Below are 55,265 nucleotides of genomic sequence, written 5' to 3' on the forward strand. Positions count from 1 at the left end.
CTGTCTCGGCGCCGGTGGTCTGCTCGTTGTAGGCGAGCAGCTTCACGCGGTGGCCGCTGAACAGCTCGAGCGTGTCCTTGAGCACGACAGGGGAGACGTCGTTCTCCTCCTCGATGGCTGCGCTGAACTTCTCGGGCGTCTTGTTGACCAGCCCGATCGCATCGAGCATGTAGAGCGGGACCGGTTCGGTGATCGCGACGCCCTCGCCGGCGTGGGCGGCCTTGAGCTTTGCCTCGTCGGCCTCGAGCGCGTCGAGCTTCTGGGTGAACGCGTCGGCGTTCGTCTCGAAGGTCGCCTTCTGGTCCGGGTCGACCTTCGACAGCGCGGCGACGAGGGCGTCCGTGAACTTCTGGATGGTGGGGAAGTCGTACCAGACGTGCTCGTTGAGCTCGCCGTCGGTCGCCGTCAGGCCCGAGAGCTCAACGACGTTCAGGACGGTCGTGCCGTCGTTCTTCGAGCCCGTGAGCAGGTTCTGCATGAAGTCGTCGTAGCCGCCGCCGTTCTCGATGACGATGTCGGCCTTCGAGACGGCGAGCTGATTCTGCGCGCTGGCCTCGAACGAGTGGGGATCCTGCGCGGGGTCGTCCATCAGCGAGGTGACGTGGATCGCGCCGCCGCCGATCGTCTCCGCGATATCGCCGTACACGTTGGTGCTCGCGACCACGCGGAGGGTGCCGTCGTCGGAGGCCGACGACGCAGAGGAGCATCCGGCGAGCGCGAGCGCGGTCGCCGCGGCGAGGGCCAGGGTGGAGACGAGGTAGCGCGTCTTCATGAAGGAGCCTGTCTAAGTCGCCGAAGCGACGTCAGAGGAAGCACCCGCGGACGCGGGCACCGGCTCACACTACGTCTTATTGAAAATGATTGTCAAATTCAATCGAGCAGCAGCGCCGGCTCCTCGATGATGGACGCGACGTCCGCCAGGAAGCGGGAGGCGACGTCCCCGTCCACCACGCGGTGGTCGAACGACGCGCCGAGGGTCGTGACGAAGCGCGGACGCACCTCGCCGTCGACCACCCACGGCTTCTGCTTGATCGTCCCGAGGGCGACGATGCCGACCTCACCCGGGTTCAGGATGGGCGTGCCGGTGTCCATCCCGAACACGCCGATGTTCGTGACGGTGATGGTGCCGCCGTTCATGTCGGCCGGGGGCGTCTTGCCGTCACGCGCAGTCAGGGTCAGCTGCTCGAGGCTCCGGGCCAGCTCGAGCAGGGTCATGCCCTGCGCCTCCCTGATGTTCGGCACGATGAGGCCGCGCGGGGTGGCGGCCGCGATGCCGAGGTTGACGTAGTGGCGGACGATGATCTCCTCGTCCGTCCACGTCGAGTTCACGGTGGGGTTGCGGCGAACGGCCCAGATGATCGCCTTCGCCATGATCAGCAGCGGCGACACCTTCACGCCGGCGAAGTCGGGCGAGTTCTTGAGCCGCTTGACGAACTCCATGGTGCGCGTCGCGTCCACGTCGACGAAGAGGCTCACGTGCGGAGCGCTGAAGGCGCTGGAGGTCATCGCGTTCGCGATCGCCTTGCGCACGCCCTTGACCGGGATGCGGTCCTCGCGGTCGTCGGGCCACTCCGGCGTCTGGATGTTGCGGAACACGCTCGCCTGCGTGGCCTCGCGGAGCACGTCGTCGCGCGTGATGTCGCCGATCGGCCCGGTCGGGGTGACCAGAGCGAGGTCGACGCCGAGGTCCTTGGCGAGCTTGCGGATCGGCGGCTTGGCGATGACCGGGCCGGACGGACGCGCAGGCGCTGCCGACGGCTGCGCGGGCGCTGCGGCCGCGGAGGCGGGAGCGGCCTGGGGCGCGGGCGCGGCGGCCGGTGCCGCGGGCGCCGGCGGCTGGGCGATGCTCCCGGAGAACGACACGGGGATGGACGCGGTGCCCGGGTGCGTCACCCGACGGCGGCGGCTCGCGCCGTGTCCGGCGGAGCCGTAGCCGACGAGAACGGCGCCCGCCTTCGGCTCCTCCTCGTGCGAGACCGTCGCGGCGGCGTCCGCAGCGACCTCCTCGGCGGGCTCGGGCTCGGCCTGCGGCGCCCCAGCCGCCTGCGCACCGGCGGTGACGGTGAAGATCGGCGTGCCGACCTCGACGGTCTCACCCTCGGTGACGAGGAGTTCGCCGACGGTCCCCTCGAACGGCGACGGCAGTTCGACCAGCGACTTGGCCGTCTCGATCTCGACGATCACCTGGTTCACCGCGACCTGCTCGCCGGGCGCGACCTTCCACGAGACGATCTCCGCCTCGGTCAGGCCCTCGCCCACGTCGGGCAGGAGGAACTGGGACTCGCTCATGTGCGACTTCTCTCTGTCAGGGGCGCCCGGATCGGGGCGCGGCGTCAGTACGCCAGCGCCCGGTCGACGGCCTCGAGGATGCGGTCGGCGTCGGGGAGGTAGAGCTCCTCCAGCTTCGCCGGCGGGAAGGGGACGTCGAACCCGGAGACGCGCAGCACCGGCGCCTCCAGCGAGTAGAACGCCTTCTCGGTGACGGTGGCCGCGACCTCGGACGCGACCGAGACGTTGCCCGGCGCCTCCTGCGCGATGATCAGGCGGCCGGTCTTCTGCACGGAGGCGACGACGGGCCCGTAGTCGACGGGGGAGAGCGAACGGAGGTCGACGACCTCGAGGCTGCGCCCCTCCTCGGCGGCGAGCTCGGCCGCACGGAGCGCGACGCTCACCATGCCCGCCCACGCGACGATGGTCGCGTCGGTTCCGGTGCGGACCACGCGGCTCGCGTGCAGCGGCGTCGGGTTCTCGTGGAGGTCGACCTCGCCCTTGGGCCAGTAGCGGCTCATCGGCTCGAAGAAGATCACCGGGTCGTCGGACCGGATGGCCTCCTGGATCATCCAGTACGCGTCGTGCGGCGTCGACGGGGCCACGATGCGCAAGCCGGCGGTGTGCGCGAAGTACGCCTCCGGAGCTTCCTGGTGGTGCTCGACCGCGCCGATGTGCCCGCCGTGCGGGATGCGGATGACCACCGGGAACGGCAGGCGGCCGTTGTGCCGGTTGGTCATCTTGGCGAGCTGCGTGGTGATCTGGTCGAAGCCGGGGAAGACGAATCCGTTGAACTGGATCTCCAGCACCGGACGGTATCCGCGCATCGCGAGGCCGATCGCGGTGCCGACGATGCCGGCCTCGGCGAGCGGGGTGTCGATGACGCGCTGCGGCCCGAACTCCTGCTGCAGACCTTCGGTCACGCGGAAGACGCCGCCGAGCGGACCCACGTCCTCGCCCAGGATGAGCACCTTCGGGTCGTCGGCGAGCGCGCGGCGCAGGCCGGCGTTGAGCGCCTTGACCATCGGGAGTGACTGGATGCGCGGCTCCGGAAGCGCGTCGGCGGCCGCCTCGGGCGCCTCCGGCGACTCGGTGCTGTCATGCTCGGCCGCAGCGGACTCAGCGCCCACCTCGGCAGACGCCTGGGCGTCGCCGTGAGCCGTCGCAGCGCCTCCTGCGGGCGCTTCCGCGGCGTTCTCGCTCGCCTCGGCGATCTCCGCCGCTTCGTCGTCGATCACGAACTCACGCGTCCACTCCTGCTCGGCTACGTGCTCCTCGAGCACGCGCGAGCCGGGCTCGCTCTCGATGATCTCGACCACGTCGATCGCCTGAGTGTCGAGCGAGGTGCTGTCGATGGACGACTCGCTCGCGTCGTGCGCGTCCGGCTGGCCCTCGATCAATTCGGCCTCCACGTACTCCGCGTCGCTTCTCACGTCGCTCATGCGTCACCTCCGAACGACGCTTCGTAGTCCTCGAGCCAGCGCCGCTGCTCCTCCGTCACGGGATGCGGCTCACTGTAGACGTGCTCGAACATCGATGCGACAGACGGCGTCCCGAGCTGCAGCGTGCGGCGGCGGACGTCGGCGGCGAGATCGGCGGCTTCCTCGTTCGCGCTGTCGAAGAACGCCTGCCCGACGCCCTGCTGTTCGAGGAACACCCGGAAGCGCACGATCGGGTCGCGCTCGGCCCAGTAGGCCTCTTCGTCGGCGGTCCGGTACTTGGTCGGGTCGTCGCTCGACGTGTGAGCGCCCATCCGGTAGGTCAGCGCCTCGATCATGCTCGGGCCCTCGCCGTTTCGGGCGTCGTCCAGGTGCTTCGCGGTCACCGCGTAGGCGGCGAGCACGTCGTTGCCGTCGATCTGCACGCCCGGGATGCCGAAGCCGCTCGAACGCAGATAGAGGGGAGTGCGGGACTGCGTGCTGACCGGCACCGAGATGGCCCAGTGGTTGTTCTGCAGGAAGAAGACCTGCGGGGTCTGGTAGCTCGCCGCGAAGACGAACGCCTCGCTCACATCGCCCTGGCTGGTGGCGCCGTCGCCGAAGTAGACGATGGCGGCGGAGTCGCGGGTGTCGTCGCCGGTACCGACCGCGCCGTCGAACTTCATGCCCATCGCGTAGCCGGTCGCGTGCAGCGTCTGGGAGCCGATCACGAGCGTGTAGAGGTGGAAGTTGCCCACCGCAGGATCGGTCGGGTCCCAGCCGCCGTGGGTGACGCCACGCAGGAGCTCGATGATGCCGACCGGGTCGATCCCGCGGATCATGCCGATGACGTGCTCGCGGTACGACGGGAAGAGGTGGTCCTGCGGCTTCGCCGCGTGGGCGGAGCCGACCTGCGCACCCTCCTGGCCGTGGCTCGGAACCCAGAGCCCGAGCTGGCCCTGCCGCTGGAGGTTGGCCGCCTCGTGGTCGAAGGTTCGCACGCGCACCATGTCGCGGTAGAAGCGCCGGTAGTCGTTCTCGTCGAGTCGCTCCAGGTAGGGGAGGTACTCGGCCGACGTCTCGCTCGGCTGGAAACGGCCGTCAGCGGTGAGCAGCTGGACCGTGTTCGCCGGGCGCGGGATCTCGTTCGTCGCAACCACCGTTCTAACCTAACCGCTTGCCTGGGTGCCCATTTGGTAGGTTCCGCACAATATCCCCGGCGACCTGGAGGAGTTTTTCCACAGACTCCTCTTCGCCGACACTGATGCGGATGCCCTCGGGCGGGAACGCACGGACCGTCAGTCCGGCGTCGAAGAACGCGTCGTTCGCGGCAGCCGTCTGCTCGCCCGTGGCCAGCCAGACGAAGTTGCCCTGCGCCACCGGCACATTCCAGCCCTGCTCGATCAGGGCGTCGCGGAGACGGTCGCGCAGCATGGCGATGCGAGCCACGCGCTCCATGAGCTCGTCCTCAGCGTCGATGGACGCGAGCGCGGCCACACGCGCAGCGTCGGTCACCGAGAGCGGGATGGCGGCCGAGCGGGCGGCGTCGAGCACCGCGGCGGGCCCCACCGCATAGCCGACCCGCAGCGCCGCCAGACCGTAGGCCTTGGAGAACGTGCGGAGCACGACGAGGTTGGGGTACCGCGAGAGCAGGGGGATGCCGTCGACCGCGTCGTCGTCGGTGACGAACTCGTAGTAGGCCTCGTCGAGCAGCACCAGGAGGTCGGAGGGCACGCGCGCCATGAACGCCTCGAACTCCGCCCCGGTCACCACCGTGCCGGTCGGATTGTTGGGCGAGCACACGATGACCACACGCGTGCGGTCGGTGATGGCGTCGGCCATCGCCTCCAGCTCGTGGCTGCCGTCGGCGCGGACGGGCACCTGCACGCTCGTCGCGCCCGACACCGTGACCAGCCCCGGATACGCCTCGAACGACCGCCAGGCGTAGACGACCTCGTCGCCCACGCCAGCCGCCGCCGCGATCAGCTGCGCGAGCAGGGCGACCGATCCGCTCCCGAGGTGGACCTCGTCGACGCCGACGCCGTGGCGCTCGGCCAGCCGCGCGCGCAGGTCGCCTCCTGTGGCGTTGGGATAGCGGTTCAGCTCCCGGAGGGTCGCCGCCACAGCGTCCACCACCGACGGGAGCGGCGGGTACGGGTTCTCGTTGCTCGACAGCTTGAAGCCGTCGGCCGGCGCCGGTCGTCCCTGCTTGTAAGGCGGGACGCTGACGATCTCCGGGCGGAGCTTCACGCCGAGCGTGTCTTCGGAACTCACAGACCCAACTTAGCCGCGCCCGCATACCCCGAGGGGAATTACCCGGATCTGTGCATACCGCCACCCCTGTACCCCCGCCTGGTAGCCCTGCCAGGATATGGGCATGCGATTCCTGCTCAGACTGATCATCAACGCTGTCGCCCTGTGGCTCACGACGCTGATCGTCAGCGGCGTCACCGTGAAGCCCTACGCGCCCGACACCACTGCCCTCGTGCTCACGTACCTGCTGGTCGCCCTGATCTTCGGTGTGGTCAACGCGATCGTCGGCACGGTCATCCGCGTCGTCGCGTTCCCGCTGTACATCCTGACGCTGGGCTTGATCTCGCTGCTCGTCAACGCCTTCCTCCTGTTCATCGTGTCTTGGATCAGCGACGCCATCGGATTCGGGCTGCACATCGACGGCTTCTGGTCCGGCATCCTCGGCGCGCTCGTCCTCGGCATCATCGCGTGGCTGCTCGGGCTGATCTTCCGTCCCGCCCGCCGGGACTGAGGTCCGCGGCCCGCTCGCGCGTGCGGGAGAATGGTGGGGTACCCGCCGCCTGATCCCGCGAGGAGCACCATGTCCGCCCTGCCTCCCCAGCCGCTCAGCCCGCTCGACGGCCGCTACCGCTCCGCCGTCCTCGGACTCGGCGACCACCTCTCCGAGGCCGGTCTGAACCGCGCCCGCGTGCAGGTCGAGGTGGAGTGGCTGATCTACCTGACCGAGCACCGGATGTTCGGATCCTCGCCCCTGACCGGCGAGCAGAAGCAGGACCTCCGCGCCCTGGCCGACGACTTCGGCCAGCCCGAGATCGACCGTCTGGCCGAGCTCGAGGCGACCACGCGGCACGACGTCAAGGCCGTCGAGTACCTGGTGCGCGAGCGCCTGCACGCACTGGGGCTCGACCACATCGCCGAGCTGACGCACTTCGCGGCCACCAGCGAGGACATCAACAACCTGTCGTACGCGCTGACGGTGAGCGCCGCGGTGCGCGAGAACTGGCTCCCGAAGTTCCGTGCCGTCATCGGCGAGCTGCGAGCCCAGGCGAAGCAGTACCGCGACGACGCCATGCTCGCCCGCACGCACGGCCAGCCGGCGACGCCGACCACCATGGGCAAGGAGCTCGCGGTCTTCGTCCACCGGCTGGAGCGCGTCCGCGCCCAGATCGAGGCCGGAGTCCACCTCGGCAAGTTCAGCGGCGCCACCGGTACGTTCGCCGCCCACCTGGTCGCCGACCCGGACGCCGACTGGCCCCGCATCTCGCGCGAGTTCGTCGAAAGCCTGGGCCTCGACTGGAACCCGCTGACGACGCAGATCGAGTCCCACGACTGGCAGGCGGAGCTGTACGCGCGCATCTCGCACGCCAACCGCATCCTGCACAACCTGTGCACCGACATCTGGACGTACATCTCGCTGGGTTACTTCCGTCAGGTGCCCGAGCCGGGCGCGACCGGCTCCTCGACCATGCCGCACAAGGTGAATCCCATCCGGTTCGAGAACGCGGAGGCCAACCTCGAGCTGTCGAGCGCCGTTCTCGACTCGCTCGCCGCCACGCTCGTGACGAGCCGGCTGCAGCGCGACCTGACCGACTCGACCACGCAGCGCAACATCGGCGTTGGCCTCGGCCACTCCCTCCTCGCGCTGGACAACATCGAGCGGGGCCTGGGCCAGATCGCCATCGACCGGACCGCTCTGGCGGACGACCTCGACGCCAACTGGGAAGTGCTCGCCGAGGCCATCCAGACGGTGATCCGCGCGGAGGTGACCGCCGGCCGCTCGACGATCTCCGACCCGTACGCGCTGCTCAAGGAGCTGACGCGCGGCAAGCGGGTGGACCACGCGGCGCTCACCGAGTTCGTGCAGGGGCTGGAGATCGGCCAGGCGGCGAAGAACCGCCTTCTTGCGCTCACGCCCGCCGGATACGTCGGGCTCGCCTCGGAGCTGGTCGACTACCTGTAGCCGAGGTCAGTGGCCGCGCGGGCGGTCGTCCCCATCGGGACGGGCCTGCGCGGCTTTGGCGCGCGCCTCGGCGTCCTGCTCGTGGATGTCCTCCACCTCGGCCTCGGTCGGCTTGAACGCGAGCGCGAACAGCGCCAGCAGTACGAGCGCCACGATGAACGTCACGCCGAAGGCGACCCCGGCGAGCACGAACTCGCGCGTCGCGATCAGGACGATCAGGCCGACGAACACGGCGAGACCGGCCGAGATGGCGAGCAGTTCGACCGGCAGGAAGCGGTCGCGGCGGGTGGGCTGCAGGTTCTGGGTCACTCGGGGGTCTTTCTTGTCGCGCGAGGTCACGATCCGCTCTCCGCTCCCCGGGAGCCGTCGCCCGTGCGGGCGGCACCGCGTAGCGTGGCGGCGCCGATGCCCTGGAACACACCGACGACGACCGCCCACGCGCCGAACAGCCCGATGGCGAGCACCGCGTCAGCGGGGATGAACAGCAGCACGAGCGCGAGGATCGCGGTGATGACGCCGATCGTCAGCCAGTCACGGGCGGCGGCGTCGCGGCGGCGTTCGCGGATGCCGTTGTAGAGCTCGAGGAAACCGGTGAGCGCCGCCCACACGGTCACGAGATAGAGGAAGAGGCCGAGGCCCGCGCCGGTGAGCGACAGGGCGAGCACGCCCGCGATCACGCCGATCGCGCCCTGCACCGCGAAGAGGGTGCGGGTCAGCCGGCGGCCGGCGAGCATCCAGCTGAGGATGGCGGTGGCCAGCCCGTCCACGATGGCGAAGACGCCGAAGACCACGAGCCCGAAGGTGGCGGTGTGGGCGTCCCGTGTGAAGGTGATGACCGCGCCCGCGGCGAGCGCGACGACCGCACGGACGGCGGGGACGACCCAGTACCGGCTGTGCGCGTGGATGCTCGGACCCTGGGCAGGGACGGCGGTAGCCATTCGGCGACCTCTTTCGTACGGATTCGCCCTCCAGTCTAGTCGGCGGGTTCCTGCGCGTTCGCCCCATCGGGGAGCCCTCCGCCGCTAGCATCGCGGCATGCGGATCGGTTTCGCGGCGCTGCGCGCGGTGGTCTTCCTGCTGATGGTCGGTGCCGTGGTCGCCCAGCTGGCCACCAGCATCCAGAACACGAGCGACCAGGGCGGCAGCGTCCCCGCCCTGCTTGTCAACTTCTTCAGCTTCTTCACGATCGACTCGAACCTTCTGGGGATCGTCGTACTCGGGATCGGCGCCGTGCTGCTTCTGGTCCGCACCGGCGACGACCCCTCCTGGTTCACCGGGCTCCGGGCCGCGGCCACCACGTATCTCGTGACGACGGGCGTGGTCTACAACCTGCTGCTGCGCAACATCCCGCTCCCGCAGGGCACGACCGTCGGGTGGTCGAACGAGGTGCTGCACGTCGTCGCGCCCGCCTGTCTGCTGATCGACTGGCTGTTCGCGCCGGGCCGGACCCCCTTGCGCCTGCGTGCGGTGTGGGGGATCGCCGTGTTCCCGATCGCGTGGGCGATCTACACGCTCGTGCGCGCGCCGTTCGCGATCGAGCCGGTGTCGGGCACGTCGCCGTGGTACCCGTATCCGTTCCTGAACCCGGCGACCAGCCCGAACGGGTACCTGTCGGTGGCGTTCTACGTGGTGCTGATCGCGGTCGTCATCCTCGCGGCCGGCTACGGAGTCGTGTGGGTCTCGCGTCGCTGGAGTGTCAGACGGCCTTCGCCTGCGGGTGCGGGCGACGCGGCTCCCGATCCTCGGCGCGCGCCCACAGGATGACCGCGGCCAGTCCTCCGACGGCGAGGAGGAAGGCCCCGGTCGGCGTGACCGTGTCGGTGATGCCGTGCTGGACGAGCATCGCAGAGGCGATCCCCGCGAGGGTCCCGCCGGTCGCGACGACGGCGAACGCCGAGGAGACGGCGCGGGTGGCGCCTCCGACCACCAGCCCGCGGATGACCAGGGATGCCGCACCCACGAGCCACAGCGTCGCTACGGGGAAGGCCATCAGGAGTCCGAGAGGGTCGCGCAGCAGCACACCGGGGACGACGTAGATCACGGCGGCCGCGAGCAGCAGCACGACGCCCAGCAGGGAGAAGGCGACGGCACGTGCGCCGTCGGTCCGGAGGCCCAGGATCGGCCGCAACAGGGACGGCCAGGTGAACGCGAGCGCGAACGCCACCAGCGCGAGCGCCACGCTGCCCGCACCCTGCAGCAGGGGGAGGAGGATCTCCGTCATGTCCCCATTCAACGCCCGGATCGACGGCGGCGGCGTCCTCCCCGAGGATGATCTGGAACGCGCCGGGATGGCTCGCCTAGGCTGAAGGCGCCCGCCGACCCGGAAGGACCGCATGCGCACCGAACTCGCCGTCGACTCCTGGCAGGCCACCCGGGACACGCTCCACATGTGGACGCAGATCGTCGGCAAGATCCGGATGGCCCTGACGCCGTCGGTCAACCACTGGTGGCACGTGACGCTGTACCTGAGCGCGCGGGGGCTCTCCACCGGGCCGATCCCGGTGCCCGGCGGAATCCTCGACATGGAATTCGACTTCGTGGAGCATCGGCTGGTGCTGCGGTCCAGCGACGGCGAGCGCCGTTACCTCCCGCTCGCCGGGCAATCGGTCGCGTCGTTCTACGCGGCGACCATGGATGCACTGGGCTCTCTGGGTGTCGAGGTCGAGATCCACCCGGTCCCGAACGAGGTGGAGGTCGCCATCCCGTTCGCCGAGGACACCGAGCACTGCACGTACGATCCCGAGCAGGCGCAAGCGTTCTGGCATCAGCTGATCGACGCAGGGACGCAGCTGCAGCGCTTCCGGTCGCGGTTCATCGGCAAAGTCAGCCCGGTGCACTACTTCTGGGGCGCCATGGACCTTGCCGTCACCCGGTTCTCCGGCCGCACGGCACCGATGCATCCCGGTGGTGCGCCGAACTGCCCGGACAGCGTGATGCACGAGGGCTACTCGCACGAGCTCAGCAGCGCCGGCTTCTGGCCCGGCGGCGGCGCGGAGGGGGCGTACTACTCGTACGCGTACCCGGCGCCGGCGGGCTTCGCCGACGCCGAGGTGCCGGAGGGCGCGTACTTCAGCGACGCGCTCGGCGAGTTCCTGCTGCCCTACGAGGTGGTGCGAGCTGCTGCCGACCCGGACGCGCTGGTGCAGGCGTTCCTCGAGGCGACCTACCGCGCGGCCGCCGAGCTGGGGGAGTGGCCGGTGCTCACCGCGTAGAGCGGTTGCATCGGGTCGACGCCGGAATAGTGCGGCCGCGCGTACTGTTCGGCTCAGAGGCCGTTCGGGAGCGCACCTGTCGCATCCGACCGGCCGTCTCGCTTTCTACGAACCGAAAGGCATCCCCTCGATGGACCTGTTCTCCCCCGTCTCGCTCGGCGATCTCCACCTTCCCAACCGCGTCGTGATGGCACCGCTCACCCGCACACGTTCGGGCGATGCGGGAGTCCCGGGGCCGCTGGTGGCGGAGCACTACGCCCAGCGGGCGAGCGTGGGCCTGATCATCTCGGAGGGAACCTACCCGAGCCACGAATCGCGTGCGTACCCGGGACAGCCGGGCATCGTCACCGCCGAGCAAATCGCCGCCTGGAGCGCCGTGGCCGACGCCGTGCACGCCAAGGGCGGCCGCATCGTCATGCAGCTCATGCACAGTGGACGCGTCTCGCATCCGTCGATCAACGGCCAGGACCGCGTCGTCGGCCCCAGCGCCGTCGCCATCGAGGGTGAGGCCCACGGCCCGAGCGGGAAGGTCGCCTACCCGGTGCCGCACGCGCTCACCACGGAGGAGCTGTCGATCGTGCGCGACGAGTTCGTGACCGCCGCGAAGAACGCGATCGCCGCCGGGCTCGACGGGGTTGAGGTGCACGGCGCGAACGGCTACCTCCTGCACCAGTTCCTCTCGCCGGTCTCGAACGTCCGCGACGACCAGTACGGCGGAAGCCCGGAGGCGCGAGCCCGTTTCGTCGTCGAGGTGACCACGGCGATCGCCGAGGCCGTGGGTGCGGGCCGGGTGGGTATCCGCCTGTCGCCGATGCACAACATCCAGGACGTGTTCGAGACGGACCTCGCCGACGCCACCGCCACCTACGAGGCGGTGGTCGACGGGATCGCACCGCTCGGCCTCGCCTACGTGAGCGTTCTGCACAGCGAGCCCACGGGCTCCCTCGTCCAGGACCTCCGCGAGCGCTTCGGCGGCCCGTTCATCGTCAACAGCGGCTTCGGCTCGGTCACGACGCGCGACGAGGCCATCGCCCTGGTGGAGGATGCGCACGCGGATGCGGTGGCCGTCGGTCGACTGGCAATCGCGAACCCGGACCTCGTCGAGCGCTGGAAGGGCGAGCACCCGGAGAACGCGCCCGACGCGGCGACCTTCTACGGTTCCGGCGCCGCCGGCTACACGGACTACCCGCGGCTGAGCGCGTGACCGCGACAGCGCTGGAGGGCCGGGTCGCCATCGTCACCGGTGGCGGCCGCGGGCTCGGTCAGGCCATGGCACTCGGGCTGGCCCGCGCCGGCGCGAACGTCGTGATCTCGGCAGCGCGGCAGGCCGAGGAGATCCTAGGGGTGGCGGACGCGATCAACACGGATCTCGGCGCTGCCCGTGTCCTCGCGCTTCAAGCCGATGTGACCCGGGAGGCCGACTGCCGCCGCCTGGTGGAGGAGGCGGTCGCCGCGTTCGGAGGCCTCCACATCCTGGTCAACAACGCCGGCCGCGGCATGAAGTACGTGAGCGAGGCGTTCCTGACGGAGCCGACGCGGTTCTGGGAGGTCGAGGCCGACACCTGGCGGACGATCGTCGACACCAACGTCAACGGCCCCTTCCTGATGGCCAAGGCGGCGGTGCCGTACCTGCTGGAGCAGGGCTGGGGCCGCATCGTCAACATCACCATGAACCACGACACGATGCGCCGCGCCGGCTTCTCGCCGTACGGCCCGTCGAAAGCCGCGCTCGAGTCGGAGACGGTGATCTGGGCCCAGGACCTGGCCGGGTCGGGCATCACGGTCAACGGGCTGCTCCCCGGCGGTGCCACCGACACCGGGATGATCCCCGAGGGCGTCTCCGATGAGGTCCGCAGCGGCCTGCTTCAGCCGGAGGTGATGGTCGAGCCGCTGCTGTGGCTCGCCTCGGACGCCTCCGCAGAGGTGACCGGCGCCCGCCTGGACGCCGCACGCTGGGACAGCACACTGCCGCCGGAGCAGGCAGCCGCAGCGGCGCTGGAGCCGGCGGGCTGGGCGAACCAGTCGCGCTGACCGGCTGCTCGGCTGCGGATGCGGATCCGCTACACGGGCGCTCGCGAGCTTCAGTCGAGTGTCCGAGGCGCCAGGTAGACCTTCCGCAGCGTCTCATGGATGGTCCACACCGTGTCCTCGCCCGCCCGCAGCCGGACGACGTCACCGGGACCGATGTCCACGACCTCACCGGTGCCGGCGAACTCGATCCGCGCACGGCCCGCGACCACCACGAACACCTCGTCCGCCTCCACGTCCGTCGAGGTCCCTGGTGCGGCTTCCCAGACACCGATCTCGGCCCCGCCGAACTCGCCGAGTTCAGCGACTCCGGTGGTCGGCCTGCCGTCGACCACCTGCGTCGGCGGCACGGCTTCGTGGGCGATCTCCAAGGATGCGGCCGCTACATGCCGGGGGAGAGGGGAGGTCATACGTCGAACCTACTGCTCGCTACACAGGCGCCATGTCGGTGAACCGCGAATAGTGGCCCTGGAAGGCGACCGTGACCGTGCGGGTGGGGCCGTTGCGGTGCTTGGCGACGATGAGGTCGGCCTCGCCCGCGCGGGGGTTGTCCTTCTCGTAGGCGGACTCGCGGTGGAGCAGGATGACGACGTCGGCGTCCTGCTCGATCGAGCCCGACTCGCGGAGATCGCTCAGGGCGGGCAGCTTGTCGGCGCGCTGCTCGGGGCCTCGGTTCAGCTGCGACAGGGCGATGACGGGGACCTGGAGCTCCTTGGCGAGCAGCTTCAGGGCTCGCGAGAACTCGCTGACCTCCTGCTGGCGGCTCTCGACGCGCTTGCCGCTCGTCATCAGCTGCAGGTAGTCGATGATGACCATCTTGAGACCGACGCGCTGCTTGAGGCGGCGGCACTTGGCCCGGATCTCGACCAGCGTCATGTTGGGGCTGTCGTCGATGTAGAGCGGGGCGTCGTTGATGCGGCCGCGGGTGGAGGCGATGGTCGTCCAGTCGCGGTTGTCCACCGTTCCCTTGCGCATGTTCTGCAGGGGGACGGACGCCTCGGCCGAGAGGAGGCGCATCGCGATCTCACTGCGGCCCATCTCGAGCGAGAAGAAGATCGTCGGCATGTCGTGCTTGATGGCGGCGGCCCGGGCGAAGTCGAGCGCGAGCGTCGACTTTCCGAGTGCCGGTCGCGCCGCGACGATGACCATCTGGCCCGGGTGCAGACCGTTCGTGAGCTCGTCCAGCTCGGAGAAGCCGGTGGGGACGCCCGTCATCGAGCCGTCCTTGTGCTTGGCCGCCTCGATCTCGTCGATGGCGACCGTGACCGCCTCGGTGAGCGGGACGTAGTCCTCGGTCTCCTGGGTGCCGGTGACGGAGTAGATCTCGGCCTGGGCGTTGTTGACGAGGTCGAGGACTTCACCCTCGGCCTTGTAGCCCATCTGCGTGATGCGGGTGCCCGCCTCGACCAGACGGCGGAGGAGCGCCTTCTCGGCGACGATGTTGGCGTAGTAGCCGGCGTTCGCGGCGGTCGGGACCAGGCTGGTGAGGGTGTGCAGGTACTCGGCGCCGCCAGCGCGAGAGAGTTCGCCGATCTTGGTCAGCTCGTCGGTGACGGTGATGACGTCGGTCGGCTCGCCGTGCGAGTACAGCGTCAGGATCGCGTCGTAGATGATCTCGTGCTTGGGGATGTAGAAGTCGGTGCCGCGCACGACCTCCACCACATCGGCCACCGCGTCCTTGCTGAGCAGCATGCCGCCGAGCGCGCTCTGCTCGGCGAGCAGGTCGTGCGGAGGGGTGCGCTCAGGAGAGCGGGCTTCGCCCGGGTCACGACCGTCGGCGAGACCGATATGGGCGATCGTCACGTTCTCTCCTCACTGCTCGCGCTGGTTCCCTCGAATCATTCTCGGGACGACCTCCGACACCCTATGAACGCCGGTTCGCCATCCACAACTCAGCCTGTGGATAAGACTGGGGAAAATCTGCGCGAAACGCCGTGGAGTGTGTGTAGAAGGTGTGTGGAAACCTGTGGACAACAAATGAGCTTGACGCCGTAAATGACTCCCGACCAGCGCTTTTACTTTCCCCAGGCTGTGTGTAAAAAGTTCTTTGAACCCTGTGTTCAAGCTCTGGTACGGGGTGGGGGAACCTGTGTACAAAAGCCCCTTAACGAGATGTAGCGGCGGGACTCGCCCGCCGCTACACTCGTGCCTATTTGCCTTACTTGGCAGCAACCACCTGCAGGGAGATGACGGCCGAGAGGTCGTCGTGCAGACGCACGGTCGCCTCGTGGTCGCCGACCACCTTGATCGGGTTGGGGAGCTCGATCTTGCGCTTGTCGAGCTCGCCGATGCCGGCCGCCTTGACGGCGTCCGCGACATCGCCGGTCTTGACCGAGCCGAACAGACGGCCCTCGCGGCCCGCCTTCACGGTCAGCTTGACGCGGGTGGCCTCGAGCTTCGCCTTGAGGTCCTGAGCCTGCTCGATCGTGTGCAGCTCGCGCGCAGCGCGGGCGGCCTTGATCTGCTCGACCTGCTTCTCGCCACCGCGGGTCCACGCGATCGCGAAGCCCTGGGGGACGAGGTAGTTGCGGGCGTAGCCGTTCTTGACGTCGACGACGTCACCGGCCGAACCGAGGCCGGTGACCTCGTGCGTGAGAATAACCTTCGACATGTCGTTGCTCCTTAGCGGCCAGAGCCGGCGTAGGGGAGGAGCGCCATCTCGCGCGCGTTCTTGACGGCGCGGGCGATGAGGCGCTGCTCCTGGACGGAGACACCGGTGATACGGCGGGCGCGGATCTTTCCACGCTCCGAGATGAACTTGCGCAGGGTGGCGACGTCCTTGTAGTCAATGACGCCCACGCGAACGGACTTCGCGGGAGCGGCGTTCTTGCCGTCCTTGCCCTTGCGGATCGGCTTGCGGCGGTCGCCGCTCGACTTTCCAGCCATGGTTTCCTTTGCTTTCCGCCCGTCCGGTGCTGTCACCGGCGAGCTGATGATGTGTGCCCCTCTGCGGAGAGGCGAGTCTCGTTAGAAGGGGGTCTCGTCGTTGTAGGAGCCCGGAGTGTTCCAGACATCCGCTCCGGCGGACGGGTCCGCCGGAGCCGACGCGGCCCACGGCTCCTCGACTGCGGGCGCACCGCCGCCGAAGCCGCCCGGACGACCGCCGGAGGACTGGGCGCGGGTGACCTGCGCCGTGGCGTAGCGCAGCGACGGGCCGATCTCGTCGATCTCGAGCTCGATGCTGGTGCGCTTCTCGCCTTCCTTCGTCTCGTAGGAGCGCTGCTTCAGACGGCCCTGCGCGATGACGCGCGAGCCCTTCGTCAGCGAACCCGCGACGTGCTCAGCGAACTCGCGCCAGACGCTGGCGCGGAGGAACAGAGCCTCGCCGTCCTTCCACTCGTTCGCCTGACGGTCGAACGTGCGGGGGGTGGACGCGATGGTGAAGTTGGCGACTGCCAGCCCGTTCTGCGTGTAGCGCAGCTCGGGGTCGGCCGTGAGGTTGCCCACCACGGTGATGACGGTCTCGCCGGCCATGGGACTAGGCGCCGGCCTTCTCGGAGGTGGCGGCCTTGCGGGCGGCCTTCTCGTCGGCACGCTTCTGAGCGGCGGCGACCTGAGCGATCGCCTCCTCGGCGCGGAGGACCTTGGTGCGCATGACGGCCTCGCTGAGCTTCAGCTGGCGGTCGAGCTCCTTCGTGGTGTCGCCCTCAGCGGTGAGCTGCACGACGGCGTAGATGCCCTCGGACTTCTTGTTGATCTCGTAGGCCAGGCGACGACGTCCCCAGATGTCGACGTTGTCGATCGTTCCGCCGTCGTTGCGAACGACGTTGAGGAACTTGTCAAGGCTCGGAGCCACGGTGCGCTCATCGATCTCGGGATCGAGGATGACCATCAACTCGTACTGATGCATGACTAACCCACCTCCTCTGGTCTCAGCGGCTGCAGACGTTCTGCAGCAGGAGGGTGTCATAGACGTGCCCAGGGCAGGCTTCCGCCCGGGCAACTTATCAAGGGTAGCGGATGTGTGTGTCATGCTCCAACTCTCCGGGGAGCGGAGCGCCGGGGGCATCGGCCGTCGGAATCTGTGGAGAACGGGAAAGGCGGGGCTCTGTGGACAGTTCCCGCGTCAGCGGTCCTGCCACCAGGCGAGCAGGCGACGCGTGGCCTCCTCCTCGCCCAGCGGCCCCTCGTCGAGGCGAAGCTCGAGCAGGAACTTCATCGCCTGGCCCACCTCTCTTCCCGGTCGCAGGCCCAGGATGCTCATGACCTGCTCGCCGTTGAGGTCGGGCCGGACGGCGTCCAGCTCCTCCTGCTGCTGCAGCACGCGGATGCGGGCTTCCAGGTCGTCGTAGGCGAACCCCAGCCGGTCGGCCTTCCGGCGGTTGCGGGTGGTGACGTCGGCCCGGGTGAGCATGTGCAGCCGCTCCAGCTGCGGTCCTGCGTCACGGACGTAGCGGCGCACCGCCGAGTCGGTCCAGGCTGCGTCGGCGTAGCCGAAGAACCGCAGGTGCAGTTCGATCAGGCGTGCGACGGCGTCGATGGTCGCCTTGTCGAAGCGCAGCGCGGTGAGACGCTTCTTGGCGAGCTTCGCGCCGACGACGTCGTGGTGATAGAAGCTGACCGCTCCGCCCGGCTCGAACCGGCGGGTGGCCGGCTTCCCGATGTCGTGCAGGATGGCCGCCAGTCGCAGGACGAGGTCGGGCGCCTCTCCCGGATGCCGCTCCTTCTCGTACCCGATGGCCTGGTCGAGCACGGTGAGGCTGTGCTGGTACACATCCTTGTGGTGGTGGTGCTCGTCGGCCTCGAGCCGCAGGGCCGGAATCTCCGGGACCACGAGTTCGGCGAGACCGCTGTCGACCAGCAGCTCCAGTCCGGCGCGCGGCTCGTCCGCCATCAGGAGTTTGCTGAACTCGTCGCGGATGCGCTCCGCACTGACGATCTCGATCCGATCGGCCATCGCCGTCATGGCCTCGCGCGTCTCCTCGTCGACGGCGAATCCGAGCTGGGCGGTGAAGCGGGCGGCGCGCATCATGCGCAGCGGATCGTCGCCGAAGGAGATCTGCGGGGTGCTGGGTGTGCGCAGCACCCCCGCGATGAGGTCTTCGACACCGCCCGACGGGTCGACCAGTCGCACCTCGGGGAGCCGCAGCGCGAGTGCGTTGACCGTGAAGTCGCGACGCATCAGGTCGCCTTCGAGCGTGTCGCCGAACTCCACCTCGGGCTTGCGGGTGGTGCCGTCGTAGCTGTCGCTGCGATACGTCGTGATCTCGACGGTGTCGTCGCCGAGACGCGCGCCGATCGTGCCGAACTGGCGACCCACGTCCCACACGGCGTCGGCGATGGGGGAGACGATGCGCAGGATGTCGTCCGGTCGCGCATCCGTCGTGAAGTCGAGGTCGTGCACCGGGCGGCCCAGGAGCGCGTCGCGAACCGGTCCGCCGACGAGCGCGAGCTCGTGCCCGGCAGCCGCGAACGCGTCGGCGAGACGGGCGACCGACGGCGTACGAGCGAGGTCGCCGAGGCGTTCGAGGGATTCGGCGACGCTCTGCATGGTGCCCCAGTTTAACGGCCCCGCTCGCCGGGCTCTCAGGGGGTGGCCTCTACAATCGTCGTCATGGAGGCCGAGTCGGGATCGCGCGTCGACGCATGAGCGCAGCCTCCTCCACCCTCCGCGGGGGTGCGTCGTTCCGCGCCCGTGTGCGCCTGCTGGCCGCCACTGCCGCCGTCGGAGCGCTGGCGGCGCTGACCGCCGTGTCGGGCTCGTCCCTGCCGGCGACAGCCGCGACGCCGACCCCGACTCCTGCGCCCTCCGCATCCGCTTCGGGCTCCGCACTCACCGCCACGCTGACCGCTGACGACGGGGGAGTGGTCACCGCGGGCAAAGACCTCGGCGTCTCGGTCACGGTGTCGAATCCGACCGACACGGCCTACACGTCCGGATCGGTCAGCCTGTGGATCGACCCGTCGCCGCAGGAGGGACGCAAGGCTCTCGCGACCTGGCTCGCCTCCACGGACAAGCCGGCGGACGCCGTGGCGGTCGGCCAGGCGCAGCTCAACTCCCTCGAACCGGGATCGAGCACGGTGGTGCGGATGACCGTCCCCGCCGCCTCGCTCCCGTTCGCGACCCGCACGTCTTCGGCGGTCTTCGGGATGGGCGCGACCGCGCGGGCGGGACAGGCGCAGGCCGACCCGCGGGGCTCGGTCGTCTGGTACCCGGGCGGCAGCGCGACCCAGTCGAGCATCAACGTCGCCCTGCCGATCGTCACGCCCTCGGGCTCGGACGGATTGATCGCCGCCGACGATCTCACGACCTATACGGCGCCGAACGGCATCCTGACCCGTGAACTCGACGGCCTGGTCGGCCACACCACGGTGACCGTCGGAATCGACCCGATGATCATCGCGTCCATCCGGGTTCTCGGCAACGCCGCTCCGGCGAGCGCGGTGGACTGGCTGACGCGCCTCTCCGAGCTCCCGAACGACACCTTCTCTCTCGGTTACGCGGATGCGGACGCGGTCGGCCAGATCCAGGCCGGGCTCCCCGCCCCGCTGGCGCCCACTTCGCTCGCCTACGCGATCGACCCCAAGAACTTCACGCCGGCGCCCACGCCGGTCGGCGAGCCGTCCACGGCGAGCCCGGCGCCCACTCCGCACTCGACCGCCTCGCCGACGCCCTCGCCCACGGCGACGCCCGGTCCGGTGGTCCCCGACCTGACGACGCTGCTCGCCTGGGACTACACCCTCACCGGGATCACGTGGCCGGGCGACAAGACCGTGCGGCGGGCCGACCTCGCGCCCCTGGCGGCGGCGGGGCTGACGACGACGATCGTGTCCGGCAACAACACGAACGCCTCCGACCTGGCGACGACCCCGTCCGCTCCCGTCGGCGGCGGCAACGACCGCATCCTGCAGTCGGACCAGACCCTCAGCGACGCCCTGGCGCAGGCCGTCTCCGCGCCGAGCGACATCGCGTGGAACTCCGCGATGACGAAGGTCAACGCGCAGCTGGAGCTGATCAGCCAGGAGTCCGGCGACGCACGCCGCCTGCTCGTCGCCCTCGACCGCTCCTGGCCGTCGAGCGGTACGCAGCTCGAGCGGACGCTGAACGCCCTGTTCTCGTCGCCCTGGTCGGCCCCGGCGTCGTTCTCGTCGGTGGCGCAGGCCCCCGCGAGCGCCGGTCTCGACCTGGTGGACGCACCGGAGGCCGCCGACCGCATCGCGAACATCCGGGCGCTGGTGCAGGACGAAGGGTCGCTCGGCCAGTTCGCCACGGTGCTGGACGACCCGACGCGGCTGACCGGCCGCACCCGGTCGGAACTGCTCACGCTGCTCGCGGTGTCGTGGCAGAACCCGCGAGCGGACTGGCCCGCGGCGGTGACGGCCTCTCGCAAGGCGACGGTCGACACCCTCCACTCCATCCACATCCTGCCCACCGAGAACGTCAACCTGGTCAGCGCGCAGGGCTCCATCCCGTTCACGGTGAGCAATGAGCTGCCCGACGACGCGGCGACCATCGTGCTCACCGCATCCCCGTCGAACAGCCGGCTCGAGGTCGACCAGTCGACGACCAAGCGGATCCTCAAGGACTCCCGCGCGACGGTCCTCATCCCGGTGAAGGCGAAGGTCGGCAACGGCCAGGTCGTGCTCTCGCTGCAGCTCTACAGCCCGACCGGGGTGCCGATCGGCGACCCGACATCGGTGACCGTGGACGTGCACGCCGACTGGGAGGGCATCGGCGCGCTGATCTTCGGCATCCTGCTCGTGCTGCTGTTCGGCTTCGGGATCGTGCGCAACATCCTGCGCCGGCGGTCGAAGGGCGCCGAGGACACGGAGACGGAACCTGCGAAGGCCGAGGGCTCCGATGGCTAGCGTCGGCCGCGCGAGCGCGCTTCTCGCGTCCGGGACACTGGTCTCGCGTCTCCTGGGCTTCGCGAAGGCATGGCTGCTGGTCCAGGCGATCGGCGTCGTCTCCTTCGCCGCGAACGCGTACGGCACGGCCACCGCCATCCCCAACAGCCTGTACGCGATCATCGCGCAGGGCATCCTCAACGCCATCCTGGTGCCGCAGATCGTGCGCGCCTCGGTCAACCCCGACGGCGGCCGCGCGTACATCAACAAGCTCGTCACGCTCGGGATGGTCGTCTTCGCGGCCGTCGCCCTCGTCGCGACCTTCCTGGCGCCCGTGCTCGTCGCGCTGTTCGGCGTGCCGGAGTCCCAGCGTGCGCTGGCCACGGCGTTCGCCTACTGGTCGCTGCCGCAGATCTTCTTCCTCGGGCTGTACACGCTGCTGGGCGAAGTGCTCAACGCCCGCAAGTCCTTCGGCCCGTTCACGTGGGCTCCCGTCGTCAACAACATCGTCGCCATCGCCATGCTGGGGGCCTTCATCCTGGCGTTCGGGGCCTTCGCGACTGGTAACCCCCATAGCCAGTGGTCGTTCGGGATGATCGCACTCCTCGCCGGGGGAGCGACGCTCGGCATCGCGGCCCAGGCGCTCATCCTCTTCGTCTTCTGGCGCCGCGTCGGGCTGCGCTTCCGCTTCGACTTCGGTTGGCGGGGCGTCGAACTGGGCACCGCCGGGAAGGCGGCCGGCTGGACGTTCGCGATGCTGATCGCGACGCAGGTCGCCGGCGTCATCGAACTGAACGTCTCGAACTCGGCGGGCGCCGCCTATGCCGGCTCCTTCGCCATGCAGAACGCGTGGCTCATCTTCATGCTGCCGCACGGCATCATCGCCGTCTCGATCGTCACGGCCTTCTACACGCGGATGGCCGAGCACGCGCATCGCGGATCCATCCAGGACTTCCGGCAGGACTTCTCCTCCGCCGCCCGCTCGATCATGTTCCTCATCGTGTTCTCGTCGGCGGCTCTGATCGTGACGGCGTACCCCATCGCGCGCGTGTTCACCCAGGACTACCAGGCCATGGGTCTCGTCCTCATCGCGTACCTCGTCGGCCTCGTCCCGTTCTCGCTGGTGTTCATGGCGCAGCGGGCGTTCTACTCGCTGGGGGACACACGCACGCCGTTCCTCTTCACGCTCGCCCAGGTGGCCGTGATCATCGTCGGCGTGCTGCTGTGCTTCCTGGCGCCGCCGGAGACGCGAGCGGCGTCGGTCGCTCTGGTCGTGTCGATCGCCAGCGTCGTTCAGGCGGTCCTCGCCTTCGCGCTGCTCCGGCGGCGCACCGGGGGAGTGGACGGCACCCGCATCCTCGGTTCGCTGTGGCGCTTCGTGCTCGCCGGCCTCGCCTCCATCGCCGCGGGCGCCGGGTTCCTCGTCATCCTCGGCGGCGTCGGCCAGGGCGCCTTCCCGGTCAGCGGCCCTGTCGCCGCCATCATCGCGACAGCCGTCATCGGCGTCGTCATGCTGGTTGTGTACGTGGGGTTCCTCGTCATCCTCCGCTCGCCCGACCTGGAGGCCGGAATCGCCCCCGTCCTGAACCGGCTCCGAGGCCGTGCTCGCGCGTCCAGGTGACACGGAATAGCATCCGCCTAGGATGTGTTCTACAGGTCGACGCCTCCAGACGAAGGTGTCAGGACAGATCAGGAGTTCCGCTGTGCGGCAGATCATCATCATCGGTTCCGGCCCTGCCGGTTACACCGCGGCCATCTACGCGGCCCGCGCCAACCTCAAGCCGCTGCTGATCGCCTCCTCCGTCGAGGCCGGCGGCGAGCTGATGAACACCACCGAGGTCGAGAACTTCCCCGGCTTCCCCGAGGCGGTCATGGGACCGGACCTCATGTTCAAGATGCAGGCGCAGGCCGAGAAGTTCGGCACCGAGATCGTGCTCGACGACGTCGTTTCGGTCGACCTGACCGGCGAGGTCAAGAAGGTCACCCTCGGCTCCGGCGCGGTGCACGAGGCGCTTGCCGTGATCTTCGCGACCGGCTCCGCCTACCGCAAGCTGGGTCTCGCCGACGAGGAGCGACTGTCCGGGCACGGCGTGTCCTGGTGCGCCACCTGCGACGGCTTCTTCTTCCGTCAGCGCACGATCGCCGTCGTCGGCGGCGGCGACTCCGCGATGGAGGAGGCCACGTTCCTCACGCGCTTCGCCGACAAGGTGTACATCATCCACCGCCGCGACAGCCTCCGCGCCTCCAAGATCATGCAGGACCGCGCGTTCGCCAACGAGAAGATCGAGTTCATCTGGAACTCCGAGGTCATCGGCATCGGCGGCGACGAGCAGGTGCAGGATGTGAAGCTGCGCAACCTGGTCACCGGCGAGGAGAGCGAGCTGCACCTGCAGGGCCTCTTCATCGCGATCGGCAACGACCCGCGCGTCCACCTGGTCCACGGCCAGCTCGACCTGACCCCGGAGGGTACGATCGCCGTTCAGGGCCGCACCTCGAAGACCAACCTGCCGGGCGTCTTCGCCGCGGGCGACGTCATCGACCCCACCTACCGCCAGGCGGTCACCGCCGCGGCGTCCGGTACTGTCGCCGCGCTCGACGCGGAGCACTACCTGACCACGCTCCCTCAGAACTTGCTCGACAGCGCAGCGGATGGCGCGTCGGGTGACCTCGAACTCACGACCACCGCATAAGGAGAAACAAGACAATGTCAGCAGCACGTTCGGTCACGGACTCCAGCTTCGAGCAGGACGTCCTCAACAGCGAGAAGACCATCCTCGTGGACTTCTGGGCTGAGTGGTGCGGTCCGTGTCGCGCCGTCGGCCCGATCCTCGACCAGATCGCCTCCGAGCACGCCGACAAGATCGAGATCGTCAAGCTCAACGTCGACGAGAACCCGCAGACCGCTGCGAAGTACCAGATCACCTCCATCCCCGCGATGAAGGTGTACCAGGGTGGCGAGGTCGTCAAGACCGTCATCGGCGCCAAGCCGAAGCCCGCCCTCGAGGCCGACCTGGCCGCCTACCTCGCGTAGCGCGACCCGTCCTCTTCAGACCCGTCCGGCGCTCATCCGCCGGGCGGGTCTTTTTCGTACCCGCTGACGGTCACCGATTTTCCCGCCGGTGCACCGCCCCCATAGCATTGCTGAACGGCAGAGAAACGGAATCCACACGTGATCGAACAGGGGACCTCGCAGCAGCGGGGCAACAATCTGGACCCGTGGTACAACCACTACGCGCAGCGCACCAGCGGCCTGGCCGCCAGTGAGGTCCGAGCCCTGTTCGCTGTCGCCAGCCGCCCCGAGGTGGTCTCGCTGGCCGGCGGCATGCCGTACGTGTCCGCCCTCCCGCAGGACCTCGTGGTCGGGGCGATGGACCGGGTCATGCGCGAGCAGGGCGCCGTCGCGCTGCAGTACGGCTCCGGCCAGGGCGTTCCGGCCCTTCGCGAGCAGATCCTCGATGTGATGGCGCTCGAAGGGATCAGCGGGAGCGCCGACGACGTCATCGTGACGACCGGCTCGCAGCACGCGCTGGAGCTGTTCAGCAAGCTCTTCCTCGATCCGGGGGATGTGGTGCTCGCCGAGGGCCCCAGCTACGTGACCGCGATGGTCATCTTCAAGTCCTACCAGGCCGAGGTCGACCACGTCCCCTCCGATGAGCACGGCCTCATCCCCGAGGCGCTGCGTGAGCACATCGCCCGGCTCAAGGCCGCAGGGCGAACCCTCAAGTTCCTTTACACGGTGCCGACCTTCCACAACCCCGCCGGTGTGACCCTCACCTGGGAACGCCGCCTGGAAATCCTGGAGATCGCGCGCCAGAACGACATCCTCGTGCTGGAGGACAACCCCTACGGGCTGCTGTACTTCGACGAGAAGCCCCCGGCGGCCATGCGTTCGGTCGAGAAGGACGGCGTCGTGTACCTGGGCACGTTCTCGAAGACGCTCGCCCCCGGTTTCCGGGTGGGCTGGGCGCTCGCGCCGCACGCCATCCGCGAGAAGCTCATCCTCGCCAACGAGGCGGCGGTCCTGAGCCCGAGCTCGTTCAGTCAGCTGGTGATCTCCCAGTACCTCAGCGACGCCGACTGGAAGGGTCAGATCGACACCTTCCGCGGCGTGTACCGCGAGCGCAAGGAGGCGATGGTGTCGGCGCTGTCGGAGCACCTGCCCGAGCTCAGCTGGACCGACCCCAACGGCGGGTTCTACGTGTGGGTCACCCTGCCTCCGCACCTCGACTCCAAGGCGATGCTTCCGCGCGCGGTCACCGAGCTCGTGGCCTACACGCCGGGTACCGCGTTCTTCGCCGATGGATCGGGCGCCCAGAACATCCGTCTGTCGTTCTGCTACCCGACGCCCGAGAACATCCGGGTCGGCGTTCGCCGGCTCGCCAACGTGATCGGCGGGGAGCAGGACCTGCTGGACACCTTCGCCGGCACCGGTCCCCTCGACGCATCGCGGCGCCGCAGCCGGACCAGCGCCAACCCTCCCACCGACCTCCGCTGACGAGCCAGTCCCTAGCGACGAGAAAGACCTGATCATGGCACAAAATGACGTACTGGACATCGTCGTTCTCGCTGGCGGCATCTCGCACGAGCGCGATGTGTCCCTGCGCAGCGGCCGCCGGGTCGCGGACGGCCTGAACGCGCTGGGCCACCGGGTTTCGCTCCGCGACCCCGATGCCTCGCTGCTCGCGTTCCTTGACGAGAGCCGTCCCGATGTGGTGTGGCCCGCGCTGCATGGGGCGAGCGGTGAGGACGGTGCCCTGCGTGGGCTCCTGGAGCTGACGGGCGTCCCGTTCGTCGGATCCCGTGCGGCCGCATCCCGGCTCGCCTGGTCGAAGCCGACTGCCAAGACGATCGTGGCGCGCGCCGGCGTCGCCACTCCGGCGTCGGTGACCCTTCCGCAGGAGACCTTCCGCGAGCTCGGCGCGGGGAGCGTGCTCGAGACGGTGCTCGCGGGGCTGGCCCTTCCCGTCGTGGTCAAGCCGGCCCAGGGAGGGTCGGCGCAGGGTGTCACGATCGTCACCTCCGCCGAGGAGCTTCCGCGCGCGATGGTCGACGCGTACACCTACTCCGACGTCGCCCTGATCGAGCAGAAGGCCGATGGGGTGGAGGTGTCGGTCGCGGTGGTGGACACGGGGGATGGCCCCTCCGCGCTGCCGGCTGTCGAGATCGAGCCGGTCGAGGGCGCGTACACGTTCGACGCGCGGTACAACGCGGGGGAGACGCGGTTCTACGTGCCCGCGCGGCTGGATGAGCAGATCTCGCAGGCTGTCGCCGAGGCGGCCGTGAACGCCCACATCGCGCTGGGCCTGCGGCATCTGTCCCGCATCGACCTGATCGTGGACGCGGCGGGGACGCCGTGGTTCCTCGAAGCGAACGTGCTTCCCGGGCTCACCGAGACGTCGATCATGCCCCAGGCGATCACCGCTTCCGGTCGCGAGCCGGGCGACATCTACGCCGCGCTGGCTCGCGCGGCGATCGCCGACGCCTGATCAGCTGTAGCTGGGCTGGCCGATCTCCTCGAGGATGCGGTTGAGGTCCTGAATCGTCGCGAAATCGACCACGATCTGGCCTTTTCTTGCTCCGAGGGTGATCTTCACGCGGGTATTGAGGCGGTCGCCGAGGGTGCCCGCGATCTCGTCGAGGTGTCCGCGGTGGCGTCCGGCCGTCGCTTTCTGACGGGCCGGCTTCGGCGTCTTGCTGGCGGCCGCCTCTGCCTGTCGGACCGAAAGGTCCTCGTTGACGATCTTGTCTGCGAGCCGGATCATCGCCTCGTGGTCGTCGCCGAGCGACAGGATCGCTCGGGCGTGACCCGCGCTGAGCACGCCGGCGGCGACACGAGCCTGGACGACGGCCGGCAGCTTGAGCAGTCGGATGGTGTTGGTGATCTGCGGGCGCGAGCGGCCGATGCGGGTGGCCAGTTCTTCCTGCGTGATCCCGAAGTCGGCGAGGAGCTGCTGATAGGCAGACGCCTCTTCGAGCGGATTCAGCTGACTTCGGTGCAGGTTCTCGAGCAGCGCATCCCGGAGCATGTCCTCATCGGCGGTGTCCTTGATGACCGCGGGGATGGTGTCGAGGCCGAGCTCCTTGGTGGCGCGGAGTCGACGCTCGCCCATGATGAGCTCGTAGCGTCCCGGGTCGTCCGAGAGCGGACGCACGACGACGGGCTGCAGCACGCCGACCTCGCGGATGCTGGCGACCAGCTCGTCGAGCGCTTCGCGGTCGAACTCGGTTCGGGGCTGCGCGCGGTTCGGGATGATGTCGTCAGGGGAGAGGCTGGCGAGCCGGGCGCCGGGCACCGCGACGAGGTCGTCCGGCCGCTCTGCGACGGCAGTCGCCGTCCCCATCCCCGCCGAGTTGTCGGGGAAGAACACGTCCACCGGCCGGCTGGCCTGGTCGCTGGTGGGGATGAGGGCGCCGATGCCTCGGCCCAGTCCGGTGCGCTTCGCTGCCATTAGCGGGGTACTCCTCTGCGTGCGATTTCTGCGGCCGCCTCCATGTAGGAGAGAGAGCCGCTGGAGTTGGTGTCGTAGCTGATGACGCTCTGTCCGTAGCTCGGTGCCTCGGAGATGCGGACGGAGCGGGGGATGATCGTGTCCAGCACCTCGTTGGGGAAGTGCTCACGAACATCGGCGGCGACCTGGTGGGCCAGATTGGTGCGCGAGTCGTACATCGTCAACAGGATGGTCGAGACGCGAAGCTTGGGATTCAGGTGCCGCTCGATCAGCTGGATGTTCTTGAGCAGCTGGCTCAGTCCCTCGAGGGCGTAGTACTCGCACTGGATGGGGATAAGCACCTCGGTCGCGGCCACGAACGCGTTGATCGTGAGCAGCCCGAGGGAGGGAGGGCAGTCGATGAGCACGTAGTCGATGTCGTACTCGTCGAGGAAGCGGCCGAGCGCGCGCGAGAGCCGCTGCTCGCGCGCGACCATCGACACCAGTTCAATCTCGGCGCCGGCGAGGTCGATGGTGGCCGGGATGACGAATAGTCCGTCAAACTCGGGGCTCTTCTGGATGACCTCCTCGAGCTCCCGGTCGTTCACGACGACGTCGTAGACGCTCGGCGTGCCTTCGCGGTGCTCGACGCTGAGGGCCGTGGATGCGTTGCCCTGCGGGTCCAGATCGATGACCAGTACGCGCGCTCCCGACTTCGCCAGCGCTGCGCTGAGATTAACAACCGTGGTGGTCTTCCCGACGCCACCCTTCTGGTTGGAGATGGTGAAGATACGAGTCTTCGAGGGGAGGGGGAGGGTGGTAGCCGCAATCGCCTGCCGGCGGCGCGCGAGATCCTGAATCTCTTGGGCGAGGGGAGTGGTCCCGTCGAATGCCACCGGCGTCTCCGTCTCCATCTCGCTCCCGATCTCACCTACTCCGCCGCGGTCATCGGCGTGGGGTTGTTTCACGTGAAACCTCGTCGCTCCTTGGTGCTTCGCACCGGCTCTGGGTCGGTCGTTCGGCACACGCGCAGCGCACCCGATGTTCAACTCTAACCCGAGCATCCGACGCCTCTTTACACGGCGCGCGTTGCGCGTGGGAGTGCGTGCGAATTGGTGCGTTTCACGTGAAACGTGCAGGCGTTGCAGGAGCGCTCACGAACGATGGCGGTAGGCGAGCTGAGTCCACTCGTTGGAGGCGAAACGGTCGGAACGGTTGCTTCCGGCGACCTCGGTCCCCGGGCTGCGGCTCCGCGGCGTTTCGCGTGCACCGTTGGATCGGTTGCAGCCGAGGTCCGTGGCCCCGCGGTCCAACTCAGCACCGTTTCACGTGAAACCGTTGGCTTAGTCCCGGCCAAGGGTGTTGAGTGCCGACGTGCCGCCCCGCGGCGTCCATGTGAAACCGGCGGATCGGTCAAGGCCAGTTGGCTTCCGTGCGGCGGCTACGTCCGGGCTCGTTTCACGTGAAACAGTGCGATTGCTTACTTCGAGCAGGTTCAGGCGTCGGAGATCAGCACCGGCATCGATTCGCGCGAACATACTGGCGGCGGCAGGGCTCCGATACAACCATGAGCTCGCCGAGCTAGCTGGCCGTGGCGCGATTTCCGCGTCGTTGGGGCGTTACTACGTCGTAAGCGTCGCGTCTGAGCCAACGATGGCCGTGCCGTGCTCAGCAGAAAGCAGGGAGCCTAGGGTCGCGTGTGAGTGCGGTCCCGCCACGCATAGTTTCACGTGAAACCGACTTCGCGCAGTGCCGACTCCTCGCGGCCTAAGTCGGACAAGCTGCCTAGTTTTCGGAAGCGTGGGGGTTTTGCGGGGGAGTGACGACGACCCGGTGCCGAACGAGCGCGCTAGCCCGCGTTTCACCTGAAACGGCCCGGTTGATAGAGGTGAGCGGCCCTGCCGACCGAAGGGCACCACTGCGCGATCCACCCGAGACGTACTCGCAGACCTCTTACGTCATCGTTGTAGGAAGAAACTCCATCAACGGGGCGGATATGAGGTGGTGGTCGCGACCTAGCGGTGAGCTGCGCATCTCGGGCATCGGCGACTCGGTAGCGGGTGAGCAACAGCGTGAGGGTGCGCGAGTCCAGGCTGGGATTCGTTTCATATGAAACAGTCCCCTCGCAGCGTCGCCCAGTCGGTACTCGGGCGTCGGCTCATGCGGTCGGCGGCTGCGACCTCTCGATTTGCAGCGCACTTTGCCCACTGGCCGCGATGGAGCAGCATCCGCCCGCGCGGACGATGGGGGCGTCACCCAGCTCGGGGTATGCCATGCCGCGACCGACCTACCCGGCAGGCCTCAAGGCGACCATCCGCGCTCGCTCCTCCACCCGCGTGAACCGCCACCGGCGCATCCAGAGCAATTCAGTGCGTTGGCTCATCGGTAAGCACCCTCGGTCGTCGGGCGCACCGACGGGCAGAACGGCCGTGGCCATCGCCCGCAGCCCGAACTACCACCGTCACGGCCCCGAATCAGACGCCGCACGTGCCGAAATCGAGTCGGCCGACAACTCCGAGCAGCGCTTAGAACGGCTCTCAGCGAACCGAAGCGCGTGCTCCAGAGCCCGGAGACGCCTTCTAAGCCGGAGTCCGGCGGCCCGAATCTAGCGTACGGTCGCCCGAATGACGCGTGTGACCTCGTCCAGCACACCCTCACCGAGGGTCAGCACCTCGATATCGTGCACCTTGAAGGTGCGGATCTCCTTGGTCGCCGCCTCCACCTCGGCCGGGGCGCCGGCGCCCTTCATCAGCACGAGCTCGCCGCCGTCCCTGAGCAGGGGAGCGGTCAACGGAAGGAGCTTCCGGAAGGCGCTCACCGCCCGCGCAGTGACCTGGTCCAACGGTACGTCGAGCCTCACGTCCTCGGCGCGGGCGCGGAGCACCTGAACGTTGTCGAGTCCGAGGTCGGCCACTTGCTCGCTGAGCCAGGCGATCCGACGCTCCATGGGCTCGATCAGAACGAACGAGACATCCGGTCGGGCGATGGCGAGCACCAGCCCGGGGAGTCCGGCACCGCTGCCGACGTCGCCGACCAGGCCGAGTCGCAGAAGGGGAGCCACGATCGCGCAGTTCAGGATGTGGCGCGACCACAGGCGGGGGAGCTCGAGCGGTCCGATGAGGCCGCGCTCCTCGCCCTGGTCTGCCAGGTTCTGAGTGAAGCGGCGGGCGACCTCGATGCGATCGCCGAAGAGCGCGGCGGCGGCGTCCGGTTCGGTTTCGACGTCGGTCACTGTTTCACGTGAAACTACGCGGCAGTGATGACGGTGTGGCGGTCTCGTCCCTCGCCGCGCGAGTTGGAGACATAGCCGCGCTCGGAGACGATGTCGTGCACGAGCTTGCGCTCATATGAGGACATCGGGGGGAGGGCCGCCTCGGCGGCACCCTCGTCGAGCTTGGTGATCGCACGGTCGACCAGAACGCCGAGCTCGGCCTGGCGGGCATCGCGCGAGCCGGCGATGTCCAGGATGAGCCGGGAGTATCCGCCGGTCTGGTTCTGCACGGCCAGGCGGGTCAGCTCCTGGAGGGCGGCGACGGTGTCCGCCTTCGCCAGGAGCGACAGGTTGGTGCCGTCCTCGGCGTTCACCGAAATGTAGGCACGACCGTTGCGGGTGTCGATGTCGATGTCGCCGTCGATATCGGCGATGTCCAGAAGCTCCTCGATGTAGTCGGCAGCGATGTCGCCCTCACGATCGAGGTCGGCCGGCTCGGTAGCCGCCGCGTCCTCGGCGCCGGATGCGTCAACAGCATCGGAGGTATCCACCGGCGCGGCGGTGTCCACACCGGTGAGATCGGCGGGCTCGGGGGAGGAGGTCTGAAGGTCGGTCATCGGTGCGCGGTCCTTACTTTCCTGCTTGCTTCTTGGCGCGTGTCTTGCTCACGGGCTGAACGCGCTGCGTCGGCTGCTTCTTGGGCTGCTCCTCGACGGTGAGGACCGTCGACCCATCCGCCTGGACGAGCTTGCCCTTCTTCGCCAGACGCGCCTCGCGCGCCTTCGCGGCATCCGAACCGGGAGTCGGCATGTTGCGGATGACCAGGAACTGCTGGCCCATGGTCCACAGGTTCGAGGTGAGCCAGTAGAACATCACGCCGAGCGGGAAGGCGAAACCGGAGAAGAGGAAGACGAAGGGGAGCAGGTACAGCAGGATGCGCTGCTGCTTGAACTGCGGGCTCGCCTTGGTCTCCGGCGACATGTTCTTGGAGACGATCTGCAGCTGCGTGATGAACTGCGACCCGGTCATCAGGATAACCATAACGGCCGCGATGATCATGACGGCGACCTGCGGCGGGTTGGCGTTCATCGCGCCCTGGAAGCTCTGGTGCAGGGGAGCGACGCCGAAGAGCGTGGCATTGCCGAACTGCTGGGCGAGCTCTTCGTTGAGCGGGCCGACGCCGGCGTGGCCGCCCTGGGCTCCGTTGAGCACCTGGAACAGCGAGAAGAACACGGGCATCTGCAGAAGCAGGGGGAGGCACGAACTCAACGGGTTGGTGCCCGTCTTCTTGTAGAGCTCCATGGTCTCGCGCGACATCGCCTCGCGGGAGAACTGGTCCTTCTTGCCCTTGTACTTGTCCTGGATCTTCTTCAGCTGCGGCGCGATCTCCAGCATCCGTCGCTGGTTCTTGATCTGCCGGACGAAGATCGGGATGAGCGCGGCGCGGACGACGACCGTCAGGCCGACGATCGCGAGTACCCAGGTGATGCCGGCCGCGGGGTCGAGACCCATCTGGGTGAACAGCCAGTGGAAGGCGACGAGGATCAGCTCCACGACCCATTTGATGGGCCAGAGGACGATTCCGATGAGATCAGGCATGACGCGTTGCTAAGCCCTTCGATGGCTGGTGAGACGTGAGGTGCCCTGTCGGCACGACGAAACCGAATGGAGTCACCCGGTACCGCTGCTTCCTGGCCGGCGGGACGTCGTCGACTCCGCCCGCAGCCCACGGATGGCAGCGGAGGATCCGACGGAGTCCCAAGTACGACCCCACCACGACACCGTGTTGCTGGATGGCCTGCAGTGCATACGACGAGCAGGACGGGTAGTACCGGCAGACGTCACCGTAGAGCGGGGAGATCACGGCCCGATAGGCGCGCAACAGAAGCACCGCGACATTCCGCGGCGCAAGGAGCACTGCTGCGATCGCGGTGTTCATGGACGGACGCTGCCCTTACTGAGATGACTGCGGCTGGTGAAACGGGCTGAGGCCCGGGAGAGCTCTTCGTGCAGGCTAGCCCACGGCGCTTGTACGGAGGCTGGCAATGCGCGCACGACCACATCCAGCCCGCCCGATGCCGGCTCCGCCGGTGAGAACCGGGGGAGCAGATCGTAGGCCGCGGCCTTTAGCCGCCGCCGGACCAGGTTGCGCGTGACCGCATTGCCCACCGTCTTGCTCACGATGAAGCCGAATCGCACGGCGTCGGAGTCGGGATTCGGGCGGATGTACGTCAAAGTGCTCGCTCCGGAGAAGCGAGCACCACGACGAACGGTCACCCGATAGTCCACCCCGCGCGTGATGCGATTGGCTTTCGCGAGCACCGAGCGGCCCCTACCGGAAGAGACTCAGGCGGAGAGCTTGGTGCGGCCCTTGCTGCGGCGCGCGGACAGGATGGCACGGCCGGCGCGGGTACGCATGCGGAGGCGGAAACCGTGGGTCTTCGCGCGCTTGCGGTTGTTCGGCTGGAACGTTCTCTTGCTCATATCTATCTCCGTGGGTGATCTCTTCGCAGGCCTGTGCTGAGATGGAAATGCCAGCACTGAGGACCAGGAAAGTTTGAGGGCAGCCGCAACGGCTGCAAGTCAACTGATTAAAACTACGGCCTCACAATGGACGAGGTCAAACCGATCGACTCAAATCCACTGATTATGCACGGTATTGGCAGGGAAGCGACGTCCGACGCGCCGACATATGCCGCGCATCGGATTTGATCGAGCTTCTGTGGACAAGTTACCGTGAGGTCGAAAGTTATCCCCAGGCCATGCCAATTCTGGCCGGAGATCGCTACGGTATTGCTCACACAGCGGTGGATAACTCTGTGAATACCCACCGGCGGCATCCGAAGCCGCCAACCCGACGAGAGTCACCGGGGGTCGACTCGTCCCCACGTCGGGCTGACGGCATCCGCAAAACAGACGAAGACGGGGAACGATGGCAGGCAGCGAAGAGCCCATAGCTGCGGCATGGCAGGACGTGCTCGGGAAGCTCGAGACGGACGATCGGATCACCCCGCAGCTCTACGGGTTCCTCAGCCTGGTCGAGCCGAAGGGCATCATGGCCGGCACCTTCTACCTCGAGGTGCCGAACGAGTTCACGCGCGGGATGATCGAGCAGCGCAGCCGACTCCCTCTGCTGAACGCGATCAGCGGCCTCGACGACGCCCTGGCGGTCAACACCTTCGCGATCGTCGTCAACCCGGAGATCCAGCAGGAGTCGATGACCGCGTCGGCCGAGCCGGAGTCCGCTCCCGCCTATGTGGAGCAGGTCGCCCCGCCGCTGGTCAGCCCTCCGACACCGGAGATCACCGCACCTCCACGCGGCGGCGATACTCGACTCAACTCCAAGTACAGCTTCGACAACTTCGTCATCGGCCAGTCCAACCGCTTCGCGCATGCCGCGGCGGTCGCGGTGGCCGAGGCGCCGGCGAAGGCCTACAACCCGCTCTTCATCTACGGCGACTCCGGTCTCGGCAAGACGCACCTCCTGCACGCCATCGGCCACTACGCGATGAGCCTCTACCCGGGGATCCGCGTTCGGTACGTGTCGAGCGAGGAGTTCACGAACGACTTCATCAACTCGATCGCGAACAACCGCGGCTCGTCCTTCCAGGCGCGGTATCGGAACATCGACATCCTGCTGATCGACGACATCCAGTTCCTGCAGCGCGCAGTGGAGACGCAGGAGGCGTTCTTCCACACCTTCAACACGCTGCACGACCACAACAAGCAGGTGGTCATCACCTCCGACCTGCCGCCGAAGATGCTCACCGGGTTCGAGGACCGCATGCGGTCGCGCTTCGAATGGGGCCTGATCACCGACGTGCAGGTGCCCGACCTCGAGACCCGCATCGCGATCCTCCGCAAGAAGGCGCAGAGCGAGAAGATCCAGGTGCCGGACGACATCCTGGAGTTCATGGCGACGAAGGTGTCGAGCAACATCCGCGAGCTCGAGGGGACGCTGATCCGCGTCACCGCCTTCGCCAGCCTCAACCGCACCCCGGTCGACATGCCGCTCGTGCAGACCGTGCTGAAGGACCTGATCACGCTCGACGACGACAACGTCATCGCGCCGACCGACATCATCACGAACACCGCCGAGTACTTCAAGCTCAGCGTCGACGACCTCTACGGCTCGAGCCGGTCGCAGGCCGTCGCCACCGCCCGCCAGATCGCGATGTACCTCTGCCGTGAGCTGACCAACCTCTCGCTGCCGAAGATCGGTCAGCTGTTCGGCGGCCGCGACCACACGACGGTCATGTACGCGAACAAGAAGATCAGCGAGCTCATGAAGGAGCGCCGCTCGATCTACAACCAGGTCACCGAGCTGACCAGCCGGATCAAGCAGAACCACCGCTACGGCAAGTAGGCGCGCCGTCCGGTTAGCGCATCACTTATCCACAAATCCATCCCCAGAGTGGGGACAATTCGTTATTAACACGTGTGGATAACTTGTGGAGAGCTTCCGGACAACGCGGCCGTTAATGGGGACGACGATCCACGTCCTGTGAATTGGACAGCCTCGACGTCGCCCCGTCCCTGGCCTGTCAACAGGCGGAATCCTCAGGTCATCAACAAGTCACCGGCGTGTGGTTCCCAGTGTTCGCCTGGCGTCAACAGAGTTATCCACATTATCCACAGCGGTTAACACGATTACTCTTTAACTCTTCTCATAGGGGGCAGACGACAACCTTCGGGGGTCAGGCGCACCGCCGCTTCCGCGTCACAGGCCAGGCGCTAGGATTTGTCACGTCCGACCGTCAACCCTCCAGAGGAGACTTCGTGAAGTTCCAAGCCAATCGGGATGTGTTCAGCGAGGCCGTCTCCTTCGCGGTGAAGCTCCTTCCGCAGCGGACGACCCTCCCCATCCTGAGCGGTGTGCTCATCGAGACGACGGAGAACGGACTCCAGCTGTCGTCCTTCGACTACGAGGTGTCGGCGCAGACCGAGATCGCGGCAGAGGTCGAAGAGCCGGGACGCGTGCTCGTCTCCGGCCGTCTTCTGGCGGAGATCGCTTCCAAGCTGCCGAACGCGCCCGTGCGCTTCTCGACAGAGGAGTCGAAGATCGTGGTTCGCGCCGGATCGGCGAACTTCACGCTGCTCTCCATGCCCGTCGAGGAATACCCGAGCATCCCGCAGGTGAGCGGAGAGGCCGGGCTCGTGCCGGCCGAGGAGTTCGCCGAGGCCGTGGCACAGGTCGGCGTCGCCGCCTCCCGTGACGACGTCACCCCGGTCATCACCGGCGTGCAGCTCGAGGTCGGGAACAACACACTGGGCCTCGTCGCCACCGACCGCTACCGCGTGGCCGTGCGCGAGATCGACTGGGACAACGGCACCACCTCGGGCGAACCGGTCACCGCGCTGGTCCCCGCGCGCACGCTGACCGAGATCGGCAAGACCTTCGGACACAGCGGCAACGTGTCCATCTCGATCACGAACCGGGACGACCGCGAGCTGATCGCGTTCACGGCCGACCGCAAGACCGTGACCTCGCTGCTGATCAAGGGCAACTTCCCGCCGGTGCGCCGGCTGTTCCCCGAGCAGGTCGACAACTACGCGGTGATCAACACCGCCGAGCTCATCGAGGCGACCCGCCGCGTCGCCCTCGTGCTGGAGCGCGAGGCCGCGCTCCGCTACACCTTCACCGCCGACGGGCTGACGCTGGAAGCGATCGGTTCGGAGCAGGCGCAGGCATCCGAGAGCATCGACGCTCTTCTCACTGGCCAGGAGACGGTGGTTTCATTGAAGCCGCAGTTCCTGCTGGACGGTCTTGGGGCGGTGCACTCGGAATTCGTGCGCATCTCCTTCACCAAGACCGAGAACCCCAACAAGCCGGGCCCTGTGCTCATCACGAGCCAGACCTCGAAGGACCAGGCAGGAGCGGATTCCTACAAGTACCTGCTCCAGCCGAACCTGCTCCTCCGCTGACCCGGCGCCGGTACGAGGAAAGAAGAGAAGGACAATCATGCACATCGGCCTCATCGGTCTCGGACGCATGGGCAACAACATGCGTGCCCGTCTCGAGAAGAACGGCATCGACGTCACCGGATACGACACGAACCCGGAGGTCTCGGACGTTCCCACCGTGGCCGACCTGGTTGCCGCCCTCCCCGCACCCCGCACGGTGTGGGTCATGGTGCCCGCCGGCGAGATCACCGACTCGGTCATCCGCGAGCTCGAGCCGCTGCTCGAGAAGGGCGACCTGGTCATCGACGGCGGCAACTCGAAGTTCACCGAGGACTTCAAGCACGCCGAGCTCCTCGCGCCGAAGGGCGTCGACTTCATGGATGTCGGCGTCTCCGGCGGCATCTGGGGTCTCGAGAACGGCTACGGCCTGATGGTCGGCGGCTCCGCCGACCAGGTCGGGCGCGTGATGCCGGTCTTCGACGCACTGCGTCCGGAGGGTCCGCGCGACGAGGGCTTCGTCCACGTCGGCGAGGTCGGCGCCGGCCACTACGCGAAGATGGTGCACAACGGCATCGAATACGCCCTCATGCAGGCGTACGCCGAGGGCTATGAGCTCCTCGACACCCGCAAGGACATCATCAAAGACGTCACCGGCACCTTCAAGGCGTGGCAGCGCGGCACGGTCGTGCGCTCCTGGCTGCTCGACCTCCTCGTGCGCGCTCTCGAGCAGGACCCGGAGTTCGAGCACATCGAGGGCTATGTCCAGGATTCGGGCGAGGGCCGGTGGACCGTCGAGGAGGCGCTGAACAACGCCGTCCCCGTTCCGACGATCAGCGCCTCGATCTTCGCGCGCTTCGTCTCCCGCCAGGAGGACTCTCCTGCGATGAAGGCCGTCGCCGCTCTGCGCAACCAGTTCGGCGGTCACGCCGTGAAGGCCGTGGACTGAACCCTTCTTGCGTGTCACACATCTCTCCCTGACCGACTTCCGCAATTACCGCACCGCGGAGGTGCCGTTCGCGGCCGGCGCGAATCTGTTCGTCGGCCGCAACGGCCAGGGAAAGACCAACCTCGTCGAGTCGCTCGGCTACCTGAGCACCCTCGGGTCGCACCGGGTGTCGAGCGACCAGGCGATGATCCGAAAGGATGCCGACGCCGCCATCGTGCGGGCGCGCATCCAGCACGATGGACGCGAGCTGCTGGTCGAGGTGCAGCTCAACCGGTCGTCCCCCAACCGGGCGCAGGTGAATCGGGCCGCGATCAAGCCGCGCGAACTGCCGCGGTACTTCTCGAGCGTGCTCTTCGCTCCGGAGGATCTTGCACTCGTCCGCGGCGAACCCGGCATTCGCCGCCGCTTCCTCGACCAGCTGCTCATCCAGCGGAATCCGCGGTTCTCGGGCGTCATCGCCGACTACGAGCGGGTGCTCAAGCAGCGCAACACCCTGCTGAAGTCGGCCCGCGCGTCACGCGTGCGCGAGGACCAGCTCGGCACCCTGGATATCTGGGACGAACGGCTGATCCTGCTGGGCTCCGAGCTGATGGATGCCCGGCTCGACCTGGTCGGCCGGCTGAGCGATCCGCTGGTGGCCGCCTACCGCTCCGTGGCCGGCGACGACCACCACCCTCGGCTGCTGCCGCAGCTGACGATCTTCGGTGCTCACGTCGAGGACGATGACGACAGCTCCGGCGACGACGCGGTAACGGGCTCAGCCGGTGTCGCGACCCCGGACGCCTTCCGCCGAGCGCTCGCGGCCGTGCGGCGCAAGGAGCTCGAACGCGGCCTCACGCTGGTCGGCCCGCATCGCGACGACGTGCTGTTCGAACTCAACGGGCTGCCGGCCAAGGGATACGCCAGCCACGGGGAGTCGTGGTCGTTCGCACTGGCGCTCAAGCTGGCTTCGGCCGAGCTGCTGCGCCGGGAGTCGACGACCGGTGATCCGGTGCTGATCCTGGACGACGTGTTCGCCGAGCTCGACCAGGCACGGCGCCGGATGCTCGCAACCGCCGTATCCGGTTACGAGCAGGTGCTCATCACCGCAGCCGTGTACGACGACGTCCCCGACGAGCTCACCGCACACACCGTCCGGATCGAGGCGGGGACGATCGTGGAGCCGGCCGGTGCCTGAACGAGCGAGCGAGGCGTCTGCCGTCTACCTGCGACTCAAGTCGCTGTTCACTGGAACGCCCGCGCGGCGAAAGCGTGCCGCGCGGGACGATCAGGCGGATGGGCTCAGTCGACCGTTCGGGTCCGGTCGCGATCCGCATGGCGTCGGCGACGTGGTCGATGCGCTCGCCGCTCAGCTCGGCTGGACCTCCGCGCTCGCGCAATCCGACGTCCTGGAAGGTTGGCGCGAATTGGCCGGGGAGGAGACGGCGAAGCACGCCGTGCCGGAGCAGATCTCCGACGGCGTCCTGGTCGTCCGCTGCGAGTCGACGGCATGGGCGACGCAGCTCCGGATGATGCGCTCGGAGCTCCTGGCGCGCATCGTCGAGCGGTTCCCCCAGGCTGAGATCGGGTCGATCCGTTTCCAGGGGCCGGACGCCCCCTCCTGGAAACGAGGCCCCAGGTCGATTCCAGGGCGCGGTCCGCGCGATACTTACGGCTGAGGCCACAAAAGAGGTCGACCTCACGCAGAAAATGCGTCAGAAGGCCGTTTCCGGGACTTTTGACCCCCGGCTCTTGGTAGAATGGATTGTCACTACTGAGTGCGGTCAGGAGCCTAATTTCATATGACGATGGAACCGAATGCGGCCGGGACACAACACGAGTACGGCGCGAATGAGATCCAGGTCCTCGAGGGTCTCGAAGCCGTCCGCAAGCGACCCGGAATGTACATCGGTTCCACCGGTCCCCGCGGTCTCCACCACCTGGTCTACGAGATCGTCGACAACTCCGTCGACGAGGCGCTGGCCGGTCACGCCGACAACATCGAGGTGACCATCCTCGCCGACGGCGCGGTCCGCGTCGACGACAACGGTCGCGGCATCCCGGTCGACGAGCACCCGGTCGAGAAGAAGTCGACCGTCGAGGTCGTCCTGACCATCCTCCACGCCGGCGGCAAGTTCGGCGGAGGCGGATACGCGGTCTCCGGCGGTCTGCACGGCGTGGGCAGCTCGGTCGTGAACGCGCTGTCGACCCGCCTCGACGTCGAGGTCCACCGGCAGGGATACGCCTGGCGTCAGAGCTACCGCAACGGTGTTCCGCAGGCGCCGCTCGAGCAGGGCGAGGCGTCGGACCGCACCGGCACGATCATCACCTTCTGGCCGAGCCCGGACACGTTCGAGACCGTCGAGTTCGACTACGAGACGCTGCGCACACGCTTCCAGCAGATGGCGTTCCTCAACAAGGGCCTCCGCATCGCGCTCACCGACGAGCGTCCGCCGGCGATCGAGCCGGTCGAGGGCGAGGTCGATGACGACGAGTTCGCCGCACGCCACGACGTGTTCCTCTACGAGCGCGGTCTGACCGATTACGTGGAATACCTCAACTCGGCCAAGAAGGCGGAGGTCGTCCACGACGAGATCATCTCGTTCGAGTCAGAGGACACCGAGCGCAAGATCGCGCTCGAAGTCGCCATGCAGTGGACCACGAGCTACAACGAGAGCGTCTTCACTTACGCGAACACGATCAACACGCACGAGGGCGGAACCCATGAAGAGGGCTTCCGCGCCGCGCTGACGACACTGGTCAACCGGTACGCCCGCGAGAAGGGCATCCTGAAGGACAAGGACGACAACCTCTCGGGCGACGACGTGCGCGAAGGTCTCACCGCGGTCATCTCGGTCAAGCTGTCAGAGCCGCAATTCGAGGGCCAGACCAAGACCAAACTCGGCAACACCGAGGCCAAGGCGTTCGTGCAGAAGGTCGTCGGCGACCAGCTCGGCGACTGGTTCGACCGCAACCCGAACCAGGCGAAGGACATCATCCGCAAGGCGCTGCAGGCGGCGACCGCGCGCATCGCGGCCCGCAAGGCTCGCGAGACGGCGCGACGCAAGGGCCTGCTCGAGAGCGGCGGGATGCCCGGCAAGCTCAAGGACTGCCAGTCGAAGGACCCGACGGTGTCGGAGATCTTCATCGTCGAGGGCGACTCGGCCGGCGGCTCCGCCGTGCAGGGCCGTAACCCCGAGACGCAGGCGATCCTCCCGCTGCGCGGCAAGATCCTGAACGTCGAGAAGGCGAGGCTCGACCGGGCCCTCGGCAACAACGAGGTCCAGGCGATGATCACGGCGTTCGGCGCGGGCATCGGCGAGGACTTCGACCCCGAGAAGGCGCGGTACCACAAGATCGTGCTGATGGCCGACGCCGACGTCGACGGCCAGCACATCACCACGCTGCTGCTCACCCTGCTGTTCCGCTACATGCGCCCGATGATCGAGCTCGGCTACGTGTACCTCGCGCAGCCGCCGCTCTACAGGCTGAAGTGGTCGAACGCCGAGCACGAGTACGTGTACTCCGACCGCGAGCGCGACGCCTTCCTGGCCGAAGGGCTCGCGGCGGGCAAGCGCATCCCGAAGGACAACGGCGTGCAGCGCTACAAGGGCCTCGGCGAGATGGACTACCAGGAGCTGTGGGAGACCACGATGAACCCGGAGACGCGCACGCTGCTCCAGGTGACGCTCGACGACGCGGCCGCCGCCGACGAGATCTTCGCCACCCTGATGGGCGAGGACGTCGAGTCGCGCCGCTCCTTCATCCAGAAGAACGCCAAGGACGTGCGGTTCCTCGACATCTGACGCGCGAGCGACAGAGACGGGGTACTACGAGGAAGAGAAGACTGTGACGGACGAAGAGAACGTGTCGGGCGACGGAGCCGGCTTCGGCATCCACGGCAAGATCGACCAGGTCGATCTGCAGTCGGAGATGCAGCGGTCGTACCTCGACTACGCGATGTCGGTCATCATCGGCCGCGCGCTGCCGGAGGTCCGCGACGGCCTGAAGCCTGTGCACCGCCGAGTGATCTACGCGATGTTCGACGGCGGGTACCGCCCGGACAAGGCGTTCTCGAAGTGCGCCCGTGTCGTCGGCGACGTGATGGGCCAGTTCCACCCGCACGGCGACACGGCGATCTACGACGCGCTCGTCCGTCTCGTCCAGCCGTGGAGCCTGCGCTACCCGCTGGCCCTCGGCCAGGGCAACTTCGGTTCGCCCGGTAATGACGGCGCCGCCGCGCCGCGGTACACCGAGACGAAGATGGCTCCCCTCGCGCTCGAGATGGTGCGCGACATCGACGAGGAGACCGTCGACTTCGTCGACAACTACGACGGCCGCACGCAGGAGCCGGCCGTTCTCCCGAGCCGCTTCCCGAACCTGCTGGTCAACGGCTCGGTCGGCATCGCGGTCGGTATGGCCACGAACATCCCTCCGCACAACCTGCGCGAGGTCGCGGCCGGCGCCCTGTGGCACCTCGAGAACCCGGACGCCTCGCGCGAGGAGCTGCTCGAAGAGCTCATCAAGCGGATCAAGGGACCGGACTTCCCGACCGGTGCGCAGATCCTCGGCACGAAGGGCATCCACGACGCGTACCGGACCGGACGCGGCTCGATCACCATGCGCGCGGTGGTCAACATCGAGGAGATCCAGGGCCGGGTCTGCCTCGTCGTCACCGAGCTTCCGTACCAGGTCAACCCCGACAATCTGGCGATCAAGATCGCCGACCTGGTCAAGGAGGGCCGCATCGGCGGCATCGCCGACATCCGCGACGAGACCTCCGGCCGCACCGGTCAGCGCCTCGTCATCGTGCTGAAGCGCGACGCGGTCGCGAAGGTCGTGCTGAACAACCTGTACAAGCACACCCAGCTGCAGGAGAACTTCGGCGCGAACATGCTCGCGATCGTGGACAATGTGCCGCGTACGCTGTCGCTCGACGGCTTCATCACCGCATGGGTCGCCCACCAGATCGACGTCATCGTCCGGCGCACCCGATTCCGGCTGCGCAAGGCGGAGGAGCGGGCGCATATCCTGCGCGGCTACCTCAAGGCGCTGGATGCGCTCGACGAGGTCATCGCCCTCATCCGCCGGTCGGCCACGGTCGACGACGCGCGCGAGGGTCTGAAGAGCCTGCTCGACGTCGACGACGTGCAGGCGGACGCCATCCTCGCGATGCAGCTGCGCCGCCTGGCCGCCCTCGAGCGCCAGAAGATCATGGAGGAGGCCGAGGCGATCGAGAAGCAGATCGCCGAGTACCACGCCATCCTCGACGACCCGGCGCGTCAGCGCACCATCGTCAGCGAAGAGCTCACGGAGATCGTCGACCGCTTCGGCGACGACCGCCGCACCGAGATCATGCTCGGCTACGACGGCGACATGAGCATGGAAGACCTGATCCCCGAAGAGGAGATGGTCGTCACCGTCACGCGCGGCGGGTACATCAAGCGCACGCGCAGCGACAACTACCGCAGCCAGCACCGTGGCGGCAAGGGCGTCAAGGGCGCCCAGCTGCGCGGCGAGGACGTGGTCGACCACTTCTTCGTGACCACCACGCACCACTGGCTCCTCTTCTTCACCAACCAGGGACGCGTCTACCGCGCGAAGACCTACGAGGTGCAGGAGGCCGGCCGCGACGCCAAGGGCCAGCACGTCGCCAACCTGCTCGCCATGCAGCCGGACGAGGAGATCGCCGAGATCCTCGACATCCGCGACTACGAGGCCGCGAAGTACCTGGTGCTCGCCACGCGCGAAGGCCTGATCAAGAAGACGGCGCTGTCGGAGTACGACACCAACCGGACCGGCGGGATCATCGCGATCAAGCTCCGCGAGGGCGACGAGCTCGTGTCGGCGCTGCTGGTGGAGGAGGACTCCGACCTCCTGCTCGTGTCGCGCAAGGGCATGTCGATCCGCTTCACCGCCTCGGATGAGGCGCTGCGGCCGATGGGCCGCTCGACGTCGGGTGTCATCGGCATGCACTTCCGCGGCGAGGACAGCCTGCTCGATGCATCGGTGGTCTCCGACGAGGGCTACGTCTTCGTCGTGACCGAGGGCGGATACGCGAAGCGCACCTCCGCCGACCAGTACCGACTGCAGAACCGCGGCGGTCTGGGCATCAAGGTGGCCAAGCTGAACGACGACCGGGGCGACCTGGTGGGCGCTCTCATCGTCGGCGGGGACGACGAGGTCCTTGTGGTTCTTGCCAGCGGCAAGGTGGTACGCTCTGCCGTGGCCGAGGTACCAGCCAAGGGCCGTGACACCATGGGTGTCGTCTTTGCACGTTTCGCCGAGTCGGACAAGATCATCGCTCTGGCGAAGAACACCGAACGCGACCTCGAGTCCTCCAGTCCCGCGGAGGATGCCGAGGCGGTCGGGAAGGAAGAAACCGTAGATGAGCAGTAGCGTCGCCGACAAGCTCGCCAAGAAGTCGACCCGCCGACCCGCATCCGCCAAGCAGGTGCGGCTGAAGCTGGTCTACATCGACTTCTGGTCGACCGTGAAGCTGTCGTTCCTCGCCGGCATCTGCCTGGCGATCATCGCGATCGTCGGCACCTTCCTGGTCTGGACCGTGCTCGACCGCACCGGCATCTTCGACCAGGTGAACAGCCTGTTCAAGGACATCTCCGGCGCCGGCGGCAGCGACCTCCGCTCGATCCTCGGCCTCGGCCAGGTCATGGGCTTCTCGCTGATCGTCGCGATCCTCGACATCGTCGTGGTGACCGCTCTCGGCGCTGTGTTCGCTCTGCTCTACAACCTCTCGGTGAAGATCACGGGCGGCCTGTTGGTCGGGTTCACCAACAACTGACCGATTTCGCAATGACCGGGCCGATCGGGTAGTCTCGTATCTGCCCATTCGGGGATATAGCTCAGGCGGTTAGAGCGCTTCGCTGATAACGAAGAGGTCCGAGGTTCAAGTCCTCGTATCCCCACCATTCCTTTCTACGGGGCCTTAGCTCAGTTGGTAGAGCGCCTGCTTTGCAAGCAGGATGTCAGGAGTTCGAATCTCCTAGGCTCCACACTTTCTCCTCATCACTCTCTCGGCGGGACGATCGGCCGCGTCGGGAACGGGCTCGAGTACGACACGCTCGTGGTCACGCTTCCCAGGGTTCCGACCCGTCCGCTCACCTGCTCCAGGTGGCGCATGGACGTCGCGACCACCTTCAGGATGAAGCAGTCGTCGCCGGTGACGTGGTGCGCCTCCACGACCTCCGGGATATCGGCCAGGAGGTCGTGCAGCGGCTGGTATTGGCTGCTCGGGTAGCGCAGGCGCAGGAACGCCAGGATGCCGTATCCGAGCCGGTCCGGGTCGACCACCGCGCGGTAGCCCGCGATCACCCCGGCCTCCTCGAGCCGGCGGATGCGCTCGGCGACCGCGCTGTTCGACATGTGGACTCGGCGGGCCAGCTCGGCGACCGACTGGCGGCCGTCGCGCTGCAGTTCGGCGAGGAGAGCGCGGTCGACGCTGTCGGCGGTGAATGGAAGATCGACGGCCATGCGGCGATTCTGGCATGGAATCGACGGCGACAGCGGTCGAGCACCGTGGATCGTCTGTTCCGCCGAGATGTCTTCCTTCCTAGGCTCGATGCATGATCACGATGACCTCCGAAGCCGCCCGCCACTTCGCCGCGAAGCTCCAGTTCGAGACCGATCCCTCCGATGTGAAGGCGGCCATGGACGCGGGAGAGCGCTTCGTGCTGGTCGACTCCCGAGGTGTGGCGGCCTGGCGACAGGGCCGCGTCGCGGGAGCGGTCCACCTGCCGACCGCCGAGATCGCCGACCGTGCGGCCGAACTGATCGACCCGGGGACTCCGGTCGTCGTCTACTGCTGGGGTCCGGGGTGCAACGGTTCGACGCGCGCGGCGCTCGCGTTCTCCCTGCAGGGCTACGAGGTGCGCGAGATGATCGGCGGCTTCGAGTACTGGGCGCGCGAGGGATATCCGGTCGTCGGGGACGCCGGTCCGGTCCTGCGCCCGATCGACGAGCTGACGGCGCCGCTCGGCGGCATCGACTGCGCCTGCTGACTACTTGAGCAGTCGGCTCAGGACGCGGTCGGCGAGCGGCTTGCCACCGGTCTGGCAGGTCGGGCAGTACTGGAATGTCGAGTCGTGGAAGATGACCTGCCGGATCGTGTCTCCGCACACCGGGCACGCTTCGCCGGTGCGGCCGTGGACGCGGAGGTTCGACTTCTTCTCGCTCTTGAGTTCCGAGGCCGCGAGGCCGTCAGCGCGGTCGAGTGCGTCACGCAGCGTCGACTGCACGGCCTCGTAGAGGCGTCCGACGTCGTCCGCTCCCATGTTCGCGGGCTTGTACGGGGACATCTTGGCCACGTGCAGGATCTCGTCCGAGTAGGCGTTGCCGATCCCGGCGATGAGCGACTGGTTGCGCAGCACTCCCTTGATCTGAGCGCGGCCCTGCTCGGCGAGGATTCCGGCGAAGACATCCTCGGTGAACGCGGCGTCGAGCGGGTCCGGGCCGAGGCGTGCGACACCCGGCACCTCCGACGGGTCCGGGACGACGTAGATCGCGAGGCTCTTCTTCGTCCCGGCTTCGGTGATGTCGAGACCGGTGCCGTCGTCGAGCACGAGCCGCGCGGCCAGCGGGCCCTTGCCGAGGCGGCCGGTGGGTGCGGGAGGCGGCTTGTCGCGCCAGCGGATCCAGCCGGCCCGCGCGAGGTGGATGATGACGTGAAGCTCGCCCGCAGTGATGTCGAGGAACTTGCCGTGCCGGCTGACGCCGTCGATCGTCAGGCCGTGCAGGGCGTCGGCGGGCGGGTCGAAGGTCTTCAGCGCGGAGAATGCGACGATGCTGAGCCGGTCGATGACACGCCCTTTCAGCCGACGGTCGAGGTCGGCGGCGAGGGCGGTGACTTCCGGGAGTTCGGGCATCACCCCTAGTCTGCCCCCGACCACCGACAACGGCAGTAGGGTGAGGCGGTGGATATCCGAGTCGCGGCCTACGGCGTCATCACCGACGGCGACCGCATCCTCCTCGCGCACTGGAACGAGAGCGGGCGATCCGGCTGGACCCTGCCGGGCGGCGGGATCGACCCCGGGGAGGACCCGGTGGACGCGGTCGTGCGAGAGATCGCGGAGGAGACCGGGTACGCGGCGGAGGCCGGCGACCTGCTCGGAATCGACTCGAAGGTGATTCCGCCGGAGCACCGTTTCATCCCGGAGGCCGGCCCGCTGCATGCGCTCCGCATCATCTACCGGGCGAGCGTCGTCGGCGGCACCCTCACGAACGAGTTGGACGGCACCACCGACGAGGCGGCGTGGTTCCCGCTCGGGAGCATCCCGAAGCGCCGGGTCGAGCTGGTCGACATCGCGCTCCGGTTCGCCGGGCTCGATCAGGCCTGAGCGCTCGCGGGGCGGCTCTGCTCGCCCGGCATCAGGATCCACAACACGATGTAGGCGATGAACTGCGGTCCCGGAAGCAGGCAGGACAGCAGGAACAGGATGCGCACGGTCCACGGGCGCAGGCCGAAGCGCACGGCGAGACCGGCGCAGACGCCGGCCAGGATGCGGTGATCACGGGGTCGGAAGAGAGTGTTCATGCTCTTCAGCCTCGCAGCGGGCGCGCACCATCGCCATCGGGGAAACCCCCGAATCGACCCTGGGGTCGGCAGCCGCTACTGCTGCGGCTCGGCCGCGGAGTCGGTGGTCGACGCCGGAGCCGTCGGCTCCTCGTCCGCCACCCACAGCTCGTCGTCGGCGCGGAAGGTCTGCCAGACGGCGTAGAGCAGTCCGACCGCCGCAATGAGTCCCAAACCGATGGCGATGACGCCGCCGGCCCCGGGGCCCGACTTCTTCGGTTCCACCTTGACCTTCTTCGACAGCTCCTTGCGCGCCTTCTGGAAGTCACCCGCGAAGGCGGCGGACCGGGCCGCGCGTGCGTGGTCGACCACAGAGAGCGCCGTTCCGACGACGGTGCCGACGGCGGGGATGACGTCGCGGACGACTTTCTCCCGGGCCTGGCCGGCGTAGCGGCCCGCGGTGTCCTTCGCCGCCTGGGCCGTGGGGACGACGTACTGGTCGTACCCTTCACGGACGCGCGGCGCGATCTCCTCGCGGGTGTAGTAGGCCGCCTGCTTGCGGGCCTCGGCGGCAAGCGCGTTGGCGTTGGCCAGGACCTCCTGCTGCTGACTCCACAGCTCCTCGGCTCCGCTGCGCAGTCGCTTGAGTTCCTTCTGGCGCTTCCGTGTCAGGCTCATCTGTTCCTCCGTCGAGTCATCGGTGGCGACTGACTCCATCTTGCCACCGAAAGGGCTGGGGATGGCCCGAGAGCTCTCACGGCTGCCCGGGTCGCCTGTACGCCCTGTGCAAGAATTGGTGCCATGTCTAAGCACACCGCTGTCGCCACGCTCCACACTAACTACGGAGACATCAAGGTCAACCTCTTCGGTAACCATGCACCGAAGACGGTGCGCAACTTCGAGGGTCTGGCGACGGGCGAGATCGAGTGGACGCATCCCGCCACGGGCGAGAAGACGAACGCTCCTCTCTACAACGGTGTGGTCTTCCACCGCATCATCCCCGGCTTCATGATCCAGGGCGGCGACCCGCTCGGTCAGGGCGTCGGCGGCCCGGGCTACCAGTTCGACGACGAGATCAACCCGGAGCTCGACTTCACCCAGCCCTACATCCTCGCCATGGCGAACGCCGGCGTCCAGGGCGGCCGCGGCACCAACGGCTCGCAGTTCTTCATCACGGTCGCTCCGACCACGTGGCTGCAGGGCAAGCACACGATCTTCGGCGAGGTCGCCGACGACGCGTCGCGCAAGATCGTCGACAAGCTCGCCGAGGTTCCGACCGACGCGCGCGACCGGCCGCTGGACGACGTGGTCATCGAGTCGATCGACATCGAGAAGGTCTGAACAGAGAGGCGGGCGGAGTAGAACGATGACTCAGCCCGTCGGCGCGCGCGCCAATTACTGCTACCGCCATCCCGATCGCGAGAGCTACGTGCTCTGCCAGCGGTGCGGCCGCACCATCTGCGGTGAGTGCCAGACCCCTGGCGCGGTCGGTGTGGTGTGCCCCGAGTGCATGGCGCAGCAGCGTGCCTCGCACCCGCGCACGCGGCCGGCATGGATGACGCGTCTCACCGGGCAGAATGCGCCCGTCGTGACCTATGCGATCATCGGTGTGTGCGTCCTGGTCTTCATCGTCCAGACCGTCGGCGATCTGCTCGGCTTCCAGGTGACGAACGCACTGCGCTACGCGGGCGCCTACTCGTATCCGGCGTCGGTGAGCGGGGCGTTCGAGCCGTGGCGGATGTTCACGAGCATCTTCGCGCACGCGAACATCCTGCACCTGCTGCTCAACATGTACACGCTGTTCATCTTCGGCTCTGCGCTCGAGCCGATGCTGGGGCGTGCCCGCTATCTGGCCCTCTTCCTGATCAGCGGGTTCGCGGGATCCCTCGGCGTGCTGCTGATCGCATCGCCCATCGTGCCGGTCGTCGGAGCGTCCGGCGCCATCTTCGGGCTCTTCGGCGCTTACTTCATCATCCAGCGACGGCTGGGCGGCAACGCGACCCAGATGCTGGTGCTGCTCGCCATCAACCTGGGGATCGGGTTCCTCCCCGGATTCAACATCGCCTGGCAGGCGCACGTCGGCGGACTCATCGGCGGCGTGCTGGTGGGGCTGATCTTTGTGGAGACGCGGCAGGTGCGCCGGCGCCGTTGGCAGCTTCCGCTCCTCGTGCTGCTCTGCCTGGTCTTCGTCGCGCTGAGCCTCATCCACTTCTTCGTGTAATTACCCACATCGCGTGGATAAGTTATCCACAGGCTTATTAACACTGTGGGTAATTACACGCCTGTAACTCTCCACAGGCTTATTAACACTGGGGAAACCGTCGGCGAACCGGCGGCAACTGTTCACAAGTGCCCTGTGGAGAACTGTGGAAAACACGAAGCCCGGGCCGGCTGACTGCCGACCCGGGCTTGAGGCACGGATGTGTGCGGGGTCTACCGCCAGCGGGTGGTCATGAGGAAGCCGATGAAGGCGATCCCGAAGCCGACGAGGATGTTCCAGGCGCCGAGAGCCGGGATGGGGTACTGGTTCTGGCTGACGTAGAAGACGATGATCCAGATCAGGCCGAGCAGCATGAAGCCGAACATCAGCGGCTTGAACCACACCGGGTTCGGCGCCTCTTCTCCGGACGCCGCGGCGGTGCGCTCAGCGCGGGCGGGTCGCTCGGGTTTCGTCTTCGACTTGCTGCGTGCCATAGCACCACAGTGTAGCGGGGAAGGCAGGGGGCTTCCTGATGCCCCCGTACGGGGGAGGGGCCCTGTGGACTGCGTGTCGATTCCCAGGGACCGGTCCCTAGAATGTGACACATGACCACCGAGGAGGCGCGCAAGGCCCGGCGGCGCCGGCCGCACCGCCGTCCCACCGTGCTCGGTGTGCTCGGCGAAATCCTCATCACCGGCGGCGTGCTGGTCCTGCTGTTCCTCGGCTGGCAGATCTGGTGGAACAATCTCGTCACCTCCAACCAGCAGACGTCGGCGGCCGCGCAGCAGAGCCAGAAGTGGATCGACGACGCGATCAAAGCGCCGAGGCCCACGCCGGACACCGAGGCCGCGCAGGCCGATCCGCCCGTGTTGGCGAAACCCGCGCCCTACGAGCCGTTCGCGGTGATGTACGTGCCGCGGCTGGGCGCCGACTGGAAGCGCACGATCCGCCAGACCGTCGACACGGAGCGCGTGCTCAACAGCTACACCGCCGGTGTCGGCCACTACATCGACACGCAGATGCCGGGCGAGGTCGGCAACTTCGCCGTCGCCGGTCACGACTCCGGATGGGGCAACACCTTCATCGACCTGTCCAAGCTGCGCATCGGCGACCGCATCTACATCCAGACCAAGGACGGCTGGTACACGTATTCGTTCCGCAACTTCGAGTACGTGCAGCCCTCAGCGGTCGGCGTGCTGCTGCCGGTGCCGCGGCAGCCCGGGGCGACACCCGTCGAGCGGTTCATGACCATCACCACGTGCAACCCGCCCTTCGCTGCGGGCGAGCGGCTCATCGCCTACAGCGTCTACCAGTCGTACGCGCCGCCGCAGGACATTCCGAGCGAGATCGCCGCGGCGGTCGGACAGGGAGGCTGACATGTACGGAGCGCTCTGGCGCCTTCTGCCCGGTCCGTGGTGGGTCCGCCTCCTGCTTCTCCTCATTCTCGTCGCCATCGTGCTGTTCGCCCTGATTACCTGGGTGTTCCCTTGGGTGGATTCGCTCGTCGGTCCGCAGGAAGGTACCGTGGGCACGTGACCCGCGTCCTCGTCATCGACAACTACGACAGCTTCGTATACACGCTGAACGGCTACCTCCAGGAGCTCGGCGCTGAGACGGAGGTCGTCCGCAACGACGACATCGCGGTCGAGGATCTTCCTGCGAAGCTCGCCGAATACGACGCCGTCCTCATCTCTCCCGGTCCGGGCAAGCCGGCCGACGCGGGCGTCTCGATCCCCGTCGTCGAGCAGGCGCTGTCCACCGGCCAGCCGCTGCTGGGCGTGTGCCTCGGGCACCAGGCGATCGCCGAGGCCTTCGGCGGCGTGGTGACCAACGCCGAGGAGCTGATGCACGGCAAGACCTCGCAGGTCGGTCACGACGACAGCCCCCTGTTCGACGGCGTCGCGCAGCCCTTCACGGCGACGCGATACCACTCCCTCGCCGTCGTCAACGGCACCCTTCCGGACGACCTGAATGTCACCGCGCGCACGGCGGGCGGCGTGATCATGGCGCTGCAGCACCGCGAGGCGCCGATCTACGGGGTGCAGTTCCACCCGGAGTCGGTGCTCACCGAGGGCGGCTACCGGATGCTGGGCAACTGGCTCGAGGTCGCGGGACTGGCCGGAGCCGCCGAGGCGTCGCGATCGCTCAGCCCGCTGGTCAAGCTGGGCTGAACCGGGGACGCTCGCGGCGTCAGCCCGAGCAGTAGGTCAGGTCGACCGTGGTGCCCTGCGGCACGTCTCCCGGAGCGACGGACTGCGTGTGCACCATCGTCGCGCCCTTGTCCTGCGGGCAGCTGGGATCCGGTTTCGGGTTCGCGGTCAGGCCCAGCTGGGACAGGATGCCCGTCGCCGCCTGGATCGTCTGACCGGTCAGGTCGGTGAGCGTCACCTTGCCGCTGGACACGTGGAGACCGATCGGATCGCCCTCGTGGGCCGAGGCGTTCGGCGCCGGGTCGGTCGTGATCACGACGTTCGCCGGCACGCTCGGTGAGTTCTCCGACGTCGTCGGACCGACGGTGAGGCCCGCCTGCTGCAGTGCCGCCGTGGCGGCATCCACCGTCATGTTGTGCACGTCGGGCACCGTAACGGTCTTCTTGCCCGTCGACACGTACACCGTGATGGTGTCGCCGGTGGCGACGACGATCCCGGCACCGGGGTCGGTGCGGATGACCTGGCCCTGCGCATACGTCGGGCTCGACTCTGTCGACTGCACCCACTTGAGCTTCATGTCGTCGAGCTGGGCCGTCGCCTTATCGAGCGTCTGACCCGAGAGGTTGGGCACCTTGCGGGACGTGTCGGGCATCGTCGTGCTCGGCGCGAGCCGCAGCACCCAGGCGAGGACGGCGACGATGACGACGGCCATGATCGCGATGCCCGCCCAGATCCAGATGACCGGTGGGCGCCGCTGCGTGCGCGTCATCGTCTGGTCTTCGGCGAGCTGCCGGAACGCAGCCTCAGGCCCGGAGACGGCGCTCGGCGGCGCTCCGAACAGCGTCTCGGCCAACTCGTCCTCGTGCTTGCGCTTCGGGATGCGGCCGGCGGCCGCCTCCTCCAGGTCGGCGCGGAATTCAGCGACGGTCTGGTAGCGCTCGAAGCGGTCCTTGGTCAGCGCCCGGGCGACCACGACGTCCATCGCCGGCGAGACCTTCGGGTTCACGGTGCTCGGGGCGACCGGGGTCTCGCTGACGTGCTGGTAGGCGACGGCGACCGGGGTGTCGCCCCGGAACGGTGGGCGGCCGGTCAGCATCTCGAAGAGCACGACCCCGGTGGAGTACAGGTCGGTGCGCGCATCCACCGACTCGCCCTTCGCCTGCTCGGGCGAGAAGTAGCTGGCGGTGCCGAGGACGGCGGTCGTCTGGGCGACGGTCGCGGACGAGTCGCTGATCGCGCGGGCGATGCCGAAGTCCATCACCTTGACCTGGCCGGTCTTGGTGATCATGACGTTGCCCGGCTTGATGTCGCGGTGCACGACGCCGGCCCGGTGCGAGTACTCGAGGGCGGTGAGGATCCCCTCGGTGATGCGCACGGCCTCCTGCACGTCGAGCGGGCCGCGCTTGATCAAGTCTTTCAGGAGGACGCCGTCGACGTACTCCATGACGATGAAGGGGAGCTGCGCCTCGTGGCCGTTCGGCTCGCGCACCGTCTCTTCACCGGCGTCGAAGACGCGGACGATGGTCGGGTGCGTCATGCGCGCGGCGGCCTGCGCCTCCTGACGGAAGCGCGTGCGGAACGCCGGGTCGGTCGCGAGCGACGGCTTGAGCAGCTTGATCGCGACGGTGCGGCCGAGTCGGGAGTCGGTGCCGCGGTGCACGTCGGACATGCCGCCACGACCGATGAGTTCGCCCACCTGATATCGGCCTGCGAGCAGGCGGCTATCTGGGCTCAATGCGGACTCCTTCTCGGTGCATGACTCCGGCTAGTGTAGCGGGGCGTGGCTGGGTATCTCCCCGAGGGGAGACCCCGTCACTTCCCGTTTCCGCCGGGGTTCGGCGTCGACGTGGAGGTGACGACCTCGTAGGGCAGAGCGGGCGACTGGCCGGACTCGACGGACTCACCGCAGAAGATCGTGTAGGTCAGCTGGTAGTTGCCCGCGGCGCTCGGCGACCACACCATCTTGGTGTCGTTGACGGGCGTCTGGGGCTGACCGTTCACATACAGGCGGCGACCGACGAGGTTCTGGCCCGCGGGGCAGGTCGCCGAGCCGAAGTTGACCGTGATCTGCGACTGCGCGGTGCCCTGACCCGACGGCGGGTTGGCCGAGACCGTGTCGGTCGGGGTCGGGATGGGAGCGACGGGCCCGTAGACCTTGACCGCGATGGTCGAGCCCTTGGGAACCGGGCCGGTCGGGTTGACCGAGTAGACCTTGTTGGCCTGGTCCTGCGTCGTCGCGGCGTTGCCCTGCGAGACGTCGGCGACCATACCGAGGTCTTGCAGCTTCTGTCGCGCTTGGTCGGCAGTCAGGCCGAGGAAGTCCGCCTCGGTGATCTGCACGGTGTTGCTCGTGGGCGTCGGAGTCGGCGACGGCGTCGAGGACTGCGTGACCGGCGTCGTGGTCGGGGTCGGGGTGGGTGCGGCCTTCGGCTGCGCCACCAGGGTGATGATCGTGCCGATGAGGATGAGCGCCAGCAGAGCGATGAGCGCGATCAGCGGCCACGTCCAGCGGCTGCGCTTGCGCTCCTCGACGGGCTCGTTGGTGGTCTCCTCCTGGACGACCGGCGCGACGGCGGTCGCCGGCAGCACGGTGGTCGCCGCGGTCGGGGCCGCGGGAGGCGACTGCATGAGCACGGTGGCGGCTTCGGTCCCGGCGGCGGCGCCGAGGATGGCCGGGACGGACGCGGCGGCGGCGCGGATGTCTCCGCGGCGCAGGGCCTGCGCGGCGCGCGCGAGGTGCGCGGCCGAGGCGGGGCGGTCGGCCGGGTTCTTCGCGATGCAGGCGAAGACCAGGTTGCGGACCGGCTCGGCGACCGTCGCCGGGAGCTCCGGCGGCGCCTCGTTGATCTGCGCCATGGCGATCGCGACCTGCGACTCGCCGGTGAACGGGCGGCGTCCGGCGAGGCATTCGTACGCGACGATGCCGAGCGAGTAGATGTCGGTGGTCGGCGAGGCCGGGTGACCAGAGGCCTGCTCGGGCGAGAGGTACTGCACCGTGCCCATCACCTGACCGGTCGCGGTGAGCGGAACCTGGTCGGCGATGCGGGCGATGCCGAAGTCGGTGATCTTGACGCGGCCGTCCGGCGTGATGAGCAGGTTGCCCGGCTTGATGTCGCGGTGGACCAGGCCGGCTGCGTGAGCGGCATGCAGCGCGGCGGCGGTCTGGGCGACGATGTCGAGCGTGCGGTCGGTGCTGAGGACGTGCTCCCGCTCCAGGATGCTCGACAGGGCCTCGCCGGGGACGAGCTCCATCACCAGGTAGGCGCTGCCCTCCTCCTCGCCGTAGTCGTAGACGTTGGCGATGCCCTCGTGGTTGACGAGGGCGGCGTGCCGCGCCTCCGCGCGGAAGCGCTCGAGGAAGCCGGGGTCGCCGAGGTACTCGTCCTTCAGGATCTTGATGGCGACGGTGCGCCCGATGACGAGATCGGTGGCCTGCCAGACCTCGCCCATCCCGCCGATCGCGATCCGCGACTGCAGCTCGTAACGTCCCCCGAAGGTGAGCCCTGCTGTGGGTCTCATTTATTCAGCACCGCCTCTAGTACTTTCCTCGCGATCGGAGCGGCGATGGAGTTTCCCGTGCCGCTCTGACCCTGTCCACCGCCATTTTCGACAACTACAGCCACAGCGAACTCCGGGTCGTTCGCCGGCGCGAACCCGGTGAACCACAGCGTGTAGGGATCGTCGTTCCCGTTCTGCGCCGTACCCGTCTTACCGCCGACCTGAACCCCACCTATTCTTGCATTGCTCGCAACGCCGTGATCGACGCCGTCGACCATCATCTGCTTGATGGTGTCCGCGTTCTGCTGGCTCAGCGGGCGGGAGAACTCCTTGGGCTGGAAGCTCTCCACGGTCTGCAGATCGGCTGACCGGATCGAGTCCACGAGGTTCGGGGTCATCAGCGTCCCGCCGTTCGCGATGGCCGCGGACACCATGGCCATCTGCAGCGGCGTCGCCCGGTCGTCCTTCTGCCCGAAGGAGCCCAGCGCGCGCT

58 protein-coding genes and 2 tRNA genes (2 of these 60 cut by a window edge) are annotated in these 55,265 nt (G+C 67.9%); 29 read left to right on the forward strand and 31 right to left on the reverse strand.

The features are described 5' to 3' along the window. The 5 genes from AB0P25_RS07375 to AB0P25_RS07395 form a co-directional block, all read right to left on the reverse strand. Window positions 1–772, reverse strand: the 5' portion of a protein-coding gene (locus AB0P25_RS07375; protein ID WP_363806368.1) for a zinc ABC transporter substrate-binding protein. 134 nt of this gene lie to the left of the window's left edge; only the first 772 of its 906 coding nucleotides appear in the window; the start codon lies at window positions 770–772; its stop codon lies beyond the left edge, outside the window. A 98-nt stretch (window positions 773–870) separates the two neighbouring features. Continuing rightward, the gene (locus AB0P25_RS07380) at window positions 871–2,289 is read right to left on the reverse strand and encodes a dihydrolipoamide acetyltransferase family protein (protein ID WP_363806370.1); all 1,419 of its coding nucleotides are present in this window, start codon (window positions 2,287–2,289) and stop codon (window positions 871–873) included. A gap of 44 nt (window positions 2,290–2,333) precedes the next feature. Beyond that, window positions 2,334–3,293, reverse strand: a complete 960-nt coding sequence (locus tag AB0P25_RS07385; protein WP_363808031.1) for an alpha-ketoacid dehydrogenase subunit beta — start codon at window positions 3,291–3,293, stop codon at window positions 2,334–2,336. A gap of 413 nt (window positions 3,294–3,706) precedes the next feature. After that, window positions 3,707–4,846, reverse strand: a complete 1,140-nt coding sequence (pdhA, locus tag AB0P25_RS07390; RefSeq protein WP_363806371.1) for a pyruvate dehydrogenase (acetyl-transferring) E1 component subunit alpha — start codon at window positions 4,844–4,846, stop codon at window positions 3,707–3,709. A gap of 4 nt (window positions 4,847–4,850) precedes the next feature. Next, window positions 4,851–5,960: a histidinol-phosphate transaminase gene (locus AB0P25_RS07395; protein WP_363806373.1), complete on the reverse strand. Its 1,110-nt coding sequence runs from the start codon at window positions 5,958–5,960 to the stop codon at window positions 4,851–4,853. A gap of 103 nt (window positions 5,961–6,063) precedes the next feature. Here AB0P25_RS07395 and AB0P25_RS07400 point away from each other — a divergent pair, with 103 nt between their 5' ends. After that, window positions 6,064–6,450, forward strand: a complete 387-nt coding sequence (locus AB0P25_RS07400) for a phage holin family protein (RefSeq protein WP_363806374.1) — start codon at window positions 6,064–6,066, stop codon at window positions 6,448–6,450. Window positions 6,451–6,519: 69 nt separating this feature from the next. Further along, window positions 6,520–7,899 carry an adenylosuccinate lyase gene (gene purB / locus AB0P25_RS07405; protein WP_363806375.1) on the forward strand — a complete coding sequence of 460 codons (1,380 nt, stop codon included), beginning with the start codon at window positions 6,520–6,522 and terminating at the stop codon, window positions 7,897–7,899. Window positions 7,900–7,905: 6 nt separating this feature from the next. Here the strand turns inward: purB and AB0P25_RS07410 are convergent, their stop codons facing one another. Next, window positions 7,906–8,208 carry a hypothetical protein gene (locus AB0P25_RS07410; protein WP_363806376.1) on the reverse strand — a complete coding sequence of 101 codons (303 nt, stop codon included), beginning with the start codon at window positions 8,206–8,208 and terminating at the stop codon, window positions 7,906–7,908. A 26-nt stretch (window positions 8,209–8,234) separates the two neighbouring features. Further along, window positions 8,235–8,837: a DUF308 domain-containing protein gene (locus tag AB0P25_RS07415; protein WP_363806377.1), complete on the reverse strand. Its 603-nt coding sequence runs from the start codon at window positions 8,835–8,837 to the stop codon at window positions 8,235–8,237. 97 nt (window positions 8,838–8,934) lie between these two features. Between AB0P25_RS07415 and AB0P25_RS07420 the strand changes: the two genes are divergently transcribed. After that, window positions 8,935–9,663: a Pr6Pr family membrane protein gene (locus tag AB0P25_RS07420; protein ID WP_363806379.1), complete on the forward strand. Its 729-nt coding sequence runs from the start codon at window positions 8,935–8,937 to the stop codon at window positions 9,661–9,663. On the opposite strand, the gene AB0P25_RS07425 is transcribed toward AB0P25_RS07420, so the two are convergent. Next, window positions 9,596–10,120 carry a hypothetical protein gene (locus AB0P25_RS07425; protein WP_363806380.1) on the reverse strand — a complete coding sequence of 175 codons (525 nt, stop codon included), beginning with the start codon at window positions 10,118–10,120 and terminating at the stop codon, window positions 9,596–9,598. The genes AB0P25_RS07420 and AB0P25_RS07425 overlap by 68 nt on opposite strands. Window positions 10,121–10,232: 112 nt before the next feature. On the opposite strand from AB0P25_RS07425, the gene AB0P25_RS07430 reads away from it, so the two are divergent. From AB0P25_RS07430 to AB0P25_RS07440, 3 genes are all read left to right on the forward strand, one after another. Beyond that, a complete protein-coding gene (locus tag AB0P25_RS07430; protein WP_363806382.1) occupies window positions 10,233–11,111 on the forward strand; it encodes a DUF5996 family protein in 879 nt (292 codons plus the stop codon). 130 nt (window positions 11,112–11,241) lie between these two features. Continuing rightward, complete coding sequence (locus AB0P25_RS07435) at window positions 11,242–12,315, forward strand: alkene reductase (protein ID WP_363806383.1); 1,074 nt, start codon at window positions 11,242–11,244, stop codon at window positions 12,313–12,315. Beyond that, on the forward strand, window positions 12,312–13,142 hold the full coding sequence (locus tag AB0P25_RS07440; protein WP_363806384.1) for an SDR family oxidoreductase: 831 nt from the start codon (window positions 12,312–12,314) through the stop codon (window positions 13,140–13,142). The genes AB0P25_RS07435 and AB0P25_RS07440 overlap by 4 nt, the downstream gene beginning before the upstream one ends. Before the next feature lie 50 nt (window positions 13,143–13,192). Here AB0P25_RS07440 and AB0P25_RS07445 read toward each other — a convergent pair whose 3' ends face one another. From AB0P25_RS07445 to AB0P25_RS07475, 7 genes are all read right to left on the reverse strand, one after another. Beyond that, entirely contained in the window at window positions 13,193–13,549 is a 357-nt protein-coding gene (locus AB0P25_RS07445) for a cupin domain-containing protein (RefSeq protein WP_363806385.1), read from the reverse strand. 19 nt (window positions 13,550–13,568) lie between these two features. Then, window positions 13,569–14,942 carry a replicative DNA helicase gene (gene dnaB, locus AB0P25_RS07450; RefSeq protein WP_363806387.1) on the reverse strand — a complete coding sequence of 458 codons (1,374 nt, stop codon included), beginning with the start codon at window positions 14,940–14,942 and terminating at the stop codon, window positions 13,569–13,571. Between the two features lie 355 nt (window positions 14,943–15,297). Further along, window positions 15,298–15,750 (reverse strand): 50S ribosomal protein L9, encoded by a 453-nt coding sequence (gene rplI / locus AB0P25_RS07455; protein ID WP_064110448.1) that lies wholly within the window; start codon window positions 15,748–15,750, stop codon window positions 15,298–15,300. A gap of 11 nt (window positions 15,751–15,761) precedes the next feature. After that, on the reverse strand, window positions 15,762–16,025 hold the full coding sequence (rpsR, locus tag AB0P25_RS07460; protein ID WP_018189012.1) for a 30S ribosomal protein S18: 264 nt from the start codon (window positions 16,023–16,025) through the stop codon (window positions 15,762–15,764). 81 nt (window positions 16,026–16,106) lie between these two features. Further along, entirely contained in the window at window positions 16,107–16,613 is a 507-nt protein-coding gene (locus tag AB0P25_RS07465; RefSeq protein WP_064110449.1) for a single-stranded DNA-binding protein, read from the reverse strand. Between the two features lie 4 nt (window positions 16,614–16,617). Further along, window positions 16,618–16,989, reverse strand: coding sequence for a 30S ribosomal protein S6 (rpsF, locus tag AB0P25_RS07470; protein ID WP_018189014.1), 372 nt, complete (start codon window positions 16,987–16,989; stop codon window positions 16,618–16,620). A gap of 216 nt (window positions 16,990–17,205) precedes the next feature. Continuing rightward, window positions 17,206–18,630 carry a CCA tRNA nucleotidyltransferase gene (locus AB0P25_RS07475; RefSeq protein WP_363806388.1) on the reverse strand — a complete coding sequence of 475 codons (1,425 nt, stop codon included), beginning with the start codon at window positions 18,628–18,630 and terminating at the stop codon, window positions 17,206–17,208. Between the two features lie 95 nt (window positions 18,631–18,725). Between AB0P25_RS07475 and AB0P25_RS07480 the strand changes: the two genes are divergently transcribed. From AB0P25_RS07480 to AB0P25_RS07505, 6 genes are all read left to right on the forward strand, one after another. After that, window positions 18,726–20,948: a DUF6049 family protein gene (locus tag AB0P25_RS07480; protein ID WP_363806389.1), complete on the forward strand. Its 2,223-nt coding sequence runs from the start codon at window positions 18,726–18,728 to the stop codon at window positions 20,946–20,948. Next, entirely contained in the window at window positions 20,941–22,548 is a 1,608-nt protein-coding gene (gene murJ / locus AB0P25_RS07485; protein WP_363806390.1) for a murein biosynthesis integral membrane protein MurJ, read from the forward strand. The genes AB0P25_RS07480 and murJ overlap by 8 nt, the downstream gene beginning before the upstream one ends. An 82-nt stretch (window positions 22,549–22,630) precedes the next feature. After that, window positions 22,631–23,617 carry a thioredoxin-disulfide reductase gene (gene trxB / locus AB0P25_RS07490; protein WP_363806391.1) on the forward strand — a complete coding sequence of 329 codons (987 nt, stop codon included), beginning with the start codon at window positions 22,631–22,633 and terminating at the stop codon, window positions 23,615–23,617. 14 nt (window positions 23,618–23,631) lie between these two features. Next, window positions 23,632–23,958: a thioredoxin gene (trxA, locus tag AB0P25_RS07495; protein ID WP_020076187.1), complete on the forward strand. Its 327-nt coding sequence runs from the start codon at window positions 23,632–23,634 to the stop codon at window positions 23,956–23,958. Between the two features lie 138 nt (window positions 23,959–24,096). Then, a complete protein-coding gene (locus AB0P25_RS07500; RefSeq protein WP_363806392.1) occupies window positions 24,097–25,422 on the forward strand; it encodes a PLP-dependent aminotransferase family protein in 1,326 nt (441 codons plus the stop codon). Window positions 25,423–25,456: 34 nt separating this feature from the next. Further along, window positions 25,457–26,413 (forward strand): D-alanine--D-alanine ligase, encoded by a 957-nt coding sequence (locus tag AB0P25_RS07505; protein ID WP_363806393.1) that lies wholly within the window; start codon window positions 25,457–25,459, stop codon window positions 26,411–26,413. Here AB0P25_RS07505 and AB0P25_RS07510 read toward each other — a convergent pair whose 3' ends face one another. The 8 genes from AB0P25_RS07510 to rpmH all read right to left on the reverse strand — a co-directional run bounded on the left by AB0P25_RS07510 (window position 26,414) and on the right by rpmH (window position 33,050). Continuing rightward, window positions 26,414–27,376 carry a ParB/RepB/Spo0J family partition protein gene (locus AB0P25_RS07510; RefSeq protein WP_363806394.1) on the reverse strand — a complete coding sequence of 321 codons (963 nt, stop codon included), beginning with the start codon at window positions 27,374–27,376 and terminating at the stop codon, window positions 26,414–26,416. Further along, window positions 27,376–28,269: an AAA family ATPase gene (locus tag AB0P25_RS07515; RefSeq protein ID WP_064110456.1), complete on the reverse strand. Its 894-nt coding sequence runs from the start codon at window positions 28,267–28,269 to the stop codon at window positions 27,376–27,378. The genes AB0P25_RS07510 and AB0P25_RS07515 overlap by 1 nt, the downstream gene beginning before the upstream one ends. 1,691 nt (window positions 28,270–29,960) lie before the next feature. Beyond that, entirely contained in the window at window positions 29,961–30,587 is a 627-nt protein-coding gene (gene rsmG, locus AB0P25_RS07520) for a 16S rRNA (guanine(527)-N(7))-methyltransferase RsmG (protein WP_363806395.1), read from the reverse strand. 14 nt (window positions 30,588–30,601) lie between these two features. Further along, the gene (locus tag AB0P25_RS07525) at window positions 30,602–31,183 is read right to left on the reverse strand and encodes a R3H domain-containing nucleic acid-binding protein (protein ID WP_363806396.1); all 582 of its coding nucleotides are present in this window, start codon (window positions 31,181–31,183) and stop codon (window positions 30,602–30,604) included. Between the two features lie 13 nt (window positions 31,184–31,196). After that, entirely contained in the window at window positions 31,197–32,165 is a 969-nt protein-coding gene (gene yidC, locus AB0P25_RS07530; protein WP_363806398.1) for a membrane protein insertase YidC, read from the reverse strand. Next, window positions 32,158–32,505, reverse strand: a complete 348-nt coding sequence (gene yidD, locus AB0P25_RS07535) for a membrane protein insertion efficiency factor YidD (RefSeq protein ID WP_363806399.1) — start codon at window positions 32,503–32,505, stop codon at window positions 32,158–32,160. Before yidD ends, yidC begins: the two co-directional genes overlap by 8 nt. Beyond that, window positions 32,502–32,888 carry a ribonuclease P protein component gene (gene rnpA, locus AB0P25_RS07540; RefSeq protein WP_363806401.1) on the reverse strand — a complete coding sequence of 129 codons (387 nt, stop codon included), beginning with the start codon at window positions 32,886–32,888 and terminating at the stop codon, window positions 32,502–32,504. The genes yidD and rnpA overlap by 4 nt, the downstream gene beginning before the upstream one ends. A gap of 24 nt (window positions 32,889–32,912) precedes the next feature. After that, window positions 32,913–33,050: a 50S ribosomal protein L34 gene (gene rpmH / locus AB0P25_RS07545; protein WP_064110460.1), complete on the reverse strand. Its 138-nt coding sequence runs from the start codon at window positions 33,048–33,050 to the stop codon at window positions 32,913–32,915. Window positions 33,051–33,498: 448 nt separating this feature from the next. Here rpmH and dnaA point away from each other — a divergent pair, with 448 nt between their 5' ends. From dnaA to AB0P25_RS07595, 10 genes are all read left to right on the forward strand, one after another. Next, window positions 33,499–34,932: a chromosomal replication initiator protein DnaA gene (gene dnaA / locus AB0P25_RS07550; protein ID WP_363806403.1), complete on the forward strand. Its 1,434-nt coding sequence runs from the start codon at window positions 33,499–33,501 to the stop codon at window positions 34,930–34,932. Window positions 34,933–35,345: 413 nt separating this feature from the next. Beyond that, window positions 35,346–36,491: a DNA polymerase III subunit beta gene (gene dnaN / locus AB0P25_RS07555; RefSeq protein WP_064110462.1), complete on the forward strand. Its 1,146-nt coding sequence runs from the start codon at window positions 35,346–35,348 to the stop codon at window positions 36,489–36,491. Window positions 36,492–36,528: 37 nt separating this feature from the next. Continuing rightward, complete coding sequence (gene gnd / locus AB0P25_RS07560; RefSeq protein WP_363806405.1) at window positions 36,529–37,416, forward strand: phosphogluconate dehydrogenase (NAD(+)-dependent, decarboxylating); 888 nt, start codon at window positions 36,529–36,531, stop codon at window positions 37,414–37,416. 7 nt (window positions 37,417–37,423) lie between these two features. Then, window positions 37,424–38,593 (forward strand): DNA replication/repair protein RecF, encoded by a 1,170-nt coding sequence (gene recF, locus AB0P25_RS07565; protein WP_363806408.1) that lies wholly within the window; start codon window positions 37,424–37,426, stop codon window positions 38,591–38,593. Then, complete coding sequence (locus tag AB0P25_RS07570; protein WP_363806410.1) at window positions 38,586–39,074, forward strand: DciA family protein; 489 nt, start codon at window positions 38,586–38,588, stop codon at window positions 39,072–39,074. The genes recF and AB0P25_RS07570 overlap by 8 nt, the downstream gene beginning before the upstream one ends. 123 nt (window positions 39,075–39,197) lie before the next feature. Next, window positions 39,198–41,201, forward strand: a complete 2,004-nt coding sequence (gene gyrB, locus AB0P25_RS07575; protein ID WP_363806411.1) for a DNA topoisomerase (ATP-hydrolyzing) subunit B — start codon at window positions 39,198–39,200, stop codon at window positions 41,199–41,201. Window positions 41,202–41,244: 43 nt separating this feature from the next. Next, window positions 41,245–43,794: a DNA gyrase subunit A gene (gene gyrA / locus AB0P25_RS07580; protein WP_363806413.1), complete on the forward strand. Its 2,550-nt coding sequence runs from the start codon at window positions 41,245–41,247 to the stop codon at window positions 43,792–43,794. After that, window positions 43,784–44,197, forward strand: a complete 414-nt coding sequence (locus AB0P25_RS07585; RefSeq protein WP_363806414.1) for a DUF3566 domain-containing protein — start codon at window positions 43,784–43,786, stop codon at window positions 44,195–44,197. Before gyrA ends, AB0P25_RS07585 begins: the two co-directional genes overlap by 11 nt. A gap of 50 nt (window positions 44,198–44,247) precedes the next feature. Beyond that, window positions 44,248–44,324, forward strand: a tRNA-Ile gene (locus tag AB0P25_RS07590). 11 nt (window positions 44,325–44,335) lie between these two features. Continuing rightward, window positions 44,336–44,408 (forward strand) — tRNA-Ala (locus tag AB0P25_RS07595). 13 nt (window positions 44,409–44,421) lie between these two features. On the opposite strand, the gene AB0P25_RS07600 is transcribed toward AB0P25_RS07595, so the two are convergent. Next, complete coding sequence (locus AB0P25_RS07600; protein WP_363806416.1) at window positions 44,422–44,886, reverse strand: Lrp/AsnC family transcriptional regulator; 465 nt, start codon at window positions 44,884–44,886, stop codon at window positions 44,422–44,424. 101 nt (window positions 44,887–44,987) lie between these two features. On the opposite strand from AB0P25_RS07600, the gene AB0P25_RS07605 reads away from it, so the two are divergent. Further along, on the forward strand, window positions 44,988–45,413 hold the full coding sequence (locus AB0P25_RS07605) for a rhodanese-like domain-containing protein (RefSeq protein WP_363808033.1): 426 nt from the start codon (window positions 44,988–44,990) through the stop codon (window positions 45,411–45,413). Here AB0P25_RS07605 and AB0P25_RS07610 read toward each other — a convergent pair whose 3' ends face one another. Next, complete coding sequence (locus AB0P25_RS07610) at window positions 45,414–46,277, reverse strand: DNA-formamidopyrimidine glycosylase family protein (RefSeq protein WP_363806417.1); 864 nt, start codon at window positions 46,275–46,277, stop codon at window positions 45,414–45,416. It abuts the gene before it with no gap. Between the two features lie 48 nt (window positions 46,278–46,325). Between AB0P25_RS07610 and AB0P25_RS07615 the strand changes: the two genes are divergently transcribed. Next, complete coding sequence (locus tag AB0P25_RS07615) at window positions 46,326–46,748, forward strand: NUDIX hydrolase (RefSeq protein ID WP_363806418.1); 423 nt, start codon at window positions 46,326–46,328, stop codon at window positions 46,746–46,748. Here the strand turns inward: AB0P25_RS07615 and AB0P25_RS07620 are convergent. Both AB0P25_RS07620 and AB0P25_RS07625 read right to left on the reverse strand, forming a co-directional pair. Beyond that, entirely contained in the window at window positions 46,739–46,945 is a 207-nt protein-coding gene (locus tag AB0P25_RS07620) for a PspC domain-containing protein (RefSeq protein WP_363806419.1), read from the reverse strand. The genes AB0P25_RS07615 and AB0P25_RS07620 overlap by 10 nt on opposite strands. Window positions 46,946–47,020: 75 nt before the next feature. Next, entirely contained in the window at window positions 47,021–47,602 is a 582-nt protein-coding gene (locus AB0P25_RS07625; RefSeq protein ID WP_363806420.1) for a hypothetical protein, read from the reverse strand. Window positions 47,603–47,725: 123 nt separating this feature from the next. Here AB0P25_RS07625 and AB0P25_RS07630 point away from each other — a divergent pair, with 123 nt between their 5' ends. Continuing rightward, entirely contained in the window at window positions 47,726–48,265 is a 540-nt protein-coding gene (locus AB0P25_RS07630; protein ID WP_363806421.1) for a peptidylprolyl isomerase, read from the forward strand. Between the two features lie 25 nt (window positions 48,266–48,290). Next, window positions 48,291–49,145: a rhomboid family intramembrane serine protease gene (locus AB0P25_RS07635; RefSeq protein WP_363806423.1), complete on the forward strand. Its 855-nt coding sequence runs from the start codon at window positions 48,291–48,293 to the stop codon at window positions 49,143–49,145. Window positions 49,146–49,357: 212 nt separating this feature from the next. On the opposite strand, the gene AB0P25_RS07640 is transcribed toward AB0P25_RS07635, so the two are convergent. Beyond that, window positions 49,358–49,618 (reverse strand): cell division protein CrgA, encoded by a 261-nt coding sequence (locus AB0P25_RS07640; protein WP_064110473.1) that lies wholly within the window; start codon window positions 49,616–49,618, stop codon window positions 49,358–49,360. 111 nt (window positions 49,619–49,729) lie between these two features. On the opposite strand from AB0P25_RS07640, the gene AB0P25_RS07645 reads away from it, so the two are divergent. From AB0P25_RS07645 to AB0P25_RS07655, 3 genes are read left to right on the forward strand one after another with little or no spacing between them, the layout of a single operon-like run. Further along, the gene (locus AB0P25_RS07645) at window positions 49,730–50,500 is read left to right on the forward strand and encodes a class E sortase (protein WP_363806424.1); all 771 of its coding nucleotides are present in this window, start codon (window positions 49,730–49,732) and stop codon (window positions 50,498–50,500) included. Between the two features lies 1 nt (window position 50,501). Then, entirely contained in the window at window positions 50,502–50,660 is a 159-nt protein-coding gene (locus tag AB0P25_RS07650) for a hypothetical protein (protein WP_363806425.1), read from the forward strand. Continuing rightward, complete coding sequence (locus tag AB0P25_RS07655) at window positions 50,657–51,295, forward strand: gamma-glutamyl-gamma-aminobutyrate hydrolase family protein (RefSeq protein ID WP_363806426.1); 639 nt, start codon at window positions 50,657–50,659, stop codon at window positions 51,293–51,295. The genes AB0P25_RS07650 and AB0P25_RS07655 overlap by 4 nt, the downstream gene beginning before the upstream one ends. A gap of 19 nt (window positions 51,296–51,314) precedes the next feature. On the opposite strand, the gene pknB is transcribed toward AB0P25_RS07655, so the two are convergent. The 3 genes from pknB to AB0P25_RS07670 all read right to left on the reverse strand — a co-directional run. Next, on the reverse strand, window positions 51,315–53,009 hold the full coding sequence (pknB, locus tag AB0P25_RS07660; RefSeq protein ID WP_363806428.1) for a Stk1 family PASTA domain-containing Ser/Thr kinase: 1,695 nt from the start codon (window positions 53,007–53,009) through the stop codon (window positions 51,315–51,317). A gap of 77 nt (window positions 53,010–53,086) precedes the next feature. Next, a complete protein-coding gene (locus AB0P25_RS07665) occupies window positions 53,087–54,793 on the reverse strand; it encodes a serine/threonine protein kinase (RefSeq protein WP_363806429.1) in 1,707 nt (568 codons plus the stop codon). Beyond that, window positions 54,790–55,265, reverse strand: the final stretch of a protein-coding gene (locus tag AB0P25_RS07670) for a penicillin-binding protein 2 (protein WP_363806430.1). The gene runs 979 nt beyond the window's last position; the window shows 476 of its 1,455 coding nt (coding positions 980–1,455); its start codon lies off the right edge, out of view; it ends in the stop codon at window positions 54,790–54,792. Before AB0P25_RS07670 ends, AB0P25_RS07665 begins: the two co-directional genes overlap by 4 nt.

The organism is Leifsonia sp. NPDC077715 (genome assembly GCF_040686855.1).
Taxonomy (GTDB): domain Bacteria; phylum Actinomycetota; class Actinomycetes; order Actinomycetales; family Microbacteriaceae; genus Leifsonia.

Bases quoted from the DNA above. Each gene is read 5' to 3' on its own strand.
- AB0P25_RS07435 (WP_363806383.1), top strand. From the start codon at position 11,242: ATGGACCTGTTCTCCCCCGTCTCGCTCGGCGATCTCCACCTTCCCAAC.
- AB0P25_RS07425 (WP_363806380.1), bottom strand. From the start codon at position 10,120: ATGACGGAGATCCTCCTCCCCCTGCTGCAGGGTGCGGGCAGCGTGGCG.
- rplI (WP_064110448.1), bottom strand. From the start codon at position 15,750: ATGTCGAAGGTTATTCTCACGCACGAGGTCACCGGCCTCGGTTCGGCC.
- AB0P25_RS07415 (WP_363806377.1), bottom strand. From the start codon at position 8,837: ATGGCTACCGCCGTCCCTGCCCAGGGTCCGAGCATCCACGCGCACAGC.
- AB0P25_RS07475 (WP_363806388.1), bottom strand. From the start codon at position 18,630: ATGCAGAGCGTCGCCGAATCCCTCGAACGCCTCGGCGACCTCGCTCGT.
- murJ (WP_363806390.1), top strand. From the start codon at position 20,941: ATGGCTAGCGTCGGCCGCGCGAGCGCGCTTCTCGCGTCCGGGACACTG.
- AB0P25_RS07385 (WP_363808031.1), bottom strand. From the start codon at position 3,293: ATGGTCAAGGCGCTCAACGCCGGCCTGCGCCGCGCGCTCGCCGACGAC.
- AB0P25_RS07605 (WP_363808033.1), top strand. From the start codon at position 44,988: ATGACCTCCGAAGCCGCCCGCCACTTCGCCGCGAAGCTCCAGTTCGAG.
- AB0P25_RS07445 (WP_363806385.1), bottom strand. From the start codon at position 13,549: ATGACCTCCCCTCTCCCCCGGCATGTAGCGGCCGCATCCTTGGAGATC.
- AB0P25_RS07620 (WP_363806419.1), bottom strand. From the start codon at position 46,945: ATGAACACTCTCTTCCGACCCCGTGATCACCGCATCCTGGCCGGCGTC.
- rpsR (WP_018189012.1), bottom strand. From the start codon at position 16,025: ATGGCTGGAAAGTCGAGCGGCGACCGCCGCAAGCCGATCCGCAAGGGC.
- AB0P25_RS07420 (WP_363806379.1), top strand. From the start codon at position 8,935: ATGCGGATCGGTTTCGCGGCGCTGCGCGCGGTGGTCTTCCTGCTGATG.
- AB0P25_RS07635 (WP_363806423.1), top strand. From the start codon at position 48,291: ATGACTCAGCCCGTCGGCGCGCGCGCCAATTACTGCTACCGCCATCCC.
- AB0P25_RS07610 (WP_363806417.1), bottom strand. From the start codon at position 46,277: ATGCCCGAACTCCCGGAAGTCACCGCCCTCGCCGCCGACCTCGACCGT.
- AB0P25_RS07525 (WP_363806396.1), bottom strand. From the start codon at position 31,183: ATGACCGACCTTCAGACCTCCTCCCCCGAGCCCGCCGATCTCACCGGT.
- gnd (WP_363806405.1), top strand. From the start codon at position 36,529: ATGCACATCGGCCTCATCGGTCTCGGACGCATGGGCAACAACATGCGT.
- AB0P25_RS07480 (WP_363806389.1), top strand. From the start codon at position 18,726: ATGAGCGCAGCCTCCTCCACCCTCCGCGGGGGTGCGTCGTTCCGCGCC.
- AB0P25_RS07585 (WP_363806414.1), top strand. From the start codon at position 43,784: ATGAGCAGTAGCGTCGCCGACAAGCTCGCCAAGAAGTCGACCCGCCGA.
- dnaA (WP_363806403.1), top strand. From the start codon at position 33,499: ATGGCAGGCAGCGAAGAGCCCATAGCTGCGGCATGGCAGGACGTGCTC.
- AB0P25_RS07640 (WP_064110473.1), bottom strand. From the start codon at position 49,618: ATGGCACGCAGCAAGTCGAAGACGAAACCCGAGCGACCCGCCCGCGCT.
- AB0P25_RS07515 (WP_064110456.1), bottom strand. From the start codon at position 28,269: ATGGAGACGGAGACGCCGGTGGCATTCGACGGGACCACTCCCCTCGCC.
- AB0P25_RS07630 (WP_363806421.1), top strand. From the start codon at position 47,726: ATGTCTAAGCACACCGCTGTCGCCACGCTCCACACTAACTACGGAGAC.
- AB0P25_RS07400 (WP_363806374.1), top strand. From the start codon at position 6,064: ATGCGATTCCTGCTCAGACTGATCATCAACGCTGTCGCCCTGTGGCTC.
- rpsF (WP_018189014.1), bottom strand. From the start codon at position 16,989: ATGCATCAGTACGAGTTGATGGTCATCCTCGATCCCGAGATCGATGAG.
- AB0P25_RS07430 (WP_363806382.1), top strand. From the start codon at position 10,233: ATGCGCACCGAACTCGCCGTCGACTCCTGGCAGGCCACCCGGGACACG.
- purB (WP_363806375.1), top strand. From the start codon at position 6,520: ATGTCCGCCCTGCCTCCCCAGCCGCTCAGCCCGCTCGACGGCCGCTAC.
- AB0P25_RS07645 (WP_363806424.1), top strand. From the start codon at position 49,730: ATGACCACCGAGGAGGCGCGCAAGGCCCGGCGGCGCCGGCCGCACCGC.
- gyrB (WP_363806411.1), top strand. From the start codon at position 39,198: ATGACGATGGAACCGAATGCGGCCGGGACACAACACGAGTACGGCGCG.
- AB0P25_RS07600 (WP_363806416.1), bottom strand. From the start codon at position 44,886: ATGGCCGTCGATCTTCCATTCACCGCCGACAGCGTCGACCGCGCTCTC.
- AB0P25_RS07665 (WP_363806429.1), bottom strand. From the start codon at position 54,793: ATGAGACCCACAGCAGGGCTCACCTTCGGGGGACGTTACGAGCTGCAG.
- AB0P25_RS07650 (WP_363806425.1), top strand. From the start codon at position 50,502: ATGTACGGAGCGCTCTGGCGCCTTCTGCCCGGTCCGTGGTGGGTCCGC.
- AB0P25_RS07505 (WP_363806393.1), top strand. From the start codon at position 25,457: ATGGCACAAAATGACGTACTGGACATCGTCGTTCTCGCTGGCGGCATC.
- rpmH (WP_064110460.1), bottom strand. From the start codon at position 33,050: ATGAGCAAGAGAACGTTCCAGCCGAACAACCGCAAGCGCGCGAAGACC.
- AB0P25_RS07625 (WP_363806420.1), bottom strand. From the start codon at position 47,602: ATGAGCCTGACACGGAAGCGCCAGAAGGAACTCAAGCGACTGCGCAGC.
- AB0P25_RS07380 (WP_363806370.1), bottom strand. From the start codon at position 2,289: ATGAGCGAGTCCCAGTTCCTCCTGCCCGACGTGGGCGAGGGCCTGACC.
- AB0P25_RS07465 (WP_064110449.1), bottom strand. From the start codon at position 16,613: ATGGCCGGCGAGACCGTCATCACCGTGGTGGGCAACCTCACGGCCGAC.
- trxA (WP_020076187.1), top strand. From the start codon at position 23,632: ATGTCAGCAGCACGTTCGGTCACGGACTCCAGCTTCGAGCAGGACGTC.
- AB0P25_RS07510 (WP_363806394.1), bottom strand. From the start codon at position 27,376: ATGGCAGCGAAGCGCACCGGACTGGGCCGAGGCATCGGCGCCCTCATC.
- yidC (WP_363806398.1), bottom strand. From the start codon at position 32,165: ATGCCTGATCTCATCGGAATCGTCCTCTGGCCCATCAAATGGGTCGTG.
- yidD (WP_363806399.1), bottom strand. From the start codon at position 32,505: ATGAACACCGCGATCGCAGCAGTGCTCCTTGCGCCGCGGAATGTCGCG.